General features: G+C 69.0%; 49 protein-coding genes and 3 tRNA genes (2 of these 52 running past the window's edge). 38 read left to right on the plus strand and 14 right to left on the minus strand.

Going from position 1 to position 56,621, the window contains the following annotated elements; genetic code table 11:
• Positions 1–1,267, minus strand: partial view of a DNA mismatch repair protein MutS gene (gene mutS, locus RSO68_RS11235; RefSeq protein ID WP_315586651.1) — the beginning only. The gene continues 1,322 nt to the left of window position 1, outside the view; only the first 1,267 of its 2,589 coding nucleotides appear in the window; its start codon is at positions 1,265–1,267; the stop codon falls past the left edge of the window.
• A 153-nt stretch (positions 1,268–1,420) separates the two neighbouring features.
• On the opposite strand from mutS, the gene RSO68_RS11240 reads away from it, so the two are divergent.
• The 9 genes from RSO68_RS11240 (at position 1,421) to RSO68_RS11280 (ending at position 8,602) form a co-directional block, all read left to right on the plus strand.
• On the plus strand, positions 1,421–1,933 hold the full coding sequence (locus RSO68_RS11240) for a CinA family protein (protein WP_315586652.1): 513 nt from the start codon (positions 1,421–1,423) through the stop codon (positions 1,931–1,933).
• Positions 1,934–2,066: 133 nt separating this feature from the next.
• Complete coding sequence (gene recA / locus RSO68_RS11245; RefSeq protein WP_089848501.1) at positions 2,067–3,131, plus strand: recombinase RecA; 1,065 nt, start codon at positions 2,067–2,069, stop codon at positions 3,129–3,131.
• Positions 3,132–3,134: 3 nt separating this feature from the next.
• Positions 3,135–3,620 (plus strand): regulatory protein RecX, encoded by a 486-nt coding sequence (locus RSO68_RS11250; protein WP_315586653.1) that lies wholly within the window; start codon positions 3,135–3,137, stop codon positions 3,618–3,620.
• Between the two features lie 167 nt (positions 3,621–3,787).
• Positions 3,788–6,397 (plus strand): alanine--tRNA ligase, encoded by a 2,610-nt coding sequence (alaS, locus tag RSO68_RS11255; protein WP_089848503.1) that lies wholly within the window; start codon positions 3,788–3,790, stop codon positions 6,395–6,397.
• 105 nt (positions 6,398–6,502) lie between these two features.
• A complete protein-coding gene (locus tag RSO68_RS11260) occupies positions 6,503–7,753 on the plus strand; it encodes an aspartate kinase (protein WP_089848504.1) in 1,251 nt (416 codons plus the stop codon).
• Between the two features lie 201 nt (positions 7,754–7,954).
• Positions 7,955–8,149 carry a carbon storage regulator CsrA gene (gene csrA / locus RSO68_RS11265; protein ID WP_089848505.1) on the plus strand — a complete coding sequence of 65 codons (195 nt, stop codon included), beginning with the start codon at positions 7,955–7,957 and terminating at the stop codon, positions 8,147–8,149.
• Positions 8,150–8,261: 112 nt separating this feature from the next.
• Positions 8,262–8,354, plus strand: a tRNA-Ser gene (locus RSO68_RS11270).
• 21 nt (positions 8,355–8,375) lie between these two features.
• Positions 8,376–8,452, plus strand: a tRNA-Arg gene (locus RSO68_RS11275).
• A 73-nt stretch (positions 8,453–8,525) separates the two neighbouring features.
• A tRNA-Arg gene (locus tag RSO68_RS11280) sits at positions 8,526–8,602 on the plus strand.
• Between the two features lie 330 nt (positions 8,603–8,932).
• Here the strand turns inward: RSO68_RS11280 and RSO68_RS11285 are convergent.
• A complete protein-coding gene (locus RSO68_RS11285; RefSeq protein WP_089848506.1) occupies positions 8,933–9,913 on the minus strand; it encodes a tRNA dihydrouridine synthase in 981 nt (326 codons plus the stop codon).
• Positions 9,914–10,084: 171 nt separating this feature from the next.
• Here RSO68_RS11285 and RSO68_RS11290 point away from each other — a divergent pair, with 171 nt between their 5' ends.
• From RSO68_RS11290 to RSO68_RS11300, 3 genes are read left to right on the plus strand one after another with little or no spacing between them, the layout of a single operon-like run.
• Complete coding sequence (locus RSO68_RS11290) at positions 10,085–10,333, plus strand: OadG family protein (RefSeq protein ID WP_089848507.1); 249 nt, start codon at positions 10,085–10,087, stop codon at positions 10,331–10,333.
• 51 nt (positions 10,334–10,384) lie between these two features.
• Positions 10,385–12,208 carry a sodium-extruding oxaloacetate decarboxylase subunit alpha gene (oadA, locus tag RSO68_RS11295; RefSeq protein WP_315586654.1) on the plus strand — a complete coding sequence of 608 codons (1,824 nt, stop codon included), beginning with the start codon at positions 10,385–10,387 and terminating at the stop codon, positions 12,206–12,208.
• An 11-nt stretch (positions 12,209–12,219) separates the two neighbouring features.
• Positions 12,220–13,545, plus strand: a complete 1,326-nt coding sequence (locus RSO68_RS11300) for a sodium ion-translocating decarboxylase subunit beta (protein ID WP_089848509.1) — start codon at positions 12,220–12,222, stop codon at positions 13,543–13,545.
• A gap of 119 nt (positions 13,546–13,664) precedes the next feature.
• Here the strand turns inward: RSO68_RS11300 and RSO68_RS11305 are convergent, their stop codons facing one another.
• Both RSO68_RS11305 and lexA read right to left on the minus strand, forming a co-directional pair.
• On the minus strand, positions 13,665–14,285 hold the full coding sequence (locus tag RSO68_RS11305) for an IMPACT family protein (RefSeq protein ID WP_315586655.1): 621 nt from the start codon (positions 14,283–14,285) through the stop codon (positions 13,665–13,667).
• Positions 14,285–14,755 carry a transcriptional repressor LexA gene (lexA, locus tag RSO68_RS11310; protein WP_089848511.1) on the minus strand — a complete coding sequence of 157 codons (471 nt, stop codon included), beginning with the start codon at positions 14,753–14,755 and terminating at the stop codon, positions 14,285–14,287. Before lexA ends, RSO68_RS11305 begins: the two co-directional genes overlap by 1 nt.
• Before the next feature lie 205 nt (positions 14,756–14,960).
• Here lexA and ccmA point away from each other — a divergent pair, with 205 nt between their 5' ends.
• From ccmA to RSO68_RS11375, 13 genes are all read left to right on the plus strand, one after another.
• Positions 14,961–15,605 (plus strand): cytochrome c biogenesis heme-transporting ATPase CcmA, encoded by a 645-nt coding sequence (gene ccmA / locus RSO68_RS11315; protein ID WP_089848512.1) that lies wholly within the window; start codon positions 14,961–14,963, stop codon positions 15,603–15,605.
• Entirely contained in the window at positions 15,592–16,335 is a 744-nt protein-coding gene (ccmB, locus tag RSO68_RS11320) for a heme exporter protein CcmB (RefSeq protein WP_089848513.1), read from the plus strand. The genes ccmA and ccmB overlap by 14 nt, the downstream gene beginning before the upstream one ends.
• Before the next feature lie 14 nt (positions 16,336–16,349).
• Entirely contained in the window at positions 16,350–17,090 is a 741-nt protein-coding gene (locus RSO68_RS11325; RefSeq protein WP_089848514.1) for a heme ABC transporter permease, read from the plus strand.
• Positions 17,090–17,314 (plus strand): heme exporter protein CcmD, encoded by a 225-nt coding sequence (gene ccmD, locus RSO68_RS11330; protein WP_089848515.1) that lies wholly within the window; start codon positions 17,090–17,092, stop codon positions 17,312–17,314. Before RSO68_RS11325 ends, ccmD begins: the two co-directional genes overlap by 1 nt.
• Positions 17,304–17,810 carry a cytochrome c maturation protein CcmE gene (ccmE, locus tag RSO68_RS11335; RefSeq protein WP_089848516.1) on the plus strand — a complete coding sequence of 169 codons (507 nt, stop codon included), beginning with the start codon at positions 17,304–17,306 and terminating at the stop codon, positions 17,808–17,810. Before ccmD ends, ccmE begins: the two co-directional genes overlap by 11 nt.
• 24 nt (positions 17,811–17,834) lie before the next feature.
• A complete protein-coding gene (locus tag RSO68_RS11340) occupies positions 17,835–19,826 on the plus strand; it encodes a heme lyase CcmF/NrfE family subunit (RefSeq protein WP_449271879.1) in 1,992 nt (663 codons plus the stop codon).
• Positions 19,823–20,353, plus strand: a complete 531-nt coding sequence (locus RSO68_RS11345) for a DsbE family thiol:disulfide interchange protein (RefSeq protein WP_315586657.1) — start codon at positions 19,823–19,825, stop codon at positions 20,351–20,353. Before RSO68_RS11340 ends, RSO68_RS11345 begins: the two co-directional genes overlap by 4 nt.
• A complete protein-coding gene (locus tag RSO68_RS11350; RefSeq protein ID WP_315586658.1) occupies positions 20,341–20,811 on the plus strand; it encodes a cytochrome c-type biogenesis protein in 471 nt (156 codons plus the stop codon). Before RSO68_RS11345 ends, RSO68_RS11350 begins: the two co-directional genes overlap by 13 nt.
• The gene (gene ccmI / locus RSO68_RS11355) at positions 20,808–22,052 is read left to right on the plus strand and encodes a c-type cytochrome biogenesis protein CcmI (RefSeq protein ID WP_315586659.1); all 1,245 of its coding nucleotides are present in this window, start codon (positions 20,808–20,810) and stop codon (positions 22,050–22,052) included. The genes RSO68_RS11350 and ccmI overlap by 4 nt, the downstream gene beginning before the upstream one ends.
• 4 nt (positions 22,053–22,056) lie before the next feature.
• Positions 22,057–25,551: a chromosome segregation protein SMC gene (smc, locus tag RSO68_RS11360; protein WP_315586660.1), complete on the plus strand. Its 3,495-nt coding sequence runs from the start codon at positions 22,057–22,059 to the stop codon at positions 25,549–25,551.
• A gap of 226 nt (positions 25,552–25,777) precedes the next feature.
• Complete coding sequence (zipA, locus tag RSO68_RS11365) at positions 25,778–27,355, plus strand: cell division protein ZipA (RefSeq protein ID WP_315586661.1); 1,578 nt, start codon at positions 25,778–25,780, stop codon at positions 27,353–27,355.
• Positions 27,356–27,479: 124 nt separating this feature from the next.
• Positions 27,480–29,525 carry an NAD-dependent DNA ligase LigA gene (gene ligA / locus RSO68_RS11370; RefSeq protein ID WP_315586662.1) on the plus strand — a complete coding sequence of 682 codons (2,046 nt, stop codon included), beginning with the start codon at positions 27,480–27,482 and terminating at the stop codon, positions 29,523–29,525.
• Complete coding sequence (locus tag RSO68_RS11375) at positions 29,522–29,794, plus strand: YheU family protein (protein WP_089848533.1); 273 nt, start codon at positions 29,522–29,524, stop codon at positions 29,792–29,794. Before ligA ends, RSO68_RS11375 begins: the two co-directional genes overlap by 4 nt.
• Before the next feature lie 14 nt (positions 29,795–29,808).
• On the opposite strand, the gene mnmC is transcribed toward RSO68_RS11375, so the two are convergent.
• Both mnmC and RSO68_RS11385 read right to left on the minus strand, forming a co-directional pair.
• Positions 29,809–31,863, minus strand: coding sequence for a bifunctional tRNA (5-methylaminomethyl-2-thiouridine)(34)-methyltransferase MnmD/FAD-dependent 5-carboxymethylaminomethyl-2-thiouridine(34) oxidoreductase MnmC (gene mnmC / locus RSO68_RS11380; RefSeq protein WP_315586663.1), 2,055 nt, complete (start codon positions 31,861–31,863; stop codon positions 29,809–29,811).
• 212 nt (positions 31,864–32,075) lie between these two features.
• Complete coding sequence (locus RSO68_RS11385; protein WP_089848538.1) at positions 32,076–32,375, minus strand: YciI family protein; 300 nt, start codon at positions 32,373–32,375, stop codon at positions 32,076–32,078.
• A gap of 119 nt (positions 32,376–32,494) precedes the next feature.
• On the opposite strand from RSO68_RS11385, the gene RSO68_RS11390 reads away from it, so the two are divergent.
• Both RSO68_RS11390 and RSO68_RS11395 read left to right on the plus strand, forming a co-directional pair.
• Positions 32,495–33,424 (plus strand): PHP domain-containing protein, encoded by a 930-nt coding sequence (locus RSO68_RS11390; RefSeq protein ID WP_315586664.1) that lies wholly within the window; start codon positions 32,495–32,497, stop codon positions 33,422–33,424.
• A gap of 67 nt (positions 33,425–33,491) precedes the next feature.
• Complete coding sequence (locus tag RSO68_RS11395; protein ID WP_315586665.1) at positions 33,492–34,115, plus strand: L-threonylcarbamoyladenylate synthase; 624 nt, start codon at positions 33,492–33,494, stop codon at positions 34,113–34,115.
• Between the two features lie 30 nt (positions 34,116–34,145).
• Here the strand turns inward: RSO68_RS11395 and RSO68_RS11400 are convergent, their stop codons facing one another.
• Positions 34,146–35,063: an ion transporter gene (locus tag RSO68_RS11400; protein ID WP_089848543.1), complete on the minus strand. Its 918-nt coding sequence runs from the start codon at positions 35,061–35,063 to the stop codon at positions 34,146–34,148.
• A 58-nt stretch (positions 35,064–35,121) separates the two neighbouring features.
• Positions 35,122–36,039, minus strand: a complete 918-nt coding sequence (locus RSO68_RS11405) for a CYTH domain-containing protein (RefSeq protein WP_315586666.1) — start codon at positions 36,037–36,039, stop codon at positions 35,122–35,124.
• A gap of 106 nt (positions 36,040–36,145) precedes the next feature.
• On the opposite strand from RSO68_RS11405, the gene RSO68_RS11410 reads away from it, so the two are divergent.
• From RSO68_RS11410 to glrR, 6 genes are all read left to right on the plus strand, one after another.
• A complete protein-coding gene (locus RSO68_RS11410) occupies positions 36,146–36,826 on the plus strand; it encodes a TIGR00153 family protein (protein ID WP_089848547.1) in 681 nt (226 codons plus the stop codon).
• Between the two features lie 73 nt (positions 36,827–36,899).
• Positions 36,900–38,165, plus strand: a complete 1,266-nt coding sequence (locus tag RSO68_RS11415; protein WP_089848549.1) for an inorganic phosphate transporter — start codon at positions 36,900–36,902, stop codon at positions 38,163–38,165.
• Positions 38,166–38,281: 116 nt separating this feature from the next.
• Positions 38,282–39,595 carry an amino-acid N-acetyltransferase gene (argA, locus tag RSO68_RS11420; RefSeq protein WP_089848551.1) on the plus strand — a complete coding sequence of 438 codons (1,314 nt, stop codon included), beginning with the start codon at positions 38,282–38,284 and terminating at the stop codon, positions 39,593–39,595.
• An 834-nt stretch (positions 39,596–40,429) separates the two neighbouring features.
• A complete protein-coding gene (locus RSO68_RS11425) occupies positions 40,430–41,935 on the plus strand; it encodes a sensor histidine kinase (RefSeq protein ID WP_315586667.1) in 1,506 nt (501 codons plus the stop codon).
• The gene (locus tag RSO68_RS11430) at positions 41,932–42,498 is read left to right on the plus strand and encodes a hypothetical protein (RefSeq protein ID WP_315586668.1); all 567 of its coding nucleotides are present in this window, start codon (positions 41,932–41,934) and stop codon (positions 42,496–42,498) included. The genes RSO68_RS11425 and RSO68_RS11430 overlap by 4 nt, the downstream gene beginning before the upstream one ends.
• 15 nt (positions 42,499–42,513) lie before the next feature.
• A complete protein-coding gene (glrR, locus tag RSO68_RS11435) occupies positions 42,514–43,908 on the plus strand; it encodes a two-component system response regulator GlrR (protein ID WP_315586669.1) in 1,395 nt (464 codons plus the stop codon).
• Positions 43,909–44,041: 133 nt separating this feature from the next.
• Here the strand turns inward: glrR and RSO68_RS11440 are convergent, their stop codons facing one another.
• The 6 genes from RSO68_RS11440 to RSO68_RS11465 all read right to left on the minus strand — a co-directional run bounded on the left by RSO68_RS11440 (position 44,042) and on the right by RSO68_RS11465 (position 50,431).
• Positions 44,042–44,695: a peroxiredoxin gene (locus RSO68_RS11440; protein WP_315586670.1), complete on the minus strand. Its 654-nt coding sequence runs from the start codon at positions 44,693–44,695 to the stop codon at positions 44,042–44,044.
• A 160-nt stretch (positions 44,696–44,855) separates the two neighbouring features.
• Positions 44,856–46,265 (minus strand): exodeoxyribonuclease VII large subunit, encoded by a 1,410-nt coding sequence (gene xseA, locus RSO68_RS11445; protein ID WP_315586671.1) that lies wholly within the window; start codon positions 46,263–46,265, stop codon positions 44,856–44,858.
• An 82-nt stretch (positions 46,266–46,347) separates the two neighbouring features.
• Positions 46,348–47,415: an AbrB family transcriptional regulator gene (locus RSO68_RS11450; protein ID WP_315586672.1), complete on the minus strand. Its 1,068-nt coding sequence runs from the start codon at positions 47,413–47,415 to the stop codon at positions 46,348–46,350.
• 56 nt (positions 47,416–47,471) lie between these two features.
• The gene (locus tag RSO68_RS11455) at positions 47,472–48,980 is read right to left on the minus strand and encodes a tripartite tricarboxylate transporter permease (protein WP_315586673.1); all 1,509 of its coding nucleotides are present in this window, start codon (positions 48,978–48,980) and stop codon (positions 47,472–47,474) included.
• Between the two features lie 12 nt (positions 48,981–48,992).
• Positions 48,993–49,454: a tripartite tricarboxylate transporter TctB family protein gene (locus RSO68_RS11460; protein WP_315586674.1), complete on the minus strand. Its 462-nt coding sequence runs from the start codon at positions 49,452–49,454 to the stop codon at positions 48,993–48,995.
• Positions 49,451–50,431, minus strand: coding sequence for a Bug family tripartite tricarboxylate transporter substrate binding protein (locus RSO68_RS11465; RefSeq protein ID WP_089848569.1), 981 nt, complete (start codon positions 50,429–50,431; stop codon positions 49,451–49,453). The genes RSO68_RS11460 and RSO68_RS11465 overlap by 4 nt, the downstream gene beginning before the upstream one ends.
• Before the next feature lie 135 nt (positions 50,432–50,566).
• On the opposite strand from RSO68_RS11465, the gene RSO68_RS11470 reads away from it, so the two are divergent.
• The 5 genes from RSO68_RS11470 to guaA form a co-directional block, all read left to right on the plus strand.
• Positions 50,567–51,235: a response regulator gene (locus RSO68_RS11470; RefSeq protein WP_315586675.1), complete on the plus strand. Its 669-nt coding sequence runs from the start codon at positions 50,567–50,569 to the stop codon at positions 51,233–51,235.
• On the plus strand, positions 51,232–52,689 hold the full coding sequence (locus RSO68_RS11475; protein WP_315586676.1) for a sensor histidine kinase: 1,458 nt from the start codon (positions 51,232–51,234) through the stop codon (positions 52,687–52,689). The genes RSO68_RS11470 and RSO68_RS11475 overlap by 4 nt, the downstream gene beginning before the upstream one ends.
• A complete protein-coding gene (locus tag RSO68_RS11480; RefSeq protein WP_315586677.1) occupies positions 52,686–53,744 on the plus strand; it encodes an ABC transporter substrate-binding protein in 1,059 nt (352 codons plus the stop codon). The genes RSO68_RS11475 and RSO68_RS11480 overlap by 4 nt, the downstream gene beginning before the upstream one ends.
• A gap of 97 nt (positions 53,745–53,841) precedes the next feature.
• Positions 53,842–55,311 carry an IMP dehydrogenase gene (guaB, locus tag RSO68_RS11485; protein ID WP_089848575.1) on the plus strand — a complete coding sequence of 490 codons (1,470 nt, stop codon included), beginning with the start codon at positions 53,842–53,844 and terminating at the stop codon, positions 55,309–55,311.
• An 82-nt stretch (positions 55,312–55,393) separates the two neighbouring features.
• Positions 55,394–56,621 carry the 5' portion of a glutamine-hydrolyzing GMP synthase gene (gene guaA, locus RSO68_RS11490; RefSeq protein ID WP_315586678.1) on the plus strand. Its footprint extends 350 nt past the window's final position, so the window shows 1,228 of its 1,578 coding nt (coding positions 1–1,228); the start codon lies at positions 55,394–55,396; its stop codon lies off the right edge, out of view.

Raw genomic sequence — 56,621 nt, forward strand, 5'->3', positions numbered from 1 at the left:
CGTCGCGGATCACCACCGGCGGGTTCTCCACCAGGGCGCGGTGCAGGGTGTCGGCGAGGTCCGGGTAGGGATGGATATGTCGCCGGAGCTCGTCAAGCGAGGTGCCCTCGGCGTAGTGCGTGAGTTCGGCCTCGAGGGCGGGCAGGGCGACCAGGGCGTCGCGCAGGCGCGCGAGGTCTCGGGGTCGCGCGCTGTAGAGGGCCACTCGGGCGAGGATGCGCTCGATGTCGCCGATCGCCTTGAGCGAATCGCGCAGGGGCTCGAAGCCCGCGTCGTCGAGCAGCAGCGCCACCGCCGCCTGGCGGGCGCCGACCTGGTCGCGGTCGCGCAGCGGGCGGTTGAGCCAGCGCTTGAGCAGCCGCGAGCCCATGGCCGTGGCGGTGGTGTCGAGCACGCTGGCCAGGGTGTTGTCGGCGGTGCCGCCGAGGTTGACGTCGATCTCCAGGTTGCGCCGGCTGGCCGCATCGATCACCACGGCGTCGTCGCGGCTCTCCACGCCAATGGCGGTGACGTGGGGCAGGGCCGTGCGCTGGGTGTCGCGGGCATAGTCGATCAGCACCCCGGCGGCGGTGAGGGCCGCCTCCAGGTGGGCGCAGCCGAAGCCGCGCAGGTCCTGGACCTGGAACTGGTCGCACAGGGTGCGCGTCGCGCTCTCGAGGTCGAACAGCCAGTCGCTCTGGCGGCGCAGGCCGCGGCGCTCCGCCAGGGCCGGCGGCAGCGACAGGCTCTCGGCGACCAGCAGCTCGGCCGGGTCCAGGCGCGTGAGCTCGGCGAGCATCTCGCCTTCGCCCTCGACCTCCAGCACGCTGAAGCGCCCGCTGGAGAGTTCCAGCCAGGAAAGCCCCCAGCGCTCGCCGAGCGGCGCCATGGCCACCAGCAGGTTGTCGCGACGGGCATCCAGCAGCGCCTCGTCGTAGAGGGTCCCGGGGGTGACGATGCGCACCACGCGCCGCTCCACCGGCCCCTTGCTGGTCGCCGGGTCGCCGATCTGCTCGCAGATCGCCACCGACTCCCCGGCAGCCACCAGTCGCGCCAGGTAGCCCTCGGCGCTGTGGTAGGGCACGCCGGCCATGGGGATCGGCTGGCCGGCCGACTGGCCGCGCTGGGTGAGGGTGATGTCGAGCAGCGCGGCGGCGCGCCTGGCGTCGTCGAAGAACAGCTCGTAGAAGTCGCCCATGCGGTAGAAGAGCAGCACGTCGGGGTGCTCGCGCTTGATCTTCAGGAACTGGCTCATCATCGGGGTATGCTGGGCGCTGGCCTGTGACATGGGCTTCCTTGGACGTCCTGTGAAGAGGGTGGCGAGTTGCGGGGAGACCGGCGTCGGGCACGCCATGCATGTCTCGGGCAAAGCCAGTATTCTACGCTCAAGGGCGGTCGACGTCAGGCCGCCGGCGGGTCACTATCGTCAGGGAGGAAGGCCATGACCTCGCACGCCGAGGATCTCGAGCGCCATGATCTACGGGGCCTCGCCGAGTTGCTCGGCGAGCGCTGCCGCGCACGGGGCATTACCGTCACCGCGGCGGAGTCCTGCACCGGCGGCGGAGTGGCCAGCGCCATCACCGCCGTCGCCGGCAGCTCCGCCTGGTTCGAGTTCGGCTACGTGACCTATGCCAACAGCGCCAAGGCTCGTCTGCTCGGCGTGCCCGAGACGCTGCTGGCCGAGCACGGCGCGGTGAGTCGCGAGGTCGTCGAGGCGATGGTCGTCGGCGCCTGTCGCGACAGCGGCGCTGGGCTGGGCGTAGCGGTCAGCGGGGTGGCCGGCCCCGGCGGCGGCAGCGCTGAAAAGCCCGTGGGCACCGTCTGGCTGGCCTGGGGGAGCGCCGAGGGGGCCGAGTCGGCCTGCCTTCGTTTCCCCGGCGATCGCGCCGCGGTGCGCGAGCAGGCCGTGCGCGAGGCGCTGGCCGGCCTGGTGCGGCGGCTAGCGCCTTCCTGATCGTCACCGGCTCGCCTCGACGCTGGTCGCGGCCCGAATTTTTCGCCATACTACTGTGCAGTCATACAGTGGTTGCCGGCCGTCGTTACCCTCATCCGCCACGCCTCATTCGCTATCTTTTAGGAGTTCCTTCATGGCTCAGGACGAAAACCGCAGCAAGGCGCTGAATGCTGCCCTCTCCCAGATCGAGCGCCAGTTCGGCAAGGGCACCGTGATGCGCCTGGGCGATGCGCCCCGCGTGGTGATGCCGTCGGTCTCCACCGGTTCATTGGGCCTGGACATCGCGCTCGGCATCGGCGGGCTGCCCCTTGGCCGGGTGGTCGAGATCTTCGGCCCGGAGTCCTCGGGCAAGACCACCCTCACGTTGTCGGTGATCGCCCAGGCCCAGAAGCAGGGCAAAACCTGCGCCTTCATCGACGCCGAGCATGCCCTAGATCCGAGCTATGCCGAGAAGCTCGGCGTCAACCTCGATGACCTGCTGGTCTCCCAGCCGGACACCGGGGAGCAGGCGCTGGAGATCTGCGACATGCTGGTGCGCTCCGGCGGCGTCGACGTGATCATCATCGACTCGGTGGCGGCGCTGACGCCGCGTGCCGAGATCGAGGGCGAGATGGGCGACTCCCACGTCGGCCTGCAGGCGCGCCTGATGTCCCAGGCGCTGCGCAAGATCACCGGCAACATCAAGAACGCCAACTGCATGGTGGTGTTCATCAACCAGATCCGCATGAAGATCGGCGTGATGTTCGGCAGCCCCGAGACCACCACCGGCGGCAACGCGCTGAAGTTCTACTCCAGTGTGCGCCTGGATATCCGCCGCACCGGCTCGGTCAAGCAGGGTGACGAGGTGACCGGCAACGAGACCCGGGTCAAGGTGGTCAAGAACAAGGTGGCGCCGCCGTTCCGCCAGGCCGAGTTCCAGATCCTCTACGGCAAGGGGATCTACCATGCCGGCGAGGTGGTCGATCTCGGCGTGCAGTGCAAGCTGGTCGACAAGGCTGGCGCCTGGTACAGCTATCAGGGCAACAAGATCGGTCAGGGCAAGGCCAACGCCGCCCAGTTCCTCGAGGACAACCCGGCGGTGATGGAGGAGATCGAGAGCCAGATCCGCGCCCAGCTGCTCACCCCGGTGGAGCCGAAGCAGGAAGAGGCCGCCGACGAAACGCTGGCCGCCGAGGAAGGCGGCGACGACCGGGCCTAAGCCATGCTCGGTGATGCCTCCGGGGGCGGCGAGTCGACGCCCCGCAGCGACGCCATCCGCCTGCTGGCCCGTCGCGAGTATTCGCGCCAGGAGCTCGCCGAGCGGCTGGCGGCCAAGGGGCACGAGGCCGAGGCAATCGCCGAGTGCCTCGAGGCCCTGGTGGATCAGGGCCTGCAGTCCGACGAGCGCTTCGCCGAGGGGTTTCTGCGCTCGCGCATCCTGCGCGGCCAGGGGCCCATGAAGATTCGCCTCGACCTGGAGCGTCGCGGGCTGGATCGCGAGGAGATTCGCCACGCCTTCGACGAGGCCGCCCGGCGCGGCGAGGGCGACTGGTTCGCCCTCGCCCGCGAGGCCCTGGCGCGGCGCTTTCCCGGCCCGGGCGACACCCCTCGCGAGCGCGCCCGGCGCGAGCGCTTCCTGGCCGGCCGCGGCTTCGATTTCGACCAGGTGCGCCACGCTCTGGAAACGGCCTGGTCGACCGACGACTGAGCCCGCATCGGCCTACTCCCCTTCAGTCGATTGACAACTGCGCTATAATGCCCCCCTTTGCGAATGCCCCGGGTGGCGCTCCTGTGGCGCAGTGGCGAGCCGATACCGGCATCGACACGCCGCTTGCCGACCCACCGGGCCACCATGCTCATCGCTACGGATACCCCATGAAAAGCGCAGACATCAGACAGGCTTTCCTGAGTTTCTTCGAGGAGCAGGGACACACCATCGTGCCCTCGAGCTCGCTGGTGCCGGGCAACGACCCGACCCTGCTGTTCACCAACGCCGGCATGGTGCCGTTCAAGGACGTCTTCCTGGGGCGTGATCCGCGCCCCTACGTGCGCGCCACTTCCTCCCAGCGATGCGTGCGTGCCGGCGGCAAGCACAACGACCTGGACAACGTCGGCTACACCGCTCGCCACCACACCTTCTTCGAGATGCTGGGCAACTTCAGCTTCGGCGACTACTTCAAGCGCGATGCCATCCGCTTCGCCTGGACCTTCCTGACCGAGGTACTGGGGCTGCCCAAGGAGAAGCTGTGGGTCACGGTGCACATCAGCGACGACGAGGCCGAGCGCATCTGGAAGGACGAGATGGGCATCGACCCCGAGCGCTTCTCGACGCTCGATGAGGACAACTTCTGGCAGATGGGCGACACCGGTCCCTGCGGGCCGAGCTCCGAGATCTTCTTCGATCACGGACCCGAGGTGTGGGGTGGCCCGCCCGGCAGCCCGGAAGAGGATGGCGACCGCTACATCGAGATCTGGAACCTGGTGTTCATGCAGTTCGATCGTGACGCGGCCGGCACCCTGAATCCGCTGCCCAAGCCCTCCATCGACACCGGGATGGGCCTGGAGCGTATCGCCGCGGTGATGCAGGGCGTGCACTCCAACTATGAGATCGACCTCTTCCAGCACCTGCTGGAAGCCGCGAGTCAGGCCACCGGGCACAGTGACACCACCGCCCCCTCGCTGCGGGTGATCGCCGATCATATCCGCTCCTGCGCCTTCCTGATCGCCGACGGCGTGCTGCCCTCCAACGAGGGGCGCGGCTACGTGCTGCGCCGGATCATCCGCCGCGCCATCCGCCACGGCCACAAGCTCGGCGCGCGCGGCAACTTCTTCCACAAGCTGGTGGGGGCGCTGGACGCAGAGATGGGCGAGGCCTACCCGGAGCTTCGCGAGGCACGCCATCAGATCGAGCGCGTACTGCTCAAGGAAGAGGAGCAGTTCGCCCGTACCCTGGAGCACGGCATGGGCCTGCTCGAGGAGGCGCTGGCCGGCCTCGAGGGCGATACCCTGCCCGGCGAGACGGTCTTCAAGCTCTACGACACCTACGGCTTCCCCTATGACCTGACCGCCGACGTCTGCCGCGAGCGCGACGTCCGCCTCGACGAGGCCGGCTTCAAGGCGGCGCTGGAGGCCCAGCGCGAGCGCGCCCGTGCGGCCAGCCAGTTCGGCGCCGACTACACAGCGGCGATCGAGCTCGAAGGCGAGACCGCCTTCACCGGCTATGAGCAGCTGGAGGATCGCGCTACGGTCACCGCCCTCGTCGATCGTGAGGGCAACGCCCTGGCCGAGCTGGCGCCCGAGCAGCGCGGCGTCGTGGTGCTCGACCGCACGCCGTTCTACGGCGAGTCCGGCGGCCAAGTCGGCGATACCGGCTACCTGGAGCTCGAGGGCGGGCGCTTTTTGGTCACCGATACCCAGAAGCAGGCCGGCCATCACCTGCACCACGGCGTGCTCCTCGAAGGGGCGCTGGCCGTGGGCGCCGAGGTGCATCCCCGGGTCGACGCCAGCCTGCGCGCCGCCACGGTGCGTAACCACTCGGCGACTCACCTGATGCACAAGGCGCTGCGCATGGTGCTCGGCGATCACGTCCAGCAGAAGGGCTCGCTGGTCACCCCCGAGCGCCTGCGCTTCGACTTCAGCCACTTCGAGCCGATGACCGGCGAGCAGCTGGCCGAGGTGGAGCGCCTGGTCAACGAGCAGATTCTGGCCAACGCGGCGACGCGCACCGAGCAGATGACTCTCGACCAGGCCAAGGAGCGCGGCGCGGCGGCGCTGTTCGAGGCCAAGTACGCCGACAGCGTGCGCGTGCTGACCATCGGCGCCGACGATTTCTCCATCGAGCTGTGCGGCGGCACCCACGTCGCCCGCAGCGGCGACATCGGCTGCTTCCACATCGTCAGCGAGGCGGGCATCGCCAGCGGCGTGCGGCGCATCGAGGCGATCACCGGCGCGGGCGCGCTGGCCTGGTTCCGTGAGCAGGAGGCGCGCCTGAACCGCATTGGTGAGCGGCTCAAGGCCAAGCCGGAGCAGGCCGAGGAGCGCGTCGACTCGCTGCTAGAGCGCAACCGCACCCTGGAGAAGGAGCTCGAGCGGCTCAAGGCCAAGCTGGCCAGCGCCGCCGGCAACGACATGCTCAGCGAGGCCCATGAGGTCCAGGGCATCAAGGTGCTGGCCAAGCGCCTCGACGGCGTGGCCGGCAAGGAGCTGCGCGGCATGCTCGATCAGCTCAAGAACAAGCTGGGCTCCGGCATCGTGGTGCTGGGCGTCGCCGACGCCGAGGCCGGCAAGGTCAGCCTGATCGCCGGTGTGACCGACGACCTCACCGGCCGTGTCAAGGCCGGCGAGCTGGTCAACCACGTGGCCTCCCAGGTCGGCGGCAAGGGCGGCGGCCGACCCGATATGGCTCAGGCCGGCGGCAGCGATGTTTCGGCCCTGCCGGGTGCGCTTGAGAGCGTACCCGTCTGGGTCGAGGAGCGACTGAAGTAGGATGCACGAGGGCCGGTAGCAGCGATGCACCGGCCCTCGTCGTATCTGGACACCTTTCACTCATCCGAGCGCTATGCGCACTCGACAAGCGAGGGAAAACGGCAAATGGCACTATACGTACAAAAATTCGGCGGCACCTCGGTGGGCTCCGTGGAGCGCATCAAGGCCGTGGCCGAGAAGGTCAAGGGCTTTCGCGACCAGGGTCACCAGATCGTGGTCGTGGTCTCCGCCATGAGCGGCGAGACCAACCGCCTGATCGGCATGGCCAATGAGATCAACGACGAGCCGACGCCGCGTGAGATGGACATGCTGGTCTCCACCGGCGAGCAGGTCACCATCTCGCTGCTGGCCATGGCCCTGCACAAGCTGGGCGTGCCGGCGACCTCCTACACCGGCTCCCAGGTGGGCATTCAGACCGACAGCGCCCACACCAAGGCGCGCATCCAGCGCATCGAGACCGACGAGCTGCAGGCCGATCTGGACGCGGGTCAGGTGGTAGTGGTCGCCGGCTTTCAGGGCGTCGACGAGGAGGGCAACATCACTACCCTCGGTCGTGGCGGCTCTGACACCACCGGCGTGGCCCTGGCCGCGGCGCTCAACGCCGATGAGTGCCAGATCTATACCGACGTCGACGGCGTCTACACCACCGACCCGCGGGTCTGCTCCAAGGCGCAGCGCCTTGAGACCATCACCGTGGAGGAGATGCTGGAACTGGCGAGCCTTGGCTCCAAGGTCCTGCAGATCCGCGCCGTCGAGTTCGCCGGCAAGTACAACGTCGCGCTGCGCGTGCTGTCCAGCTTCGAGGGCGGCCCCGGCACCCTGATCATTGCAGACTCTGATAAAGACGAGGATTCCATGGAAGAACCGCTGATCTCCGGTATCGCCTTCACCGCCAACGAGGCCAAGCTCACCCTGCTCAACACCCCGGACGTGCCGGGCGTTGCCTCGCGCATTCTGGGCCCGATCGCCGATGCCAACATCGAGATCGACATGATCGTGCAGAACGTGGCGCCTGCCGGCGACTACACCGACTTCACCTTCACCGTGGCCAAGGGCGACTACCGCCAGACCATGAAGATCCTCCAGGATCAGGTGATTCCCGATCTCGGCGGCGGCGACCTGCGCGGCGACGACAATATCGCCAAGGTCTCACTGGTCGGCGTGGGCATGCGCTCGCACGCCGGGGTGGCCTCCAAGATGTTCCGCGTGCTGGCCGACGAGAACATCAATATCCGGATGGTCTCCACCTCCGAGATCAAGATCTCCGTGGTGATCGACGAGAAGCACATGGAGCTGGCGGTCAAGGCGCTGCACAAGGCGTTCGGTCTCGACAAGCGCAGCATCGAGCAGGAATAAGGGCTCACTCGCGTCGCCGACACCTTCTACGCTTCTAGCAAGGATCGCCGATACGCGTGTCGAGGAGCCTTCTTTCAACGTGTTGCTGGCCGGCCATTGGCTGGCATCAGTGGTCAGGGACGACGAGTTGTCGCACAATGCAGCGATGTCGTCCCTCCCGGCGAGCATCCCGTAGCCCGAAGTCTGAGAAGGAGATCAGTCATGCTCATCCTGACCCGCCGTGTTGGCGAAACCCTGATGATCGGTGACGACGTCACCGTCACCGTCCTTGGCGTCAAGGGCAACCAGGTGCGTATTGGCGTCAATGCGCCCAAGGATGTCGCCGTACATCGCGAGGAAATCTACCAGCGCATCCAGCGCGAGAAGTCCGACCCCGACGTCGACAGTGACGTTTAGGACTCGGGTGGCCAGGTCGTGCGCCGTTTTTCCATGGATCGTTATCGAAAAATTGCCGGGACCGCTGGACAATGGCCTTATAGAACGGTAGGATACGCACCGTGCCGATGAGGGAGAGGTGGCCGAGTGGCTGAAGGCGCTCCCCTGCTAAGGGAGTAAGGGGTTTATAGCCTCTTCGAGGGTTCGAATCCCTCCCTCTCCGCCATTATCGACACGTGAAGATAAAGCGCCCGTAGCTCAGCTGGATAGAGTACCTGACTACGAATCAGGTGGTCGGAGGTTCGAATCCTCCCGGGCGCGCCATCTTCAACCGGATGAGATCGACCGCTTCACGCTGTCGTACCCGTCCCCGCAATGAGTCTGCTCGTTGCCTTTCGCGCCCGTAGCTCAGCTGGATAGAGTACCTGACTACGAATCAGGTGGTCGGAGGTTCGAATCCTCCCGGGCGCGCCAGATTCAGACCCGTCCTCACCATGAGGGCGGGTCTTCTGTTTTGTTTCGATGTTTTCTCGCTAGCCGGACCGGTTGCGCCCAGGATGGGCCCCGGCTCCGCGATCGTTTGGGGCGCCGTCGCATTGCGACGTGCGCCTCTTTTTTTGGTTTATCGTACGTTGTCGGGAAGCGGTCGTTCACGAGGAGGCGGGGATCCCGCGAACCACACCTATATTAAGCTGATCTGCGAAGCGCCTTTTCGTGTCTGGCGCCCTTCTCTGGCCTGTGGTGGTTGTCTCGGGCCGTCTGGCCTGTGTCGCCCGTGAGGCGGAGGAGGGCATGAAGGCGTGGCTAGGCGCCGAGCGTCGCCTCGGCAGTGGCCTGGGGGGTGGAGCAGGGCAGGGGCGTGACCAGCCCCTCGAGCAGGGTGTCCAGGTGGGTGATGCGCTTGAGCGCCTGGAAGCGTCGGGCGGCCTCGGCATCGCGCTGGCGCATATGGTTGAGCCACTGTTTGAGCAGCGAGGTGACGACGCGGTCGGGCAGCGTGCTACGCTGCGTTGCAGCAAACTCGGCGAGAATCGCCGCCCGTTCGTGCCAGGGCGTCTCCGGCAGGCGTTCGCCGGTGGCCTGCCAGTGGCGGATGCGGCCCGCCAGGCGAGGGTCGGCCAGGGCGCCGCGGCCGAGCATCACGTCGCGACAGCCGGAGAGCGTGCGCGCCTTCCAGTAGTCTTCCAGGGTCCAGATGTCGCCGTTGGCGACCACCGGAATGGACAGGCGCTGGCGGATCCGGCCGATCCACTCCCAGTGGGCGGGGGGGCGGTAGCCCTCGTCCCGGGTGCGGCCGTGGACCACCAGCCGTTGGGCGCCGGCATCCTGGGTGGCCAGCGCGCAGGCCAGCGCCAGGCGGCGGTCGGCGAAGCCCAGGCGGACCTTGGCGGTCACCGGGATCGCCTCGCCCACGGCCGCATGCACCGCCGCCACGGCGGCATGCACGCGGCGCGGGTCGCGCAGCAGCGAGGCGCCGCCGTCGTGGCGGTTGACCAGCTTGGCGGGGCAGCCGAAATTGAGGTCCACGCCGGTGGCGCCGAGGTGCAGCGCCTGGCGGGCATTGGCGGCCAGCGCCGCGGGGTCGGAGCCCAGCAGCTGCAGCGTTACCGGCACGCCGCTCGGGGTGGCGGGGGGCGTGTCGGCCACCAGCTCCGGGCAGTGCTTGTAGAAGACGCGGGGTGGCAGCCGAGCATCGACCACGCGCACGAACTCGGTCACCACCCAGTCGAAGCCGGGGGCGCGCGTCAGCAGGTCGCGGGTCACCGCATCGATGACCCCCTCCATGGGTGCTAGGCCGATCCGGCCCTTATGTAGTAAATTAACAACGCTGACTTCCACCATGACGCCATTGCAATCTGTCGGGGATCTGGCAGGTTATATGATCACAAAAAATGCGCAAGTCGGGTTTTTTTGCCGTATCTCGCCCAACTTGCCGTAAGAGTCAGGAGAATTCGCATGCAGGATTCGCAGCTGATACACGAGGGTCTCTCTCTGATGGGCCTCGGCATGGGGTTTGTCTTTGTTTTTCTTACCGTGCTGGTGGGCGTCACCACGTTGATGTCCAAGACGATCGGCCGCTTCTTCCCCGAACCGGTCGCTCCCGCCGCCCGTGATTCCCGTGCCCCGGCCGCGCGCCAGGACGATGACCTCACCGTGGTCATCAGCGCGGCGGTGCACCGCTATCGCCAGCGCCATAAGCGCTGAGGCGAGCGCCCCGCCTTCTCCCCTCCCATTCATAACGACAAGGTCAATACCATGAATGACAAGACACGCCCGCTCGGCATCACCGATGTCGTCTTGCGCGACGCCCATCAGTCGCTGTTCGCCACGCGCATGCGCCTGGACGACATGCTGCCGATCGCCGAGAAGCTCGATCGTGTCGGCTTCTGGTCGCTGGAATCCTGGGGCGGCGCCACCTTCGACGCCTGTATCCGCTATCTCGGCGAGGATCCGTGGGAGCGGATACGGGCGTTGAAGGAGGCGATGCCCAACACCCCGCAGCAGATGCTGCTGCGCGGCCAGAACCTGCTCGGCTACCGCCACTATGGCGATGATCTCGTGGACAGATTCGTCGAGCGGGCCAAGACCAACGGCGTCGACGTGTTCCGCGTCTTCGACGCCATGAACGATCCGCGCAACCTCGAGCGAGCTATCCAGGCCGTGCGCCGGGTCGAGGGCCACGCTCAGGGTACGCTCTCCTATACGGTGAGCCCGGTACACACCCTGGACGGCTGGGTCGAGCTCGGCAAGACCATCGCCGACATGGGCGCCGACTCCCTGGCGATCAAGGACATGGCCGGCCTGCTCAAGCCCTACGACGCCTTTGAACTGGTCAGCAAGCTCAAGAAGGTCGTGGACATCCCGATCCACATGCAGTGCCACGCGACTACCGGCCTCTCGACCGCCACGGCGCTGAAGGCTGCCGAGGCGGGCATCGACAACGTCGACACGGCGATCTCCTCCATGTCGATGACCTACGGCCACAGCCCGACCGAATCGCTGGTCGCCATGCTTCAGGGCACCGAGCGCGACACCGGCCTGGACCTGGAACTGCTCGAGGAGATCGCCGCCTACTTCCGCGAGGTGCGCAAGAAGTACGCCGCCTTCGAGGGCTCGCTCAAGGGCATCGACTCGCGCATCCTGGTCGCCCAGGTGCCGGGCGGCATGCTCACCAACATGGAAGGCCAGCTCAAGGAGCAGGGCGCCGCCGACAAGCTCGACGACGTGCTCGCCGAGATCCCGCGGGTCCGCGCGGACCTGGGCTTCATCCCGCTGGTCACCCCGACCTCGCAGATCGTCGGCACCCAGGCGGTGATGAACGTGATGATGGGCAGCCGCTACAAGTCCATCTCCAAGGAGGTGCAGGCGGTTCTCAAGGGCGAGTACGGCGCCGCGCCGGCCCCCTTCAACGAGGAGCTGCAGGCGCGCGTGCTGGACGGAGGCGAGCCGATCACCTGCCGTCCCGCCGATCGGCTCGAGCCCGAGATGGAGACCCTGACCGCCGAGCTCAAGGAGAAGGCCAAGGAGCAGGGCATCCGCCTCGCCGAGGGCGAGCGCGAGATCGACGATGTGCTGACCTATGCGCTCTATCCGCAGATCGGCCTGAAGTTCCTGCAGAACCGCGACAACCCCGACGCCTTCGAGCCGGCGCCCCAGGCCGCCGAGGCGCAGCCGGCCAGTCTGCCGGCCGCCGCCGCCCAGAAGGGCGTGACCGAGGCCCCGGCGTCGGCCGGCCCCGAGACCTACACCGTCACCGTCAATGGCAAGCAGTACGTGGTTGAGGTCGCCGAGGGCGGCGAGATCGGCCAGGTGGCCGAGCAGGGCGGCAGCCAGCCGGCCGCGAGCGCCCCGGCTCCGGCCGCGCCCTCGGGTGAGAGCATCACCGCGCCGCTGGCCGGCAACATCTTCAAGGTCAACGTGCGCGAGGGCGACAGCGTCGCCGAGGGTGACGTGGTGATCATCCTCGAGGCCATGAAGATGGAGACCGAGGTACGGGCGGCGAGCGCCGGCACCGTCTCCGCCATCAAGGTCGGCGAGGGCGACAGCGTCGCCGTCGGTGACGTCCTGATCGAGCTCTGAGGACGGTTTTCATGTCAGAAAAGATATTGACCCTCTGGTACGGCTCGGGGCTCTACAACCTGACCCTGGGCCAGGCCGTGATGGTGCTGGTGGGGCTGGGGCTGCTCTACCTCGCCATCCAGAAGAAGTTCGAGCCGCTGCTGCTGGTGCCGATCGGCTTCGGCGGCATCCTGGCTAACATCCCCGAGGCGGGCCTCGCCCTGTCGGCCGCCGAGCAGGCGGCGCACATGGCGTCGCCGGCGCTGCTCGAGCAGATGGCCCAGGCCCTGCAGCTCAGCCTGGACCCGGCCGGCGGGATCGAGGCCTGGCGGCACAGCCTCGCCGAGGTGCTGCACGGCGACATCTCGCCGGCCCTGGTGCGCGCCGCCAACGACGTGGCCATGGACGGCGGCTACGCCCACGGCATGCTCTACCAGTTCTACAGCGTGGCCATCGCCTCGGGCATCGCGCCGCTGGTGATCTTCATGGGCGTGGGCGCGATGACCGACTTCGGCCCGCTGCTGGCCAATCCGCGCACCCTGTTTTTAGGCGCGGCGGCGCAGTTCGGCATCTTCGCCACCCTGCTCGGGGCGGTGGGCATGTCGGCCATGGGCTGGATGGACTTCTCGCTCAATCAGGCCGCCGCCATCGGCATCATCGGCGGCGCCGACGGCCCCACCTCGATCTACGTCTCGAGCATCCTGGCGCCGGAGCTGTTGGGTGCTATCGCCGTGGCCTCCTACTCCTACATGGCGCTGGTGCCGCTGATCCAGCCGCCGATCATGAAGGCGCTGACCAGCAAGCGGGAGCGCGAGATCACCATGACGCAGCTGCGTCCGGTCTCCAAGCTGGAGAAGATCGTCTTCCCGCTCAGCCTGCTGATCCTGGTGGTGCTCTTCCTGCCCGATGCGGCGCCGCTTCTGGGGATGTTCTGCTTCGGCAACCTGATGCGCGAGAGCGGCGTGGTGGAGCGTCTCTCCGACACCACCCAGAACGCCCTGATCAACATCGTGACGATCTTTTTGGGGCTGTCGGTGGGGTCCAAGCTGATCGCCGAGCGCTTCCTGGCGGTGGAGACGCTGGGCATCCTGGCGCTGGGCATGGTGGCCTTCGCCATCGGCACGGCCTGCGGCATCCTGATGGCCAAGCTGATGAACACCGTCAGCAAGATGCCGATCAATCCGCTGATCGGCTCCGCCGGCGTCTCGGCGGTGCCCATGGCAGCAAGGGTCTCCAACAAGGTGGGGCTCGAGTCCAATCCCCACAACTTCCTGCTGATGCACGCCATGGGGCCCAACGTGGCCGGGGTGATCGGCTCGGCGGTGGCCGCCGGGGTGATGATCAAGTACCTCGGCTGAGGTCGAGCGTCCCGCCAGCACAAACGGCGCCTTCGGGCGCCGTTTTTTATGTGATGGGCATCGGTCGATGGGGCGGGACCTTGCGTCCGGGTAGGGTCGTTTCGTCTGGGTAGGAGCGTTCAGTCGTCCTGCAGCAGGGCGAGGCGCCCGCGCAGGCGCGTCGAAAGCGCGCTCAGCTCGACGGGCGCATCGTTCGGCCAGCCCACGGTCAGCGCTACCCCTTCGGCGCCGTAGTCGGCCTGTTCGACCGGCACGTCGCGCTCGGCCAGCCAGGCGCGGGCCTCGGCCTCGCCGGCGAAGTCGACCTTCAGGCGCAGGGGTGAGCGCTCGACCACCTCGCGCCGGGGCAGCGTCTCCAGCGCCTGGGCGACGGCCCGGGAATAGGCGCGGGCCAGGCCGCCGGTGCCGAGCTTGGTGCCGCCGAAGTAGCGGGTCACCACGCTGCCCACCTGACCGAGGGCCGCGCCGTCCAGCACCTGGAACATCGGGCGCCCGGCGGTGCCGCCGGGTTCGCCGTCGTCGGAGAAGCCGATGGCGGTCTGCTCGCCGGGCGGGCCGGCGATCCAGGCCGTGCAATGGTGGCTGGCGTGGGGATGGAGCCGGCGGGCCTCGGCGAGCATCACCTCGAAGGCGGCCGTATTCGGCGCGTGGCAGATCCAGGCGATGAAGCGGCTCTTCTCCACCTCGAGCTCGCTCTCGTGCCGGTGGTCGGGCGGCAGGTCGGGTACTACGTAGCGCATCAGGCGGCCAGTTCCGTCTGGCGCACCACGCCCATCACCAGGCCGATCACCTGGACGTCGTCGTTGCGCAGGTAGATCGGCGCCATGCGCTCGTTGGCCGGCTGCAGGCGAACGCCCGACTTCTCGATGTAGAACTTCTTCAGGGTGACCTCCTGGTCATTGATCATCACCACGGCGGTCTCGCCGTTCTCGGCGCTCTCGCGGCGTTCGATGATGATCACATCCCCGTCGAAGATATTGCAATCGACCATGGAGTCGCCGCGTACCCGCAGGGCGTAGGTGTTGCGGCGCACCATGGTCGTCGGCACGCGGATGCTGCCGGCCTCCGGACAGGCCTCGATGGGCATGCCCGCCGAGACCTGGCCCAGCATCGGGATTTCGGTCAGGGCGTCGGCCTCGATGGCCTCCCAGGCTTCGGCCAGTGGCAGGTTGGGTCGGCGCTGCAGGTACTGCGGTGTGACGTTGGGCATGCGGTCTCTCCCCGGTCGTCTAACCCTGTCGATACATACAGTGTTTTACGAGCATAGCAGCCGGTCGCAAACTGGCAAGGGAAAGCTGTCCACGCCTGGCTTGACTCAGGGCAAGTGCGACCGGCTGCCGCAACCCGCCCGGCTGGCAGCCAGGGCCCTTTCCGTGTAGAGTTCCGGGCGCAATTATCCATGCCGGGAGAGTGCCTTGAGCCTGCGTCTGCAAGCCCGAAAGCTGGCCTGTGAGCGGGACGATCGCTGGCTGTTCAGAGACCTGGACCTGGAACTCCATGCCGGCGAGATCGTGCGCGTGGAAGGCCCCAACGGCAGTGGCAAGACCACCCTGCTGAAGATCCTCTCCGGGCAGCTGGCCGACTTCGACGGCGAGCTCTACTGGAACGAGCATCCCATGCGCCGCACGCGCCAGGACTTCCTGGCCAACCTGCTTTATCTGGGTCATGCCCCGGGGGTCAAGGCGGCGCTGACGCCGCTGGAGAACCTCGCCTGGTACCAGGCCCTGGCAGGCGAGCCCGACGACGAGCCCGCGCGTTTCGCGGCGCTCTCGGCCGTGGGGCTGGTCGGCTTCGAGGACCTGCCCGCCGGGCAGCTCTCCGCCGGCCAGCAGCGCCGCGTGGCCCTGGCGCGCCTGGAGCTGATTCCGCGTCCGCTGTGGGTGCTCGACGAGCCGTTCACCGCCATCGACCGCGACGGCGTCGCGGATCTCGAGGCGCGCCTGGCCGCCCATGCCCGTCGCGGCGGCTGCGTGCTGGTCACGACCCATCACGAACTCGCCGACACGCCCGCCCTGCGGCGGATTCGGCTCGGTCAGGGGGCGCGTGATGTCGAACTCTGATCCTCATCTGGCACGGGAAGCGGACGCCGTTCGGCTGTTCCGGGAACCCGAGGGCGGCGCCGGGGTCGCAATCCGGGCAACGCTGAAACGCGACCTGGTGCTGTTGATGCGCCGACGCAGCGAGGTGTTGAACCCGCTGGTGTTCTTCGCCCTGGTGATCACCCTGTTCCCGATCGGCATTTCGCCAGACCCGGAACTGCTGGCGACCATCGCGCCGGGCCTTCTGTGGGTGGCGGCGCTGCTCGCGGCCCTGCTGTCCCTGGATAGCCTGTTTCGCAGCGACTACGAGGACGGCTCCCTGGAGCAGCTGCTGCTCTCGCCCCAGCCGCTGCCGGCGCTGGCGCTGGCCAAGGTGGCGGTGCACTGGCTGTTGACCGGTCTGCCGCTGGCGCTGATGGCACCGATACTGGGCATCATGCTGGCGCTGCCGGCGGGCAGCTACGCGGTGCTGGCGCTGTCGCTGGCGCTGGGTAGCGCCAGCCTGAGCCTGATCGGCGCCATCGGCGCGGCGCTGACCGTGGGGCTATCCCGGGGCGGCGTGCTGCTCTCGCTGCTGGTGTTGCCACTCTATATCCCGGTGCTGATCTTCGGCGCCGGCGCCGTGCAGGCGGCCATCTTCGGCGAGGGGGTCGCGGCGCACCTGGCGATTCTCGGGGCACTTCTGGCAGTCGCGCTGATCCTGGCCCCCTGGGCGATCGCGGCGTCACTGCGCATCAGTATCAACGGTTGAGGACGACAATCGGCATGTGGGCCTTCATACATAAGCTCGGATCCCCCAAGTGGTTCTATGGCATCAGCGCACGGCTCTCGCCCTGGTTCTGGGCGGCGGCGGCGCTGCTGATCGTCGTCGGCAGCGTCTGGGGGCTGGCCTTCGCGCCCGCCGACTACCAGCAGGGCAACAGCTTTCGCATCATCTACGTGCACGTGCCCGCGGCCTTCCTGGCGCAGTCCATCTTCGTCAGCATGGCGATCGCCGGGTTCGTCTTCATGGTCTGGAAGATCAAGGTCGCCGACATGGCCGCGGCGATGATGGCCCCGCTGGGCGCGGCCATGACCTTCGTGGCACTGTTCTCCGGCGCGGTCTGGGGCGTGCCCACCTGGGGCACCTGGTGGATGTGGGACGCGCGCCTCACCTCGATGCTGATCCTGCTGTTTCTGTACTTCGGCGTGATCGCCCTGCGCGGCGCCTTCGCAAGCCGCGACAGCGCCTCCCGCGCCGCCTCGGTGCTGGCCATGGTCGGCGTGATCAACATTCCCATCATCAAGTACTCGGTGGACTGGTGGTACACCCTGCACCAGCCCGCCACCTTCAGCGTCACCTCGCGCCCGGCCATGCCGTTGGAGATGTGGGCGCCGCTGCTGATCATGGTGCTGGGCTTCTACTGTTTCTTCATCGCGGTGACCCTGATGCGCACGCGCAGCGAGATCCTGCGTCGCGAATCGAACAAGCGCTGGGTGCGTGAGCTCGCCGGGGAGGTGAACTGATGGCCTTCGATTCCCTCTCGGCCTTCCTCGCCATGGGCGGCCACGGCGTCTACGTGTGGGCCTCCTGGGGCCTGACCGGTCTGCTGCTGGTCGGCGTGGTTCTCCACGCCCGCGCCGAGCGCCGAGCGCTGCTGCGCGACCTGCGCCGCCGGGCACGACGCGAGCAGCGCCGCGGCGCCTCGACACCGGTTTCACATCAAGAGGGCCACGCCCGTGAGAGCTAAACGCAAGCAGAAACTGTTCGTGATCCTGGGGCTGGTCTCGCTGGCCGCCATCGCCGTGGGCCTGACGCTCTACGCGCTGCGCAGCAACATCAACCTCTTCTTCAGCCCGGTGCAGATCACCGCCGGCGATGCCCCGCTGGAGCGCCAGATTCGCGCCGGCGGCATGGTCCGCGAGGGCACGGTGGAGCGTGACCCGGAAAGCCTCGAGGTCGTGTTTACCGTGACCGACTATGTCGAAGACGTCGAGGTGCGCTACAGCGGCATCCTGCCCGACCTGTTCCGTGAGGGGCAGGGCGTGGTGGTGGTCGGTGAGCTCCAGCAGGGCGGCTGGCTGCGTGCCGACCAGGTGCTGGCTCGCCATGACGAGAACTACATGCCCCCCGAGGTGGCCCAGGCGCTGGAGGAGGCCGGCTATTCGCCGGAGGACTACCAGGCCAAGGCGGCCGAGGTGGGCAAACGGCTCGAGGCGCAGAACGACGGCGCCCGTGCGAACTGATCCGGAGTGTCCATGCAGACCCTGATGATCCCCGAAATCGGCCACTTCGCCCTGATCATTGCCCTGCTGATGGCCTTGGTCCAGGGCATCATGCCGCTGGCCGGCGCGGCGACCCGCCGCCCGCTGTGGATGGCCTACGGGCGGCCCATGGCCACCGGCCAGTTCCTGTTCCTGGCCATCGCCTACGCCTGCCTGACGGCCAGCTATATGCTGGATGACTTCAGTGTGGCCAACGTGGCCAACAACTCCAACTCGCTGCTGCCCTGGTACTACAAGGCCAGCGCCGTCTGGGGTAACCACGAGGGCTCGGTGCTGCTGTGGAGCCTGATCCTCGGCGCCTGGACCTTCGCGGTGAGCCGCTTCTCCCGCGAGCTGCCCCGCGACATGCTGGCCCGGGTGCTGGGCGTGATGGGCCTGGTCAGCGTCGGCTTCCTGGCCTTCGTGCTGATCACCTCCAACCCCTTCGAGCGGCTGCTGCCCAACGTGCCCCAGGATGGCGCCGACCTGAACCCGCTGCTGCAGGATTTCGGCCTGATCGTCCATCCGCCGATGCTCTACATGGGCTACGTGGGCTTCTCGGTGGTCTTCGCCTTCGCCATCGCCGCCCTGCTGGGTGGCCGCCTGGACGCCGCCTGGACTCGCTGGGCACGGCCCTGGACCAACATTGCCTGGGCGTTTCTCACCGTGGGCATCGCCCTGGGCAGCTGGTGGGCTTACTACGAGCTCGGCTGGGGAGGCTGGTGGTTCTGGGATCCGGTCGAGAACGCCTCGCTGCTGCCCTGGCTCGCCGGCACCGCGCTGATCCACTCCCTGGCGGTGACCGAGAAACGCGGCTCCTTCAAGAGTTGGACGGTGCTGCTGGCGATCTCCACCTTCTCGCTGTCGCTGATGGGCACCTTCCTGGTGCGCTCGGGTGTGCTCACCTCGGTACACGCCTTCGCCAACGACCCGTCTCGAGGGCTCTTCATCCTGGTGCTGCTGGGCATCACCGTGGGCCTGTCGCTGCTGCTGTTTGCGCTGCGCGCCCCGCGCGTCAGCCACCAGGTCGCCTTCAGCTGGCTGTCGCGTGACGCCCTGCTGCTGATCAACAACATCCTGCTGGTGATCATGACCGTCACGGTGCTGCTGGGCACGGTCTATCCGCTGCTGCTCGACGCCATGGACCTCGGCAAGATCAGCGTCGGCCCGCCCTACTTCAATGCGCTCTTCGTGCCGCTCACCGTGGTGCTGTGCCTGTTCATGGGGCTGGGGCCGCTGGCGCGCTGGAAGCGCACCGGCGGGCGGGACCTGCTCAAGCGCAGCTGGCTGGCCGGTCTGCTGGCGCTGATCATCGGCGCCCTGGCGCCGCTGCTCTACCGCGGCGAGTGGAACCTGCAGGTGAGCCTCGGCGTGCTGATCTCGCTGTGGGTCGTGCTGCCCATGGTCCGTGACCTCTGGGTCAAGACGCGCCATTCGTCCGGCCGGCTGGCCGGCGCCAGGCGCCTGTCGCTGGCTTACTGGGGCATGATCCTCGGCCACCTCGGCGTGGCGGTGACGATCATCGGCGTCACCGTGGTCTCCAACTACGCCATCGACCGCAACGTGCGCATGGGGGTGGGCGATAGCGTCGAGCTCGCCGGCTACACCTTCACCATGACCGAGCTCGGCAGCCGTCGCGGCCCCAACTTCCTGGCCGATTTCGCCGAGATCGAGGTGCGCCGCGGCGATAGCCAGCGCACCTTCGCCATGACCCCCGAGAAGCGTCTCTACCTCGCCCGGGGCATGCCGATGACCGATGTCGCGCTGCGCCCGGGATTGTTCCGCGACCTCTACGTCGCCATGGGCGAGGACCTCGAGGACGGCAGCTGGGCCATGCGTCTGCAGTACAAGCCCTTCGTGCGCTGGCTGTGGCTGGGCGGGCTCTTGATGGCGGCTGGCGGCATCCTGGCGGTGGCCGATCGCCGCTACCGGCGTACCGTAACCGCCCGCGACCCCGAGCAGGGCGTCGCGGCCGAGCCCAGGGAGGCCACGGCATGAAGCGTCGCCTGCTGCTGCTGCTGCCGCTGCTCGGTTTCCTGGTGCTCGGGGGCTTCCTCTACCAGGGCCTGGCGATGAATCCCTTCGATCGCGACTCGGCGCTGATGGCCCGGGACTTCCCGGCCTTCGAGCTGACGACCCTGGAGGACCCGGAGCGGGTGGTGGACGAATCCCTGCTCACCGGCGAGGTCACCCTGGTCAACGTCTGGGGCGAGTGGTGCCCGACCTGCAAGCAGGAGATGCCGCAACTGCTCGACCTGGCCGATCGCGGCGTGCGCCTGGTCGGCGTCGACTACAAGGATACCCGGGAGAAGGGCCGCGAGTTCCTGGCCGAGTTCGGCAACCCCTTCGAGGTCAACGTCTTCGACCCCGAGGGCAGCCTCGGCTTCGATCTCGGCGTCTACGGCGCCCCGGAGACCTTCCTGGTCGATGCCGACGGCATCATTCGCTATCACCATACCGGCTACATCAAGCCGGAAGACGTGCGCGAGACGATACTGCCGGAGGTGGAAAAATGGCGAGAGTGATCCGCGGCCTGCTGGCCGCCCTGCTTCTGTTGCCGCTGTTCGCCCAGGCGGGCGGCATCGAGGTGCGTCAGTTCGACGACCCGGTGACCGAGCAGCGCTACCAGGATCTGACGGCGAGCCTGCGCTGCCCCAAGTGCGAGAACCAGGCGATCGGCGACTCCGACTCGCCGATCGCCGGCGACATGCGTGACCGAGTCTACGTTCAGCTTCGGGATGGCCGCTCCGACAAGGAGATACTGGACTTCATGGTGAGCCGCTTCGGCGACTACGTGCTCTACAATCCGCGTCTCGAGGGCCGCACCCTGCTGCTGTGGGGGCTGCCCGCGGCGCTGGTGCTGCTCGGCGCCCTGGTGGTGGTGCTGATGGTGCGCGCGCGTCGCCGCAGCTCGGCCCGTGCCCTGAGCGCCGAGGAGCGTGATCGCCTGGATGCCCTGATCAATCGCGAGAGAACCGAATGACCCTGCTATGGATCGCCCTGGCCGTGCTGCTGCTGCCGGCCCTGTGGTTGCTGGTGGCCCCACTGCGTCGTGCCGCCGCTGTGCGCGCGGCTCAGCGTGATTTCGAGGCCAACGATCGCACCACCGAACAGAATCTTGCCATCTATCGTCGCCGGCTGGCGTCGCTTCAGGCCGCCCACGCGCGCGGCGAGATCGATGCCGCCCGCCTAGAGGAAGATCGCCTGGAGCTCGAGCGCAGCCTGCTCGAGGACACCGAGCATCTCGAGCGCGCTCCGCTGGCATCGGCCGCCTCCGGCCGGCTGGTGGTGCCGGTGGTGATGGTGGCCGTGGTGCTGGTCAGCTTCTTCTGGTACCTCCGCGAGGGCGCCGAGGGCGACCTCGCCCTCTACACCGTGCAGCAGCAGGTGATGAGCGACCCCGAGGGCTCGCTGCCGGTGCTGATCGAGCGCCTCGAGGAGCAGGCCCAGCGCCAGCCCGATAACCCCAACGTCTGGCGCTCGCTGTTCCCGCTCTATCGCGACAGCGGCCGCATCGACGCGGCCACGCGCGCCCTGGAGCGGCTGGTCGCGCTGGAGGGGCGCCAGCCCTGGCTGCTCGCCGAGCTCGCCCAGATCCGCTACTTCGCCGCCGGCCGCGAGATGACCGCCGAGGTCCAGGCGCTGGTCGACGAGGTGTTGGCCATGGAGCCCGCCCAGCCCACGGTAATCGGCATGCTCGGTATCGAGGCCTTCGAGGCCGGCGACTTTGAAGCCGCCATCGACCACTGGCGCCGCGCCATCGCCGGCATGAACAACCCGGACTCAGCCGAGGCCCTGCGCGAGGGCATCCGTGTGGCCCAGCAACGCCTGGGCGTGACTCCCGATCCGGCCAAGCCGGCGGTTGCCGAGGGGCCCGGCATCGCCGTGCGGGTCAGCCTGGCCGACGAGCTCGCCGGTCGGCTCAATGATGACGCCACCGTCTTCGTGGTGGCCCGCGACCCCGCCGGCGAGCTGCCGCCGCTGGCCGTGGCTCGGGCGCGGCTCGGCGAGTTGCCGCTTACCACGGTGCTCAACGATGCCGACGCCATGGCGCCGATGGCCAAGCTCTCCCAGGTCGAGACGGCGCGGCTGACGGTGCGCGTTTCCCAGAGCGGGGAGGCCACGCCGCAGCCAGGCGATCTGGTCGGCACCCTCGGCGGGGTCTCGGTGGGCATGATCGACGGCGATGCCGTCGAGGTGGTGATCGACCGGGTCGTCGAGTGAGTCCATGCGCCTGACATCGATCCGCCTGGCGGGCTTCAAGTCCTTCATTGACCCGGTCACGGTGCCCTTCGATGGCAACATGACCGCCATCGTCGGCCCCAACGGCTGCGGCAAGTCCAACATCATCGATGCCGTGCGCTGGGTCATGGGCGAGTCCTCGGCCAAGACCCTGCGCGGCGAGTCGATGACCGACGTCATCTTCAACGGCTCCACCGGCCGCAAGCCGGTGGGCATGGCTTCCATCGAGCTGATCTTCGACAACCGCGACGGCGCCATGGGCGGCATCTACGCCCAGTACGCCGAGATCGCGGTTAAGCGTCAGGTCACCCGCGACTCCCAGTCCAACTACTTCTTCAACGGCCAGAAGTGCCGGCGTCGCGATATCGCCGATCTGTTCCTGGGCACCGGCCTCGGGCCGCGCTCCTACGCCATCATCGGCCAGGGCATGATCTCGCGGCTGATCGAGGCCCGCCCCGAGGAGCTGCGCGCCACCCTCGAGGAGGCCGCCGGCATTTCCAAGTACAAGGAGCGGCGACGCGAGACCGAGAACCGCATGCGCCGCACCCAGGAGAACCTGGAGCGTCTGGAGGACATCCGCGAGGAGCTCGACAAGCAGCTCGAGCGCTTGAAGCGCCAGGCCGAGGCGGCTAGGCGCTACCAGAACCTCAAGCAGGAGGAGCATCGCCTCAAGGGCGAGCTTTCGCTGCTGCGTGGCCGCGCCCTGCGCGCCAGCCAGACCGAGGAGGAGACCCGCGTCCGCGAGTTCGAGACCGCGGTGGAGCGCGAGGTGCTGGGCATGCGCCAGGCCGAGACGCGCCTCGAGGAGGCCCGCGCCGAGCACGACCGCCTGGCCGAGGAGCTGGACGGTCGGCAGTCGAGCTTCTACGAGACCACCACCGCCATCGCCCGCCTGGAGCAGGACCTGGAGCACACCCGCTCCCGCGACCAGCAGCTGGCGCGGGATCTCGAGGCCGCGCGCCGCGAGCTCGCCGAGCTGGCCCGCTTGGGTGACGACGACGGCGAACGCCTGGCGCGTCTCGAGGAGCGCCTCGAGACCCTGGGGCCCGAGCAGGAGGAGGTGGCGGAGCAGCTCGCCGAGCTGGAGGCCGCCCTGGAGGAGGCCGAACCGCTGGCAGAGGAGGCCGAGGCCGCCTGGGAGAGCTTCGGCGAGCGCTGGCAGGAGCAGAGCCGCGAGGCCGAGCGTGCCCAGGATCGCCTGCGCGACCTAGAGGGCCGGCTCGAACGCCTCTCGGCCGACGAACGCCGCCGTCGCCAGCAGCACGAGGAGCTCCCCGACATCGCCGGCCTCGGCGAGCAGCGTCGTGAGCTCGCCGAGCGCCACGCCGAGCTCGAGGGCCAGCTGGCCGAACTCGAGGCGCGTCGCGGCGAACTCCAGGTCGATCGCGACGCCGCCCGCGGCGAGGTGCGCGAGGCCGAGGAGGCCCGCGAGACCGATCGCCAGCGTCGCAGCACCCTGCAGGGCGAACTGGCCTCGCTGGAGGCCCTGATCGAGGCCGCCCTGGCCGATCACGACGAGGCTCTCGACGAGCACCTGACCGCCCACGGCCTGGGCGATCAGCCGCGCCTCGGCGAGGCGCTCGAGGTCGAGCCCGGCTGGGAGGAGGCGGTCTCCTGGGTGCTGTCGCCCTGGTTGAGTGCGCGCCTGGCGCCGCGGGACGCGTCCCGGGAGGCCATGGCGGCGCCGCCCCAGGCCGAGCTCGGCCTGCTCGAGGCCGATGAGGTGAGCGCCCCGGCGGGAAGTCTCGCCGTTCGGGTGCGCGGCGCCGGAGCGGCCGGCCAGTGGCTCGCCGGCATCCGCTGCGTCGAGAGCCGGGAGGCGGCCTGGGCCGCGCGCGAGGCGCTCGCCGCCGGCGAGAGCCTGATTACCCCCGACGGCCTCTGGCTCGGTGCGGGCTGGGTGCGTCATCGCGGTGCCGGTGCCGGGCCCGATGCCCTGCTGGTCAGCCGGCGTCGCGAGGCCGAGGTGCGCGAGTCTCTCGGCGAGGTGGAGGCGCGCCTCGGCGAGCAGGAAGAGCGTCTCGAGGCGGCCGCGGCCCGGGTCGAGCAGCGCGAGTCGGCCCTGGAGCAGACGCGCCAGGAGGAGCGCGAGCTCGAGCAGCAGCGCCAGCAGCTGGCCGTGCAGGAGAGTGGGCTCGCCAGCCGACTCGAGCACCTGGAAGGGCGCGCCGCCGAGCTTGCCGAGGAACTCGAGGGGCTGGCCGAAAACCGCGAGGAGGCGATGCTGGCCCTGGAAGAGGCGCGCGAGCAGTGGCAGGCGGCCATGGCCCGGTTGGAGGAGGGCGCCGAGACCCGCGAGCGTCTCGAGCGGCAGCGCCGCGAGGCCAGGGAGCGGCTGGCCGCGCTGCGCACTCGCCAGCGTCCGCTGGCCGACCAGGCTCAGCGTCTGGCCCTCGAGCAGGAGCGGACGACCACCGAGCGTACGGGCCTGGCCGAGCAGCAGGGGCGGGCCGGCGAGGCCCGGGAGCGCCTCGAGCTGCGCTGCGCCGAGCTGGAGGAAGCCCGCGAGGGGCTCCACGAGCCTGACGAGGAGCGCCGCGAACGCCTCGACGAGCTGCTGGCCCGCCGCGAGCGCGAGGAGCGAGTGCTCAACGAGACTCGCGCCCGGGCCGCCGAGCTGGTCGAGCGCCTGCGCGAGGACGAGCAGGCCCGCCAGGGGCACGAGCGCAACCTCGAGGGTGTCCGCGAACGCCTGCAGGAGTCGCGCATGCAGGTCCAGGCCCTCGCCCTCAAGGCCGAGACCCAGGACGAGCAGCTCGCCGAGCTGAACCACGATGCCGCGAACCTGGCCGAGCATCTCGATCCCAACGCCACCGAATCCGCCTGGCAGACTCGGCTGGAGGAGGTCGGCGAGCGCATCCGGCGGCTGGGCGCCATCAACCTGGCGGCCATCGAGGAGTATGACCAGCAGGCCGAGCGCCGCGACTACCTGGAGGCCCAGCACGCCGAGCTCAGCGAGGCCCTGGAGACTCTGGATCGGGCGATCCGCCGGATCGATCAGGAAACACGGTCGCGATTCCGCGACACCTTCCAGCGAGTCAACAACGGCCTGCAGGAACTTTTTCCGCGAGTGTTCGGTGGCGGAACCGCATGGCTGACGCTGACCGGCGAGGATTTGCTGGAGACCGGCGTGGCCATCATGGCGCGTCCTCCCGGCAAGAAGAACAGCACCATTCATCTGCTCTCGGGCGGCGAAAAGGCGCTCACCGCGCTGTCGATGGTCTTCGCCATCTTTCAGCTCAATCCGGCGCCCTTCTGCATGCTCGATGAAGTCGATGCGCCGCTGGATGATGCCAACGTCGGACGCTACGCCAAGCTGGTGAAGGAGATGTCTGATACCGTTCAGTTCATCTACATTACCCACAACAAGATTGCCATGGAGGCATCGGAACGGTTGATGGGGGTCACCATGCAGGAGCCGGGCGTATCGCGCCTGGTATCGGTAGGCGTGGAGGAGGCCGCGGCCCTGGCCGATGCCTGATGGACTTGAACGTCAACGGTAAACGGGTTAACAAGGATGACAATGAAGACGATAGTGCACGGACGCATGGGGAACCTGAAGGGCGATTGCGAAGGGCAAAGTCGAGTGACGGCATGACAATGCCGAACTTGACAATCAAAAGAATTGGCCCTTTTTTTGGCAGTCGCGCTATGCTGTTGTCGAACAACCATCAGGCATGGCGCCTTAGCAAAAGGCATGACGACCCATGGAATTAAGAGAGTGGCTGATCATTTTAGGGTTGGCGTTGGTGACCCTCATCGTCATCGATGGGGTGCGTCGCCTTCAGCGCCAACGCCGTGTACCGCGTCTGGATCAGGCCGAGAGCGCCACTGCTGATGCGCACGCCGAGCCCGAGGTGGACCCCGAGGCCGAGGCCCGGCGGGCCGAGATCAACTGGGAACTGCCCAACGGAGGGGCGCGGGTCATCAGGCCGGCGGACGAGGGGGGCGTGCGTCCCAAGCCCAAGCTGGAGCGCCAGGAGCATCCTGGCCCGTCACGGGTACTGTCGGAGTTCCGGCGCCATGCCGAAGACCCCACGGCTAACGCTCAGCGGCCGGCGGAGGCTGGGGAGGAGCCGCAGCGTGATTCTTCGACCGCTCGCCCTGAGGCCCCGACCCGCGATGTTCGTCATGCCCATCGTGATGCCGCTCATGAATCGGCTCACGAGACCGCCCAGATGAGCGCCGAGGCTTCTGCGTCCCCGGGTATCGATGCCGCCGAGGACGAGCGCCGTGAGCCGGCGCTCACTAGCCTGGAGGAGTCCGAGGTGCGGGCGGCCGGTGAGGCCTCCGAGGGCATCGGCTCGCTGGCCGCCGATCCACAGGATCACGACGGCTATGCCGACGAAGAGCGCTACCGACTGGTGGATCTCGAGGGCATGGGTGACTCCCTGAAGAGCGGCTCCAAACGGGTCGGCTCCTCCATGCAGCGTTTCGGCGCCTCCCTGCAGAAGTCCCTGAACGATCGCCGCGAGCACAAGCGCGACGAAAAGCAGCGCCGGGAGCAGGCGCGCGCCGAAAAGGACGCCCGCGAGTCGGCGCAGCGGCAGCAGGCCGAGCATGAGCAGGCTGCGCGCGAGGCCGAGCGGCGTCGCCTCGAGGCCGAGGCGGTCGCCCGCACCGACGATGATGATCCACTCTTCACCCCGTCGGGCAGCCGTCACCGGGAGCCCGAGGCTTCCGCCATGGATGGATACCTGGATGAGCGAGTGGAAGAGTTCGTCGATGAAGCCCTGGACGACGGATCGCCGTACGACGACGTGGTGCGTGCCCACCCGGTGCTGGAAAAGGCGCTGCGTCATGACGTCAACGCCGAGCACGCCCGCGAGACCCTGAGTCACGCCGAGGAGATCCTGGTGATCAGCGTGATGTCTCGCGATGAGGAGGGCTTCTCCGGCACGGCGCTGCTCGAGCTGATGATGGCCTGCGGCCTTCGTTACGGTCGCGACATGGGCATCTTTCACCGCTTCGAGACCGAAGACCCGGAGAGTCGCCTGCAGTTCTCGATGGTCAACGTGGTCAAGCCGGGGACCTTCCCCATCGAGGCCATGGACGACTTCCGCACCCAGGGCATCACCCTGCTGATGCCGCTGCCGGGCGCCAGCGACACCGCGGCGGCCTTCGAGGCGATGGTCGAGACCGCCATGGTCATTGTCCGTCATCTGGGCGGCGTGCTGAAGGACGAGCATCGGAGCGTGATGACCGCCCAGACCGTGGAGTTCGCGCGTCAGCGGGTGCAGGAGTTCGAGCGCCGCAACCGCCTCAACCGCTACCAGGTGAACTAGCCAGCACGCCGCTTCGCGGGCCAGTCAAACAACCCCATGATTTCATGGGGTTGTTTCGTTTGGGCAGGCGAAAAGCGGGTGTGCGAGAATAGCCATGCCTTCGTGATACCAGACCAGAGACGCCATGAGCCAAGCCGATCCCGAAGTTCTCGATGAAGTGGTGCGCCTGCGTGCCGAGCTCGACGACGCCAACTACCGCTACTACGTGCTCGACGAGCCCAGGCTGACCGACGCCGACTACGATCGCCGGCTGCGTCGCCTGCAAGTGCTGGAGGAGGCGAACCCTGAGCTGGTGACCGCCGACTCGCCGACCCAGCGGGTCGGGGCCGCGCCCGATGCGGGATTTCCCGAGGTGGCGCACGCCGTGCCGATGCTCTCCCTGGACAACGCCTTCAGCGAGGAAGAGGTCAAGGCCTTCGTGCGACGCGTCGCCGACCGCCTCGAAGCCCACGGCGAACCGCTGGCCTTCTGCTGCGAGCCCAAGCTCGACGGTGCGGCCGTCTCGCTGGTCTACGAGCACGGCGAGCTGGTCGCCGGCGTCACCCGCGGCGACGGCCGCACCGGTGAGGGCATCACCTCCAACCTGCGCACCCTGCGCTCCATCCCGCTCAGGCTGCGCGGCGACGACCCGCCGGCGCTGCTCGAGGTGCGCGGCGAGGTGATCATCAGCCACGCCGGCTTCGAGGCGTTGAACGACCGGGCGCGGGAGGAGGATACCAAGGTGTTCGCCAATCCGCGCAACGCCGCCGCGGGCAGCCTGCGTCAGCTCGACCCCAGGGTCACCGCTACCCGGCCGCTGGAGTTCAGCGCCTACCAGGTGGCACGCATCGAACCGGAGCAGGGCGATGCCAGCCACAGCCAGCTGATGGCGCGGCTCGGCGACTTCGGCTTTCGTACCAGCCAGGAGCTCGCCGTGGTGGAGGGCGCCGAGGGCATCATCGACTACTGCCGCGCGCTCGGCGAGAAGCGCGATCGCCTCGGCTACGACATCGATGGGGTGGTGATCAAGGTCGATGATCTGCGCCTGCAGCGTGAGCTCGGCTTCGTCGCTCGCGCCCCGCGCTGGGCCACCTCCTTCAAGTTTCCCGCCCAGGAGGAGACCACCCGGCTCAACGACGTCGAGTTCCAGGTCGGGCGTACCGGGGCGATCACCCCGGTGGCCAGGCTCGAGCCGGTCTCGGTGGCCGGCGTCACCGTCTCCAACGCTACCCTGCACAACGCCGACGAGATCGCCAGGCTCGACGTGAGGATCGGCGATACCGTGGCGATTCGCCGGGCCGGCGACGTCATCCCCAAGGTGGTGAGGGTGCTCGAGGAGCGCCGCCCGGTGGATGCCGAAACGATCGTCTTTCCCGAGCACTGTCCGGCCTGCGGCTCCCAGATCGAGCACCTGGAGGGCGAAGTGGTGGCGCGCTGCTCCGGCGGGCTCTTTTGCCCCGCCCAGCGCAAGGAAGCGCTCAAGCACTTCGCCTCCCGTCGGGCACTGGACATCGATGGCCTGGGCGAGAAGCTGATCGAGGCGCTGGTCGAGCGTGAGTGGGTGATCACTCCAGCGGATCTCTTCCGACTGGAGGCCCAGCGCCTGGCCGAACTGCCGCGCATGGGCACCAAGTCCTCAGAGAATCTGGTGGCGGCCCTCGACAAGGCCAAGCGAACCACGCTTGCGCGCTTCATCTTCGCCCTGGGCATCCGCGAGGTGGGCGAGACCACCGCCGCCAACCTGGCCCGCCACTTCGGTAGCCTGGAGGCGCTGATGGCCGCCGACGTGGCCGCCCTGGAGTCCGTGGACGATGTGGGGCCCATCGTCGCCGCCCACGTGCACACCTTCTTCCGGCAGCCGCACAACCGCGAGACCATCGAGGATCTGCTGGCCTGCGGTCTGAGCTGGCAGGAAGAGACCATCGGCGAGCGGCCCCAGCCCCTGGCCGGGCAGAGCTGGGTGCTCACTGGCACGCTTGAGAGCATGACCCGCGACGAGGGCAAGGCCCGGCTTCAGGCACTGGGCGCCAAGGTGGCCGGCAGCGTCTCGAAGAAGACCGCCTGCGTGGTGGCCGGCGACGCCGCCGGCAGCAAGCGGGAGAAGGCTGAGCAGATGGGCGTGCCGGTCATCGACGAGGACGAGCTCCTCGGGCGGCTGGCCGAATGGGAAAAAGGAGAGTCCGACTCATGAATGGCGATCGTTTCATCGAGGTGCCCTACCGAATGCTGCCGGGGGAGACCCTCGATGGCCTGCTGGAGGCCTTCGTCACCCGTCAGGGCTATGACACCACCGACACCGGCGAGGGCATGCGCGGCTGGGTCGGCCAGCTCAAGGGCCAGCTCGACCGCGGCGAGCTGCTGATCGCCCACGACCTCGAGACCGAGTCCACCGAGGTGATGACCCTGGCCCAGTGGCGCGCCTTCGGCCGCGACCTGGCCGACGACGAGGAAGAGGGGTAGGGCGCAGGCCACCTCTACGAGCCGTTTCCGATGCCTCTCGCTGATGCTGCGTCCTGCTTCCCTTGTATCAGGTCGCGGATAAGCCGCCGCCCTGGGTGCAGGTGATCGACCAGCGGTGCCTCCAGCGGCAGCGGCTCGTCGCAGATCCGTGAGGCGATCAGCTCGGCGCACAGCGGCGCGCTGGCGAGTCCCCGGGAGCCGTGGGCCGCGCTGATCCACAGGCCGCCATGGTGGCGTCCCGGCGTCGCGGGCACCCGGGTGGCGTCCTTGGCAAGCCGTGCATAGTCCGCCGCCCAGGCCTCGGCCACCGGCACCGGGCCCGCGTAGGGCGACTTGTCGGGGCTCGCCGCGCGCACCGCCGCCCGGCCCGCCAGCGCACCCGGCTCGAGCGTCGCGCCCGCCTCGCGCAGGGCGGCCACGAAGGCCGGCAGGGTGGCCTCGAGTTCCGCCAGGTTCGCCGCGTGGTCGGCCTCGCGCTCGTCGGTCTCGTCCCGGTTCGGGGCGAAGGTGGCGCCGAAGGTGAGCGTTCCATCGAGGGGCGGTGGCACATAGCCCCCGGCACAGACCACTCGCTCGAGCGTTGGGGTGCCTTCGGGAAGCGTCAGCCGGCTCACCTGGCCGCGCACCGGCTGCAGCGGCAGCGCCGCCGTCTGGGCGAAGCGGTTGGCCAGCGCCGCGGTGGCGATCACCACCTGATCCGCCGCCAGGCGCTCGCCGTCGGCCATCTCCAGCGTCCAGCCGTCATCCTCCGGCGTCATCTCGACCACCTCCGCTCGGCGGAACTCCACTCCTGGCATGGCCGCCAGCCGTCGGCACAGCGCCGCCGGGCGCACCCACCCCGCTTCGGGGTAGTAAAGCCCGCCGTGGTCGATCGGCGTGCCGGAAAGTCGCGACGCCTCGTTCGCCGAGACGCCGTGGACCACCCGCTCGGGCAGCGGATGATGGGCCAGGAAGCGCGCCTGGCGGGCCTCTTCCTTGTCGCGCATCGCCAGCTGCAGCACCCCGCAGGGGCGCCATAGTTCCCGCTCGGGGTCGAGGGCCTCGAGCAGGCGGCGGCTGTGCAGCAGCCCGGCGAGATACACCCTGCTCTGGGGATTGGTGTCGGCGGCGAGCTTGACGTAGAGCGCTCCCTGGTCATTGCCGGAGCCGCCGCTGCCCGGGCCCTCGCGGTCGACCAGCGTCACCGCCACGCCGCGCCGGGCCAGCGCCGCGGCTACGCTCGTGCCGGCGATGCCCGCTCCGACCACGACCACCCGGCGGGCCGGCTGCGCCGCGGGGGGCGTGAACCAGGGCGTGGCCCCACGGCGACGATCCTCGGGGGGCACGGCGATCTCGCCGGCGAGCATCTCGCGCTTGCGGCCGAACCCCGGCACCTTGCGCCAGGCGAAGCCGGCCGCCTTGAGGCCGCGCTTGACCACCCCGGCGCAGGTAAAGGTGGCGAGTGTCGCGCCGGGGCGCGAGCGGGCGGCCATGGCGGCGAAGAGCTCGGGCTGCCACATCTCGGGGTTCTTCGACGGCGCGAAGCCGTCGAGGAACCAGGCGTCGACCCGGCCGTCGAGCCGCTCGAGCCGCTCGGTGGTGTCGCCGAAGTGCAGGTCGAGGGTGACCCGATCGTCGAGCCACAGCCGGTGCACGCCGGCCACCGGCTCGGGCCACTGGGCGACCAGGCGGGCGGCCCGCTCGGCGAGATCCGGCCAGGCGGCGAGCGCCCGGGCGAGATCTTCCCGCGCCAGGGGAAACTTCTCGGTGGAGATCAGGTGCAGCCTCGCCGTCGGCGGGGCATGGGCCTCGAAGCAGGCCCAGGCGCACAGCATGTTGAGCCCGGTGCCGAAGCCGGTCTCGCCGATCACGAAGGGTCGAGGCTCCTGCCAGACCTTGAGGCGCTCGGGCAGTCGGTTGGCGTGGATAAAGACGTGCTCGGTCTCGGCGCGACCGTCGTGGCGCGAGAAGTAGACGTCGTCGAAGGCCGTGGAGTGGGGCACCTCCTCGTCGCCGTCGTCTCGTCGCCAGTCCAGGCGAGCGATCTGGAGGCCGGCGAGCGGGGGCAGGGCGTCGGGGGCAGCGGTCACGGCGGGGCTCCGGTCGTTCCGGTCACAGGGGGCGGTGATGGGGCGCGTGATGATACAGGACGCGGACACATGACGCGCTGATCAAGGTTTGATCGATCTCGTCGCGCCGGCACGGCGTCCGGGCTTGGGAAAGGCGTCCGCGGCGTTTCAACAGGCTTGTCCACAGCAGCTGTGGGAAACCGGCTGTGGACAGGCAAACCTGTGGATGGGGATCAGGGCAGGACCTTCTTGAACGGCTTGACGATCGCCTTGGCGTAGACGCCGGCGATCATGTAAGGGTCGGCATCGGCCCAGGCCTGGGCGCTCTCGAGGCTCTCGAACTCGGCGACCACCAGGCTGCCGGTGAAGCCGGCCTCGCCCGGGTCGTTGCTGTCGATGGCCGGGTGCGGGCCGGCCAGCACCAGGCGGCCCTCGTCGCGCAGCGCCTCGAGGCGAGCCAGGTGATCCGGACGGGCGGCCAGGCGCCGTTCCAGGCTGTTATTCACATCTTCACTGATGATGGCGTAGAGCATCGCGGTTCTTCCTCGTGGTGGGCGGCTCTCGCCGCGGGTGCCGATGGCCCCGTCATTGACCGTCATCGGTCGCGCGAGCACCATGTCGAGATATTCTGACAAACTCATCTGCCGGCGTCATGCCCATGACCGCACCTCCCGCCCGATTCGAGGGCGAACCGCACCGCGTCGATTTGCACATGCACTCCACGGCCTCCGACGGCGCCCTGCCGCCGGCCGAGGTGGTGGCGCTGTGCCGGGCCAAGGGCGTTTCCCTGATGGCGCTGACCGACCACGACACCATGGACGGCATCGACGAGGCCGAGGCCGCCGCCCGCGAGCAGGGCATCGGCTTGATCCCCGGCACCGAGCTTTCCACCCAGTGGAGCGGCATCAACATCCACGTGGTGGGCCTGCTGCCCGAGGGGCCGCGGGGCGATCTGGTCGCGGGGCTGGCCGCCCAGGCCGAGGCCCGCGAGCAGCGCTCCTGGCGCATCGCCGAGCGCCTCGAGAAGATCGGTCTGAAGGATGCCCTGGCCCGGGCTCGCGAGCAGGCCGGCAGCGAGCGCCCGCTGGGGCGGCCGGACTTCGCCAAGGCGCTGGTGGCCGCCGGGCTGGTGCCCGATATCGGCACCGCCTTCAAGAAGCACCTCGGCAATGGCAAGGCCGGCGACATCAAGGCGCACTGGCCCTTCCTCGCCACGGCGGTGGCCTGGATCCTCGATGCGGGCGGGGTGGCGGTGCTGGCCCATCCGCTGCGCCACGGCCTGACCCGGCGCAAGCGCGGGCTGCTGCTCGATGACTTCGCCGCCGCCGGCGGCCAGGCCGCTGAGCTGGTCAGCGGCTTCCAGAATCCCGACGTGACCCGCGACCTGGCGCGTCAGCTCCAGGAGCGCGAGCTCTACGGCTCGGTGGGCAGCGACTTCCATTTCCCCGGCGGGCACCTGGCGCCGGGCAGCATGAGCCCGGTGCCGCGCACCGCCACGCCGCCGGTGTGGGCCCACCCGCGCCTGGCCGGGATCGCCGCCACGGCCGCCGGCCGAGATCGCGCCGGTGGGCCGCAGGCCTGATCGTGCGCCCGGCGGCGCATGTTATCGTGGAGCGACGCCATTTCCGGCCACCCAACAGGGAGCTCGCATGAGCCAGTTCTTCCAGATCCACCCGGACAATCCCCAGAAGCGCCTGATCGACCAGGCGATCCAGATCATTCGCGGCGGCGGGGTGGTCGCCTATCCGACCGATTCCGGCTACGCCCTGGGCTGTCACCTGGGCGACAAGAAGGCCATCGAGAAGATCAAGTGGCTGCGCTCGCTCGACGACAAGCACAACTTCACCCTGATCTGCTCGGATCTCTCGGAGATCGGCACCTACGCCAAGGTGGACAACACGGTCTTTCGGCTGCTGAAGGCCCACACGCCTGGCGCCTACACCTTCATCCTCGATGCCACCACCGAGGTCCCAAGGCTGCTGCTGCACCCCAAGCGCCGCTCCATCGGCGTGCGGGTGCCGGACCACCAGATCACCCGGGCCCTGCTCGGCGCCCTGGGCGAGCCGCTGATGAGCGTGACCCTGATTCCGGTGGGCGAGGAGCTGCCGATGACCGACGCCGAGGAGATCCGCGAGCGCTTCGGCAATGATCTCGACCTGATCATCGACGGCGGCGCCTGCCACCTCGAGCCCACCAGCGTGATCGACCTGCGCGACCTGCCGCCGACCATCCTGCGCGAGGGTCGCGGCGACGTCCGTCCCTTCCAGGCCTGATCCTCCGGATCGATCCCCCGCACCGCCGGCTCAGCGGGCCGGCGGCGTCTCGTCCCTGTCGTCATCCTCGTCTGAGCCTTCCTGGGCCTGATCGGCCAGGCGCGGGTCGGGGGAGTCCTCGTCCAGCCAGGTGCCGCAGCGCAGGCAGTACCGAGCGCGCCGCTCGTGGCGGTCATGGCCGCAGCCCGGGCAGGCCTCGTCGGAGTAGCGGTCGGCGCGGATCGAGCGGATCACCTCGGCGGAGAAGACCCCGGTGGGCACGGCGATGATCGAGTAGCCGATCAGCATCACCATCACCGAGATCGCCTGGCCCAGCGGGGTCACCGGCACGATGTCGCCGTAGCCCACCGTGGTCAGGGTGACCACGGCCCAGTAGATCGCCTTGGGGATACTGGTGAAGCCGGCCTCCTCGGGCTCGATCAGGTAGACGAGCGAGGCGAAGATGGTCACCAGCATGAAGACGGTGAACAGGAACAGAAAGATCTGGTGGCTGCTGCGCTTCAGGGCGTCGATCAAAAGCCGCCCCTCGCCGACGAACTCCATCAGGCGAAGCACGCGGAAGATGCGCAGGGTGCGCAGCAGGCGCACCACCACCAGCGACTGGGCGCCCGGCAGCACCAGCGCCAGCCAGGTCGGCAGGATCGCCACCAGGTCGATGATGCCGTAGAAGCTCTTGAGGTACTGCAGCGGACGCTCGAGGCAGTAGAGGCGCACCGCGAGCTCGAGGGTGAAGGCGATCGTGAAGCCCCACTCGATCCAGTAGAAGAGCGCCGCGTGGCCGTCGCGAAAGGCCGCGACGCTCTCCAGCATCACCACCAGCACGCTGGCGAGAATCGCCACGATCAGGGCGATGTCGAAGGCCTTGGCCGCCGGGGTGTCGGACTCGAAGATGATCTGGAAGACCCGGGTGCGCAGGCCTTCGCCCGCGGGCTTGGGGAGGTGGTTCACGAGCGTCGTCCTTGTGGTGGCGGGCCGGGCCTGTCGAGCTGGGTCAGCTCAGCTCAGCTCAGCTCAGCTCGGCGTCTCCGGGCAGCCGGCGGGCCAGGCGCAGCATGTGCCGGCCGAAGGCCGGGGTCAGCCAGCGCTCGGCGTCCAGCGCCTCGGCGAGCGCCCGGGCCTGGTCGCGCCCTGAGGCCTCGCCTGTGCCGTTGTCTCCTTTAGCATCATCGCCCAGTTCCGCCAGCCGTTGGAAGGCCCGGCGCGCCTCTAGGCGCCAGGCGTCGTCGCCGGTATCCGCCAGGGCATCCAGCGCTGCGGTGGCGCGGTGCAGCCAGCCGCCGGCGTCGCAGGCCTCGGGCAGCGAGCGCGCGCCGTCGAGCAGGGCGCCGCCCCGGGCCGCCTTGCTGGTGTCCGAGGGACGCAGCGCCACCCGGTCGGTCAGGGCCTCGGCCAGCGACCAGAGCGCCTCCGGCTCGCCCGCCTTGAGCTCGAGCTCCAGCTCGCGGATCGCCACGGCCCGCTCGCCCGCGCGGATCTCGCCGATATCCAGGGCGAGCTCGATGGTCGCGCCCTCATGCTCGAGCCACCAGGTCTCGCGTTCGAAGTCGGTGGCGAAGCGCGGTGCCAGGCGCTCGAGCAGGCCCGCCTCGCGTTCGGTCATGGGCGGCAGCGCCGCAAGCCCCTCTAGATCGAGGCCGGGACCGGGCACCTCCCACTCCCACTCGCCGCGGGTCGAGAGCCCGCCGCCGCCCTGGCCGCGGGTCTTCAGCGTCTGCAGCAGCCGCCCGTCCGCGCGGCGCAGGCGCAGCGCCATGCGCGCGGCCTCCAGGTCGCCTTCGGGGGTATCGAAGTAAGTGTTGCCCAGCTGGGTAAGCGCCGGTGTCACCCCGGCCAGGCGGGGATGTCGCCTCAGGGCCTCGGCCCCCCCGGCGTCCTCGGTGTCCAGAGCGCCCAGGGCGAGTTTGAGTTCGATCTCGTTGGCCATCGGCAGAGCTACCTCGATTGGATGAATATTGGGTGATTTTTTCATGACGCTGAGGGTGTCAGTCACTATACTGACGCCGCCATTTTTCCAGGTTCATAGATGCCCTATGGTGACATCCAATCCCTTCTCCGCGATGTTCGGCCGCTCGCCATTCCATCCGCTGCTGGCCCACATCGTCAAGGCCAACGCGTGTGCTGACGAGCTGCTGCCCTTCTTCGAGGCGTCCCTGGTGGGCGACTGGGACACCGCAGAGCAGCATCGGGAGACCATCACCCGCCTCGAGCATGAGGCCGATGAGCTCAAGACTGAGCTGCGTCTCAACCTTCCCAATACCATGTTCCTACCGGTATCGCGCTCCGACCTGCTCGACCTGATCAGCGTCCAGGACAAGATTGCCAACAAGGTCCGCGATATCACCGGCATCATGCTCGGTCGTCGCATGCAGATGCCCCAGGAGCTGGCCCAGCCGATGCGCGACTACATGCGTACCTCGGTGGCCTGCGTGGCCCAGGCGCGCCACGCCCTCGAGGAGCTCAAGGACCTGCTCGAGTCCGGCTTCGGGCGTAACGTCTCCGACGTGATGCAGAAGCTGATCCGCGGGCTGCACGTGCTCGAGCAGCAGGCCGACAGCCAGCAGGTGGCGATCCGTCGCCAGCTGTTCGAGCTCGAGGATCGCCTGCCGCCGGTGGACGTGATGTTCCTCTACAAGATCATCGATTGGGTGGGCGAGCTCTCCGACCGCGCCGAGCGCGTCGGCAGCCGACTGCAGATCATGACGGCCAACTGAACACAGCGGCCCCGGCGACCCCGGGGCCTCGTTGTTTCGCTCTTCTTCTGACCGCAACAAGGGAACACTCCCTATGTCGATCATTGCTCAGCACGGCGAGGTCTTCATCATCCTCGCCTGTCTCTTCGGCTTCTTCATGGCCTGGGGCGTCGGCGCCAACGACGTGGCCAACGCCATGGGCACCTCGGTGGGCTCCAAGGCCATCACCATCAAGCAGGCGATCATCATCGCCGTGATCTTCGAGTTCCTCGGCGCCTGGTTGGCCGGCGGCGAGGTCACCAACACCATCCGCAAGGGCATCATCGACCCGGAGCTGCTCAAGGAAGATCCCCAGCTGCTGGTCTACGGTATGCTGGCGGCGCTGCTGGCGGCCGCGACCTGGCTGCTGGTCGCCTCGATGAAGGGCTGGCCGGTCTCCACCACCCACTCCATCGTCGGCGCCATCGTCGGCTTCGCGGTGGCGGGCCTCGGCGCCGCCGCCGTGGACTGGGGCGCGGTGGGCACCATCGCCGCCAGCTGGGTGGTCTCGCCGCTGCTGGCCGGCACCATCGCCTTCACGCTCTTCAAGTCGGTCCAGCATCTGATCTTCGAGGCCCCGGATCCCTTCGCCGCGGCCAAGCGCTACGTGCCGATGTACATCTTCCTGGTCGGCTTCGCGGTGACCATGGTGACCCTCACCAAGGGCCTCAAGCACGTCGGCCTGGATCTGAGCTTCGGCGCCAGCCTGCTGCTGGCTATCCTCGCCGGCCTGGCATTCGCGGCGCTCGGTGTGGCCATGGAGCGTCGCGTCAAGGCCTCCAGTCGCCAGACCGATCAGTTCGGCTTCTCCGGGGTAGAACGGGTCTTCGGCGTGCTGATGATCTTCACCGCCTGCGCCATGGCCTTCGCCCACGGCTCCAACGACGTGGCCAACGCCGTGGGGCCGCTGGCGGCGGTGATCAGCGTGGTGCAGACCGGCGGCGAGGTCGAGGGCGCCGCCCTGGTGCCCTGGTGGGTGCTGGTGCTGGGCGGCGGTGGCATCGTCGTCGGCCTGGTCACCTACGGCCACAAGGTCATCGCCACCGTGGGCACCGGCATCACCGAGCTGACCCCGAGCCGCGGCTTCGCCGCTACCCTCGCGGCCGCCACCACCGTGGTGCTGGCCTCGGGCACCGGCCTGCCGATCTCCACCACCCATACCCTGGTCGGGGCGGTGCTCGGCGTGGGCCTGGCCCGCGGCATGGCGGCGCTCAACCTGCGGGTCATCGGCACCATCGCCATGTCGTGGCTGATCACCCTGCCGGCAGGCGCGGGCCTGGCCATCCTGTTCTTCTTCACCTTGAAAGGCATCTTCGGCTAGTACGCTCTCGCCTGGACGCCCAGACGGCGGCATCACCTCGGTGGTGCCGCCGTTTTCGTCGCTCTGATATAGTGACGTTCTACCTACCCTCGTTCACCTGCTGCCGGAGTGCGGCCTTGGATACTCGTTTCCCCTTCGTCGACTGGTTTCGCAACTCCTCGCCCTACATCAACGCCCATCGGGGACGAACCTTCGTCATCCTGATCGAGGGGGAGGCCATGGCGAGCGGTCGAGGCGAGCAGCTGATCCAGGACCTGGCGCTGCTGCATACCCTGGGCGTGCGCCTGGTGGTGGTGTTCGGCATTCGTCCCCAGGTACAGCAGGCGCTGGATGAGGCCGGCATCGTGCCGACTCGACATCGGGGACGCTGGGTGGCCGATGAGGCGATCATGGCCCAGGTCGAGCGCATCGCCGCCGAGCAGCGGCTGTGGCTGGAGGCGCGGCTCTCGCCGGGCCTGCCCAACACGCCGCTGCACGGGATCGAGATGACCGTGGTCTCCGGCAACCTGGTGATGGCCAAGCCGCTGGGCGTGCGTGACGGCGTCGACTTCGACCGCAGCGGCGAGGTGCGCCGGGTACGCGACCAGGCGGTCGAGGGCCTGCTCGAGCGCGGCGCCCTGGTAGTGCTGCCGCCGCTGGGCTTCTCCAGCACCGGCGAGGTCTTCGATCTGGACGCCGCCGAGGTGGCGCATCATGCCGCCACCTCGCTTTCCGCCGACAAGCTGATCCTGCTCGGCGAGGCCAGCGGTCTGGTCGACGCCAGCGGTCGGCTGCAGCGCCAGCTGACCCCGGCCGAGGCTGCGCCGCTGCTCACCCAGGCCGATCCCGCCAGCGAGCTGGCCCGCCATCTGGGCGCGGCCTGCGCGGCGGCGCGTCACGGGGTCGCCCGCACCCACCTGCTCTCCTGGCATGATCACGACGCGCTGCTCGGTGAGCTGTTCACCCGCGACGGCGTGGGCACCATGATCACCGAGCATCGCTACGAGCAGCTGCGCCCGGCGGAACTCGGCGACATCGGCGGGCTGCTGGAGCTGCTCGAGCCCCTGGAGTCGCGGGGGATGCTGGTGCCGCGCTCCCGCGAGCGGCTGGAATACGAGATCGACGACTACCTGGTGATCGATCGCGACGGCATGATCATCGGCTGCGCCGCCCTGCACGCCTTCGGCGAGGCCGAGATGGGCGAGCTGGCCTGCGTGGCGGTGCACGACGACTATCGGGGCGGCGCGCGCGGCGAGCGACTGCTCGCCGAGATCGAGCGCCGGGCCCATCGCCTCGGGCTCTCGTCGCTGTTCGCCCTCACTACTCATACCACCCACTGGTTCTTCGAGCACGACTTTCGCCTGGCCGACATCGAGGCGCTTCCCACCCTGCGCCGCGACACCTACAGCCACGCCCGCAAGTCCAAGATCCTGATCAAGACCCTCGCCTGAGCGGCCGGACTGTCGCCGCGAGGCGTCGCCCGCGGCGCGGCGTCTCCGCCGGGGAACGCCATAACTTTTTGATAAAAAGAGTTTTTTTGGTGTGTCGTCCGAAAGGTGTCGCCGTTTAGCGACGAAAAATCCCGTTTTCGACCCCGCTTCTCCCCGCGAGGGCCTTCCACGCCCGCCCGTCGCGCTTCCTTGTCTATATAAGTCATTGATTTTTATAGTAAGATTGGAGTTTTGGCACGCTCATGGCATTGAGTTGGGTGAGCAAGGAAAACGGTTCATACGGCTCGATCCGTTTTCCGGTTGCCGAGGGGGCGCCGCGTCATCACTACCCTGTGCGTCCGGTCCCCCGAACGCGACCAGTGTCTGCTCCAAGCGATGTGTGACTTTAGGTTGCGATGAGACGGTGCCGCCGAAAGGCAAGGATCGGCATCGAGAGGTCAAGGATGCCCTGGCAAGGATGCCTCTCCCCCGCGGGTCACGACCCGTCAGGAGGGATCGAATCGTGCGGTATCGCCCTTGCGGCGCTGCCGCCAGTCACGAGGCGGGGTGGCCAATCGGTCGCCCGCATGAGAACGACTAGCCCCTGGTGGCCGATGGCGTTCGCATGGCTTCGAGGGCCCCTGGCCCCTGGTGAGGTCAACGGTGGACGAACCAGGTCGTCGACCGGTGGCATTTCCAGACCCTTCAGTTCCCTGCGTATTGGGCCGGCCATGCCGGCCCTTTTTTTTCGCCTGCGGGTGAGGCCGAACGATCGCGAGGCGCTCGGCCGATCTCTGGTATCCTTAGGGATGGACGATGGTGGTTCCCTTTACCCTCCTGCAAAGAACGCTGTCCATGACCACAGCCATTACGCGCCGCTGGCGCCCGCGCTCGCTGCTACAGCTGGTGCTGCTGGCCTTTCTAGTGGTGATGCTGCCGCTGGCGGTGCTGATGATCCAGGCCGGTCAGGCGCTCTCGGAGCTCTCGCGCCTGGCCGATGTGAGTGCCCGCCAGGCGGTGGAGGAGACCCGGCGTGCCCGCTCGCTGGGGGCGCTGGCGCTGGAGATGGAGCGCGGCGCCCGCCAGTATGCGGTGGTCGAACAGCAGGGACTGCTGGAGATCTTCGACGAGCGCCTCGCGGAGTTCCGGCAGCTGCTGGCCCAGCAGCGCCGGTTGCTGCCGAATGATCCCCACGTGGCGGCGCTGGAGGAGGCGCTGGACGGCCTCGCCGAGCTGCCCGACCTGCCGCTCGAGGCCTTCAAGGCGCGGCTTGGCGACTTCCTGCCCTTCGCCGCGCACACCGAGGCGATGCGCCAGGCCACCAATCGGCGCATCGACGAGCGTATCGACGCCATCAGCGCCCGCGCCGAGGACGTGCAGATCCGCCTGTGGTGGCAGACCGCGGCGCTGGTCTCGGCGAGCCTGGTGCTGATGCTGCTGTTCACGCGGCTGATCATCCAGCCGATCCGCCAGCTCGAGCGGCGCATCCTCGGCATCGGCAGCCTGGGCGGCGACACCGAGCGCCACCAGCGCCCCCTCAAGGGGCCGGCGGAGCTGGTCACTCTGGGCGAGCGCCTGGACTGGCTGGCCTCGCGGCTCGACGACCTCGAAGCCCAGAAGCAGCAGTTCCTGCGCCACATGTCCCACGAACTCAAGACGCCGCTGGCCAGCGTGCGCGAGGGCTCGTCGCTGCTCGCCGACGGCGTGGCCGGCGAGGTCACGCCGCGCCAGCGCGAGGTCCTCGACCTGATCGATACCAGCGGGCGTGAGCTGCAGCAGCTGATCGAGCAGCTGCTCGACTACAACCTGCTCAAGCACAGCCGTCAGCTCGACATCGCCCGGCTGGACGTCGCCACCGTGGTCAGGGAAGTGCTGGCCAAGCATCGCCTGGCGCTCGACAACAAGGAGATGCGAGTCACGGCCTTCCACGGCCCGCTTAACTGGGCGCTCGACGGTACCGCCACCTCGCGGGTGCTCGATAACCTCATCTCCAACGCCGTGGCCTACGGTGAGGATGGCGGCGAACTCGAGATCCGCGCCCGCGCGCTGCCGGATCGCCTGGTGATCGAGGTGGCCAACAGCGGCGAGCCGATCGCCGAGGAGGATCGCGAGCGGCTCTTCGATGCCTTCTACCAGGGGCGCGTGCGCCGCAAGGGGCCGCTCAAGGGCTCCGGCATCGGCCTCTCGGTGGCCGCCGACTGCGCCCGGCTTCAGCAGGGCCGCCTGGAGCTGGTGGACGACCCGCGGCTGGCGGTGTGCTTCCGGCTCACCCTGCCCTGGCCGACCCCGCTGCCCGAGCGGGGCGACGAGACCCCGAGACCCGCCCTGGTGGGTGACGACGCAAGGAAGGATCTGTCATGACCCTACGCCCCTGGCTCACGTGCCTGACCACACTGTGGCTTGCCGGATGTCAGTACCTGCCCACGCCGATCCATTCCAGCGGCGTGTCGATGCCGAATACCGCCCAGGGCACGCTCTCCTGCACGGACGCGCTTCCGGACTTCGACGACGACGAGTGCCTGATGCCCGAGTGGGTGGCCTTCGGTCTGGCCTCTCAGCGCGGCGACCGGGCCTGGCGTGAAGCTACCCTGGCGAGCCTCGCGGGCGAGGCCAAGCAGCGCCGCCTGTCGCGCGCCGTGCTGCTCTCCTGGGGCAGTGAGCAGCAGTGGGACCGTGCCTCGGAGCTCTACAAGGCCGACCTGGCGAGCGCCCCGGCCGAGCTGCAGCCGCTGCTGCGCTACTGGCTCAACGAGCTGGAAGGGCGCCGGCGCCTGGCCGGCCAGCTGGCCGAGCGGCGCCGCGCCCTTGATGCTGCCGCGGAGGAGAACGCAGCGCTCACCGAGGAGCTTGAGGCCATGGCCGAGAAGCTCGAGCAGCTCACCGCCATCGAACAGAACATCAACCTGCGACAGCAGAGTGAATAACCCCGGAGAGACGACATGAAGCAGACCGGACGCCTGGCCCACGCCGGCGATCATGGCGCGCATATCCTGCTGGTCGACGACGACGTCAGCCTGCTGAAACTGCTGGGCATGCGGCTCGAGAGCCGTGGCTATCGCGTTACCACCGCCGAGAGCGGACGCGAGGCCCTCAAGCGGCTGGAGGTCGCCCGCCCGGATCTGGTGCTCTCCGACCTGCGCATGGACGAAATGGACGGCCTGGCGCTGTTCCAGGAGATCCAGCGCCGGCTGCCGGGGCTGCCGGTGATCATTCTCACCGCCCACGGCTCGATTCCCGATGCGGTGAGTGCCACCCGCCAGGGGGTGTTCGGCTTCCTGACCAAGCCGGTCGATCGCGACGAGCTGTTCTCGGCCATCGGCGACGCCCTGGCCCAGACCTCCACCCCCGCCACCGAGGGCGACGATCGCTGGCGCGAGGCCATCATCACCCGCAGCCCCGAGATGGAGCGCATCCTCGAGCAGGCGCGCATGGTCGCCGCTTCGGACGTCAGCGTGCTGGTCACCGGCGCCTCGGGGTCGGGCAAGGAGCTGCTCGCCGGCGCCATCCACAAGGCGAGCTCGCGGGCCGACAAGCCCTTCGTAGCGATCAACTGCGGGGCGCTGCCCGAGCAGCTGCTGGAGAGCGAGCTGTTCGGCCACGCCCGGGGCGCCTTCACCGGGGCGGTGAGCGAGCACCAAGGCCTCTTCCAGGCGGCCGACGGCGGCACCCTGTTCCTCGACGAGATCGGCGACATGCCGATGACCCTGCAGGTGAAGCTGCTGCGCGCCCTGCAGGAGCGCCAGATCCGCCCGCTCGGCTCGACCACCTCGGTGCCCATCGACGTGCGGATCATCTCGGCGACCCACCGCGACCTGGATCGCGCCATGCACGAGGGCGAGTTCCGCGAGGATCTGTACTACCGGCTCAACGTGGTCAACCTGCGCCTGCCGCCGCTCAAGGAGCGCGCCGAGGATGTGCCGCTGCTGGCCAAGCACCTGGTCGCCCAGGCCGCCGCGCGGCACAAGCCCTTCGTCAAGGGCTTCTCGCCGGAGGCGCTCAACCTGCTGGCCACCTCGGCCTGGCCCGGCAACGTGCGCCAGCTGGTCAACGTGGTGGAGCAGTGCGTGGCCCTGACCACCTCGCCGATGATCCCCGAGGGGCTGGTGGCCCAGGCGCTGGTCGCCGAGGAGAACGCCATGCCCACCTTCAACGATGCCCGGGCCGGCTTCGAGCGCAGCTACCTGGTCAAGGTGCTCAAGATCACCGAGGGCAACGTCACCCAGGCGGCGCGCATTGCCGGGCGCAACCGCACCGACTTCTACAAGCTGCTGGCCCGCCACGAGCTCGAGCCCGGCGCCTTCAAGCCCGCCGCGCGCCAGGCCGAGCACCACTAGCGACCCTTTGCTCGCGGCGACGGTCGGCCTTTGCCGATCGCGCAGCGAGAGGGCTTCCTTGTCACGTTCCCCACAACGCAAGACCCCCTGCCGAGGCAGGGGGTCGTGGTCGTGCGTGGAGACACCGCCCGGCTTACTTGGGCAGCTTGGTGCGGCGCAGGTAGGGGAAGATGGTCTCGTACTCGCCGAACTTCGCCGTGGCATCCTCGTTGGAGACCGTCGGCGGGATGATCACATCCTCACCGACGGTCCAGTCGGCCGGAGTGGCCACGCCCTTGCCGTTGGCGGTCTGCAGGGCGTCCAGGGCGCGCAGCACCTCGGCGAAGTTGCGGCCCACGTTCATCGGGTAGGTCATGGTCAGCTTGAGCTGCTTGTCCGGGCCGATGATGAACACCGAGCGCACGGTGGCGCTGTCGGCCGGGGTGCGGCCGTCCGGCAGGTAGGCCTCGGCCGGCAGCATGTCGAACAGCTTGGCGACCTTGAGGCCCTCGTCGGCGATGATCGGGAAGCCGACCTCGCAGCTGGCGAAGCTCGAGATATCGTTGATCCACTTCTTGTGGTCTTCCACGCCGTCCACGGAGACGCCGATCACCTTGGTGCCGCGCTTCTGCCACTCGGCGTTGAGCTTGGCGACGGCGCCGAACTCGGTGGTGCAGACCGGGGTGAAGTCCTTCGGGTGGGAGAACAGGATCGCCCAGCTGTCGCCGATCCACTCATGGAAGCGGATCGAGCCCTGGCTGGTCTCGGCCTCGAAGTCCGGTACGACGTCATTGATGCGCAGTGACATGGTGTTGCTCCCTGTGGTTTGGGGATATGTCCCCGAGTGACCGGCGGTCGGGCTCGGGAAGGGGTCTGGTCCCTTGAGATATAGGCATCGGCCTCCCGTCGTCAAGGGGGTGACGGATTCAGGCTATATATCTTTTATCGGAATAACCATATTCCATTTTTTATAGGCTCGATGGCTTTCCTCCATGGGACTCTGCGCCATCGCTCCCGACACCGGTCACTGTGAGCGCGAGCCGCCCTTCGCCCAGACGCGCCTCCAGCGCCTGGCCCGGGGCGGTGTCCGCCGCCCGGCGCACCACCTGGCCCCGCTCGTCCTCGAGGATCGCATAGCCGCGCCCCAGCACCGCCAGCGGGCTCACCGCCTGCAGTTCGCGGGCGAGCCCGCCCAGCCGGTCGCGATGGCGGGAAAGCGCCCTCGGCATCGCCTGATGCAGGCGCTGGGTGGCGCGCTCGAGCCGCTGCCCAGCCTGTTCCGTCAGCCGGTCCGGCGAGCGCAGGGCCAGGCGCTGATGCAGGTGGTGCCCGCGGCGCCGCTCCTGGTCGAGCCGTGCCCGCATGGCCCGGCGCAGCCGCGCCTCCAGCTGATCCAGCTGCCGGCGACGCGCCGCCAGCACCTCGCCGGGGTGGCGCAGCCGCGCGCGCAGGTGATCCAGGCGCTGGGCATCGGTGTCGAGGCGGGCACGCTGGGCGCGGGTCAGCCGCTCGGCCAGTCGCTCGAGGCGGTGGAGCCGTTCGCGGCGGTCGGGCACCAGCTGCTCGGCCGCGGCCGAGGGCGTGGGGGCGCGCGCATCGGCGGCGAAGTCGGCGAGCGTGGTGTCCACCTCGTGGCCCACCGCGGCCATCACCGGCAGCCGGGAGTGGAAGATCGCCCGGGCCAGGTGTTCGTCGTTGAACGCCCACAGGTCCTCGAGGCTGCCGCCGCCGCGGGTGATCAGGATGGCATCGCGCTCGGGGTCCAGGGCCGACTGGCGATTGAGCAGCCCCAGCGCCCCGATCATCGCCGGCGCCGCCTCGCGACCCTGTACCGGCACCGGAATCAGCGTCACCTGCGAAAGCGGCCAGCGCGCCGCCAGCACCGCCAGCACGTCACGGATCGCCGCGCCGGTGGGCGAGGTGAGCACCAGCAGGTGGCGCGGCGGGAAGGGCAGGGGACGCGCGTTGGCGAACACGCCCTCGGCGGCGAGACGCGCCTTGAGGCGCTCATAGGCGGCCAGCAACTCGCCTTCGCCCGCCGCGCGCACCGCCTCCACGATCAGCTGATAGTCGCCGCGGGGCTCGAAGAGCGACACCTGGCCGCGCACCTTGACGCGGTCGCCGTCGCGCATCGGCGCGGCGACGAAGCGCGCGCGGGTGCGAAACAGCGCGCAGCGCAGCTGGGCCTTGTCGTCCTTGAGGGTGAAGTAGACGTGCCCCGAGCTGGGCCGCGACACGCCGGAGAGCTCGCCCTCCACCCACACCTCGCCGACGTCCTGCTCGAGCGCACGCCGGGCGCGCCGATTGAGTTCGCTGACGGAGAGCGCCTCGCTATCGCTGGCAGGGTCTTGGGGCGTGTCGCTGAGGGGGGGCGGCATGGGGCAAGTCTCCGGCGGGAACGCCGCCCAGCCTAGCATGGATGGCGGCGTCGTCTGCAGGCCGACTGGTGGGTTTGCAACGCTAGGCGCTCAGGCGCCGGCAGGCGCCCAGCAGCACCGGCATCAGCAGGATCAGCACCGTGATGCGCAGCAGGTGGTGGGCGGTCACGAAGGCCGGGTCGATGCCCAGCGACAGCGCCACCAGGCTCAGCTCCGGCGCCCCGCCCGGCATGTAGGCGAGCAGCGCCGCGGGAAGCGACACCCCCGTCGCCGCGTGGATGGCCCAGGCGGCGAGGATGGCGATCGCCAGCAGGCCCAGCGCCTGCAGCGCGGCCATCGCCAGGGTATGGCCCAGTGTGGAAAGCGCGGTTCCCGTGAAGCGCACGCCCACCGAGACGCCGATGATCGCCTGGGCCAGGGCGATCAGCGTCGGCGGCAGGGCCGCGTGGGTCAGCCCCGTCAGGTGCAGCGCCGACGAGATCAGCGCCGGGCCGAACAGCAGGGCGTTGGGCAGGCGCAGTCGCCTACCGAGCCAGGCGCCCAGCACCCCGGCTCCGGCCAGCCAGGCGGCATCTACCGGGCCGGGCAACCACAGCCACCGGCCCGGGTCCGGGGTGGCGGCGCTCAGGCTGACGTGACCGATGCCGTCGAGCACCGGCGGAATGGCGACCAGCAGCACCAGGATGCGCACCGCGTGGGTCATGCCGACCACCCGCAGGTCGGCATCGGAGGAGAGCGCCATGCCGGTGACCGCTGAGACCCCGCCGGGGACCCCGGCGTAGAGGGCGGTATCCAGCGAGTGGCCGGCGATGCGCCGCGAGAACCACACCGAGAAGAGCATCATCACCGCCGTGGCCCCGAGCATCGCCGCCAGGCTCAGGCCCCACAGCCCCAGGTCGCCGGACAGCTCCGGGGTGAAGGCCGCGCCCAGCATCACCCCGATCACCACCAGCACGCCCTGACGACCGCGTCCCGGCGAGCGCAGCCGCGCGCCGGAAAGGCTCGCCAGGGTGGTGGCGAGCATGGCGCCGAGCAGCCAGGGCAGCGGCAGATCAACGGTGAAGGCCGCCGCCCCGCCGGCGAGGCCGAGTGCCAGGGTGGGCAGGAAGCGCAGCAGGGCGGGAAGGGCAGAGGGCAAGGCAAGAGGCACGTCGGAGGTCTCCGGTCGAAACGTCTCGGGCCCGCGTGAGCGGGCCCGAGGCAGTGTTAGCCGGCGTGGCGGCGAGCGCGTGCGGCGAGCAGCTTCGGCACCAGCCAGGGCAGCACCAGCAGCGCGGCGGCGGCGATCCACAGCCCCAGCGAGATGCCGGACTGCCACAGGATGCCCGTATCGCCGCCGCTGATCGACAGCGCGCGGCGCAGGTTCTGCTCCATCAGCCCGCCCAGCACGTAGCCCAGGATCACCGGGGCCAGCGAGAAGCCGAGCTTGCGCAGCAGGTAGCCGAACACGCCGATCAGCAGCATCAGGTAGATGGCGGTCAGATCCGAGTGCAGCTGGTAGACGCCGACGAAGGCCAGGATGGCGATGGCCGGCACCAGCACCCAGCGCGGGATGGTCAGCACCCTGGCGAACACCCCGGCCAGCGGCAGGTTGAGCGCCAGCAGCACGATGTTGCCGATGTAGAGCGAGGCGATCAGGCCGCCGGCGACCTCGGGCCGCTCGGTGAACATCATCGGCCCGGGGGTGATGTTGTAGAGCATCAGCGCGCCGAGCAGCACCGCGGTGGTGCCGGATCCGGGGATGCCCAGCGTCAGCATCGGCACGAAGGAGCCCGCCGCCGAGGCGTTGTTGGCCGCCTCGGGCGCCGCCAGGCCGCGCATGTCGCCCTTGCCGAAGGTGCCTTCCTTGTCGGAGAGGCGCTTCTCGGTGGTGTAGGAGACCGCGCCGGCCACCGAGGCCCCGGTACCGGGCAGCACGCCGATGATGAAGCCGAGCAGCCCCGAACGCCACATGGCGCCCTTGCAGTAGAGCACTTCCTTCAGGCTGACGAAGACCCGGCCCAGCGGCGGCAGCTCGCCGTCGCCGTCCTGGCGGTGAGCGTGCTCGAGCATCAGCAGGATCTCGCTGATCGCGAACAGGCCGATGATCATCACCACGAAGTCGATGCCGTCATAGAGCTCGGGCATGCCGAAGGTGTAGCGCAGCACCCCGGTGCCGGAATCGACGCCCACGGTGGCGATCAGCACGCCAAGCACCGCGCCGATGGCGGTCTTGATCGGGTCCTTGCCCATCATCACCGACATCGACGAGAAGGCGAACACCATCAGCGCGAAGAACTCGGCGGGGCCGAACATCACCGCGATCTCGGCGAGCAGCGGCGCGAACAGCGTCAGGCCGATGATGGCGATGGTCGCGCCGACGAAGGAGCTCACCGCCGAGAGGCCGAGCGCCGGGCCGGCCAGGCCCTTCTTGGCCAGCGGATGGCCGTCGAGCGTGGTCATCACCGCGCCGGCATCGCCCGGCACGTTGAGCAGGATGCTCGACATCCGCCCGCCATACTCGGCGCCGGTGTAGATGCCGGCCAGCAGGATCAGCGCCGACTCGGCCGGCAGGCCCAGGGTGTAGGCCAGTGGCATCAGGATGGCGATGCCGTTGATCGGCCCGATGCCCGGCAGAGCCCCGAACAGGGTGCCGAGCAGCGCGCCGAGGAAGGCCAGCCCCAGGTTGAGCGGCGTCAGGGCGACGCCGAAGCCCTCGATCAGGAAGTCGAACATGGTGGCAGTCCTCTAGATGAACGCGGCAAGCCAGGTGCCGGTGGGCAGGGCGATGCCCAGGCCCTCGGTGAACAGCACATAGCTGCCCGCGGAGAGCAGCACGCCGGTGATCAGCGCCTTGCCGTTGCTGGCGCCGAAGAGCCGGGCCAGGGCGGCCACCACCAGCAGCGAGGTGGGAATGAACCCCAGGCCGGTGAACAGCATGGCGTAGGCCAGCAGCAGGCCCAGCACCAGCAGCAGGCGTATGGCCAGCGCCTTGTGCGGCCACTCGCCGTCGGCGCCGGGCTTGAAGACGAGCGGAAGCGAGAGGCCGGCGAGCAGGATCGAAAGACCCAGCGGAAACGCCCGTGGACCCACGGGCTCGTAGCTGAACGGGACTTCGAGGTTGATGGCCTGGACGGCGACGAACGCCGCCAGGCCGATCAGCACGAGTCCCAACAGCCGGTCGGCGACCGGCTTGGTGACTTGGCTCATTTCAGACCCACTTCCTCGGCCAGTGACTGGAAGCCGGCGACCTGCTCCTGCACGTAGCCGTCGAAGTCGTCACCGAAGCGCGACATCGGGAAGAGGCCACGCGCCTCGCGGATCTCAGCGAAAGCCGGGTCCTCGGCCAGGGCCTGCAGCCGCTCGACCCACGCCTGGTAGGCCTCGTCGCTGACCTCCGGGCCCATGTAGTAGCCGCGCCAGATCGGCCACTGCACGTCGTAGCCCTGCTCGGCGGCGGTGGGGATCTCGGCGTAGGGGCCCCCCATGCGCTCCTCGGAGAGCGCGGCCAGCACGCGCACCTTGCCGCTCTCGAGCTGCGACTGGAGCTCGGAGAGATCGCCGGTGAAGACCTGGATGTGATCGCCGAGCAGCGCGGCCAGCGCCTCGCCGCCGCCCTCGAAGGCCACGTAGCGCAGGTCGCGCGGATCGACGTCGCCGGCCTTGGCGGTCAGCGCGGCCTTCATCCAGTCCTGGCTGCCCACGGTGCCGCCGGCGCCGAAGGCGATCTCGCCCGGGGCCTCCTGGAGATCGGCCATCAGCTCGTCCAGCGACTGCCAGGGCGCGTCGGCACCGACCACGATGGCGCCGTAGTCGACGCCCAGGGCGCCCAGCCAGCGCACCTCGTCGGCGTCGTACTGGCCGAACTTGCCCAGCGCCAGGTTGACCGCGGCGCCGGTGCTGGCGGCGACGATCAGGTTCTCGTCGTCGGTGCGCACCCCGTTGACGTGGTTGTAGGCCACGGCGCCGATGCCGCCGGGCATGTAGGTCACCAGCATCGGCGAATCGATGCGACCGGTCTCGAGCAGGCCGTTGGCGGCCAGGCGGCAGGTCAGGTCGTAGCCGCCGCCGGGCTTGGCGGGGGCGATGCACTCGGCATCGCCGGCGGCCTGGGCGGAGCCGGCGAGCAGGGCGCCGCCCAGCAGGGCGAGGCCGGAGGCGTGGCGGATGGCCGTGTTGATCTTCATGGCGAACTCCTGTTCTCTTGTTATGCGACGTGAGCGAGGCCGCTTTGCGCCTCGCGTGATGGCCAGGGCGATGCTAGGGCCGCCACCTGTCACCAACCTGTCACCTTCCCCTTCACCGCCTGAGACATTGGTCGTATGCGCCTGCTGGTCATCGAGGACGATGCGCTGATCGCCCGCTCCCTGGAGCGGGCGCTGGCGCCCCTGGGCAATACCGTCGAGGTGTTTTCCACCCACGCCGAGGCGCGGGCCGCCCTGCGCCACGACCGCTTCGACCTGATCCTGCTCGACCTCGGCCTGCCCGACGGCGACGGCCTCGCGCTGCTCGCCGCGCTGCGCGACCGCGGCGACACCACCCCGGTGCTGATCCTCACCGCCCGCGACGGCATCGACGACCGGGTCAGCGGCCTCGATCTGGGCGCCGACGACTACCTCGCCAAGCCCTTCTCGATCGCCGAGCTGGAGGCCCGGGTGCGCGCCCTGCTGCGCCGCAGCCAGCAGCGCAGCGACAACCGCCTGCGCTTCGGGGGCCTCTGCTTCGATCCGGCCACCGGCGCGGCGACCCTCGACGAGGCGCCGCTTGCGCTGCCGCGCCGCGAGCTTCTGCTGCTCGAGGGGCTGCTGCTGCATGCCGGCAGCATCGCCCCGCGGGAGGCGCTGGAGCGGCGGCTGTTCGGCTTCGACGAGGTGGGCTCCAACGCCCTGGAGGTCTATGTTAGCCGGCTGCGCAAGCGGCTCGCCGGCTCCGGGCTTCAGATCCGCACCTTCCGCGGGCTCGGCTATCGGCTGGAGGACGCCGCCGAGTGATCGAGGTCACGGGCTCGCTCAAGCGTCGCCTGGCGGTGTGGCTGCTGGTCACCGTCACCGGCCTCGGCGCGCTTTTGATGATCGAGGCCTGGGTGAGCAGTCAGCGCGCCGCCGAGCGCGCCTATGACAGCCAGCTCGAGGCCGCCGCCCTGACCATCGCCGAGGCCGTGCAGTGGCAGCAGGGCGAGCCGCTGATCGAGGTGCCCGCGGCGGCCCTGCAGATACTCGCCACCCGCCACCAGGAGCGCGTCTTCTACGCCGTGCTCGACGCCGACGGCGAGGCCGTCTCCGCCAACCTGCCCTTCGCCATCGAACCTGGCTGGCGCGAACGGGCGGCCGCCGAGCCCCTGGCGCTGACCGCGCGCCTGGACGGCGAGGCCTGGCGCCTCTACGGCCGCGAGGTCGATTCGGCGGGCTGGGTCTCCCAGGAGCCGGTGCAGGTCTGGGTGGGCCATACCCGGGCCGGGCGCATGGCGCTGGCCGATGAGCTGTTCGAGCGCACCCTGACGCGCTTCGTGGCCATGGTGCTGCTGGCCGGAGTGCTGATGGCCCTGGCCCTGCGGGTGGCGTTGGGGCCGATGCGCCGGCTGCGCCGCGTGCTGCGCCGCCGCGACGCCGACGACATGCGACCTCTCGACGCCCGGGTGCCCGAGGAGATGCGCGAGCTGGCCCAGACCCTCGATCACCTCTTCGCCCGCCAGCGCCAGAGCCGCGAGGCGCTGCTGCGCTTCACCGCCGACGCCAGCCACCAGCTCAAGACGCCGCTGGCCGGGCTGCAGAGCGTGAGCGAGCTGGCACTGGCGAGCGAAGACCCGGCCGACTGGCAGGCGGCACTTGCCGCGGTGCACGAGGGCGCCGGGCGCACCAGCCGGCTCGCCGGCCAGCTGTTGAGCCTGGCCCGCCTGCGCCACCTCGGCGAGGCCGATGAGGTCGCGCCGCTGGACCTTGCCGCCGTGCTGCGCGAGACCGTGCTCGACTGGGCCGGACGCGAGGCGGCGCGCGATCACGACCTGGGCCTCGCCGAGCTGCCCGCCGGGCCGGTGTGGGTGCGCGCCGAGGGCTGGGCAATCCGCGAGCTGCTCGGCAACCTGATCGACAACGCCCTGCGCTACACGCCGCCGGGCAGCGTGATCACTCTCGGTCTCGAAAGACTCGGGGGTCTTGAAGTGCTCAAGGGGCTCGAGGGGGGTGACCCGGATCGCGAACGGGTGGACGAGGTGGCGCTCTTCGTCGAGGACGACGGCCCCGGGGTGGCCGAGGAGGCCCGCGAGCGGCTGCTGCAGCCCTTCGAGCGGGGTGGGCGCCAGGACACCGACGGCTCCGGGCTGGGGCTGTCGATCGTCGACTCCATCGCCCACCGCCTCGGCGGGCGGCTGGTGCTGGCGGCCCGCGAGCCCCACGGCCTGGTGGTCAGGCTTCATCTTCCGCTGTGTGATCCCGAGGAGGCCCCATGATGCCCCGGCGAGTCAGCCTCTCCCTCAGTCTGCTGGCGCTGCTGCTGGCAGGCGCCGGCGTCGCTGCCGGCCAGGCGCGCGCGGCAGCGACGCCGCTGGTGGTCGAGGCGGCCCTCGACCGTGAGGTGGTCGCGCCGCTGCTCGACGCCTTTCGCGCCGCCCATCCCGAGATCGCCCTGGATTTTCGCGACCGCTCGACCCTGGAGGTTGATGCGCTGGTCGCCGAGGCCGACCCGGCGCCGGACGTGGTGATCAGCTCGGCGATGCCCTGGCAGATGGCGCGCGTCAACCAGGGCCATGCGCGGCGGCTCGACTCGCCGGCGGCGCGGCGCTGGCCGGCCTGGGCCAAGTGGCGCGATGAGGTGTTCGGCTTCACCTTCGAGCCCATTGTCATGGCCTACCGGCTCGACCTCTCGCGCCACATGATGCCGCCCCAGACCCACGCCGATCTGCACACCCTGCTGACCACCGAGCAGGAGGTGCTCGACGGCAGGGTGACCACTTACTCACCCTTGAAGAGTGGCGTGGGCTACACCCTCTACCAGCAGGATGCCCGCTACACGCCGCGTTTCTGGGACCTGGTGGCCGGCATGGGGCGGGTGGATGCCCGGCTCGAGGGCAGCACCCGGGCGATGCTCGAGGGGCTCAGCGACGGGCGCTATTGGCTCGGTTACAACCTGCTCGGTTCCTACGCCATGGTCTGGGCCCAGGAGCATCCCGAGGTGATCGTGCAGGTGCCCAGGGACTACTCGCTGGTGATGATGCGCATGGCCTTCATCCATCGCGACGCGCCGCATCCGGCGGCCGCCGAGGCCTTCGTCGACTTCCTGCTCGGCCGCGAGGGCCAGCGGGTGCTGGCCGGCCAGACGCCTTTGTTCAGCGTGCGCCCGGACATCGTCGGGCCCTACACGGCGGCGCGACTGCGCGACCAGGTGGGCGAGCGGCTCTTCCCGATCCCCCTCAACGCCTCGCTGCTGGCCTTCGTCGATCCCCAGCGCCGCGCCGCCTTCCTGGAGCGCTGGCGCCGCGAATTCCGCCGCGACGTCACGAAGTAAGCAGGCACTTCGCGGATTGCCGGACCCGGGGGCTGGCCGCTATAATGGGGGATTAACTTCCCTCCCTCCTCCCACCAGCCCATGGGTGTTTTCGCATATGCTACGTATGGCCCAAGAAGCGCTTACGTTCGATGACGTATTACTCGTTCCCGGGTATTCCGAGGTGCTGCCCAACGAGGTCAGCCTCCGGACCCGCCTGACTCGGGATCTGTACCTGAACATCCCGCTGGTCTCCGCCGCCATGGATACCGTCACCGAGGCGCGCCTGGCCATCGCCATGGCCCAGGAAGGGGGCATCGGCATCATCCACAAGAGCATGACCATGGCGCAGCAGGCCGCCGAGGTGCGCAAGGTCAAGAAGCACGAGAGCGTGATCGTGAAGGACCCGGTCACCGTCAGCCCCAAGGCCAAGCTGGATGACCTGCTGGCGATGGCCGAGGAGCACGGCTTCTCCGGCTTCCCGGTGGTGGAGGGAGAGACCCTGGTCGGCCTGGTGACGCAACGCGACATGCGTTTCCAGCCCAACCACGGCGACAGCGTCGCCGATATCATGACCCCCGGCGAGAAGCTCGTGACCGTGCAGGTGGGCACCACGCTCGACATCATCAAGGGCAAGATGCAGGAGCACCGCATCGAGAAGATGCTGGTGGTGGATGACGAGAACCGCCTGCGCGGCCTGGTGACCTTCCAGGATATCGAGAAGGCCCGCACCTTCCCCCTCGCCGCCAAGGATGCCGACGGCCGCCTGCTGGTCGGCGCCGCGGTGGGCACCGGCCCCGAGACACCGGACCGCGTGGCCGCCCTGGCCGAGGCCGGGGTCGACGTGGTGGTGGTCGACACCGCCCACGGCCACTCCAAGGGCGTGATCGAGCGCGTGCGCTGGGTGAAGGAGAACTTCCCGCAGATCCAGGTGATCGGCGGCAACATCGCCACCGCCGAGGCCGCCCAGGCGCTGGCCGAGGCGGGCGCCGATGCCGTCAAGGTCGGCATCGGCCCCGGTTCCATCTGCACCACCCGCGTGGTGGCGGGCGTCGGCCTTCCGCAGATCACCGCCGTCTCCAACGTCGCCGCGGCCCTTGAGCCCTTCGACATCCCGCTGATCGCCGACGGCGGCGTGCGCTTCTCCGGCGACCTCGCCAAGGCCGTGGCGGCGGGTGCCAGCTGCGTGATGGCCGGTGGCCTCTTGGCCGGTACCGAGGAATCCCCGGGCGAGATCGAGCTCTTCCAGGGCCGCACCTACAAGGCCTACCGCGGCATGGGTTCCATGGGTGCCATGTCCCAGACCCAGGGCAGCGCCGACCGCTACTTTCAGGACAAGAGTGAGGGCGCCGAGAAGCTGGTGCCCGAAGGCATCGAAGGCCGCGTGCCCTACAAGGGCATGATGAGCGCCATCGTCCACCAGCTGATGGGCGGCCTGCGCGCCTCCATGGGCTACACCGGCTGCCGCGACATCCAGGAGATGCGCACCAAGCCGCAGTTCGTGCAGATCACCGGGGCCGGCTTCAACGAGTCCCACGTGCACGACGTGCAGATCACCAAGGAAGCCCCGAACTACCGGGCCGGGTGATCCCGACCTCTGAACTACCGCGGCGGGGGCAACCCCGCCGCTCGCTTTTGGATCCGGCCTGCCGCCACACCGAGACACTTCCATGACCGATATTCACGCCCATAAGATCCTGATCCTCGACTTCGGCTCCCAGTACACCCAGCTGATTGCCCGCCGCGTGCGCGAGATCGGCGTCTACTCCGAGGTTCGCGCCTTCGATATCACCGAAGCCGAGATTCGCGAGTACGCCCCCAACGGCATCATCCTCGCCGGCGGCCCCGAGTCGGTCACCGAGCTGGATTCGCCCCGCGCCCCACAGTGCGTGTTCGAGATGGGCCTGCCGGTGTTCGGCATCTGCTACGGCATGCAGACCATGGCCGAGCAGCTCGGCGGTAAGGTGGCCGGATCGAACGTGCGTGAGTTCGGCTACGCCCAGATCCGCCTGGACGCCGAGACCGCGCTGTTCAAGAACATCTCGGATCACATCGATCACGAGACCGGCAACAGCCTGCTCGACGTGTGGATGAGCCACGGCGACAAGGTGGCCGAAGTGCCCGCCGAGTTCACCGTGACCGCCTCCACCCCGAGCTGCCCGATCGCCGCCATGAGCTGGGAAGAGAAGCGCTTCTTCGGCGTGCAGTTCCACCCCGAGGTGACCCACACCCTGCAGGGCCAGCGCATCCTCGAGCACTTCGTGCTGGATATCTGCGGCAGCGAGCGCAACTGGACCCCGGCGCAGATCATCGAGGACCAGATCGCCCGGGTGCGCGAGCAGGTGGGCAACCGCCACGTGCTGCTCGGCCTCTCCGGTGGCGTCGACTCCTCCGTGGTCGCCGCGCTGCTGCACAAGGCCATCGGCGACCAGCTGACCTGCGTGTTCGTCGACAACGGCCTGCTGCGCAAGGCCGAGGGCGACCAGGTGATGGAGACCTTCGCCAAGCACATGGGCGTCAAGGTGATCCGCGTCGACGCCGAAGACCTGTTCCTCGGCAAGCTCAAGGGCGAGGCCGAGCCCGAGGCCAAGCGCAAGATCATCGGCAACACCTTCATCGACGTGTTCGATGCCGAGGCCGCCAAGATCGAAGGCGTGGACTTCCTGGCCCAGGGCACCATCTACCCGGACGTGATCGAGTCCGCCGCCGCCAAGACCGGCAAGGCGCACGTGATCAAGTCGCACCACAACGTGGGTGGCCTGCCCGAGACCATGAAGCTCAAGCTCGTCGAGCCGCTGCGTGAGCTGTTCAAGGACGAGGTGCGCAAGCTCGGCGTCGAGCTCGGCCTGCCCTACGATATGGTCTACCGCCACCCCTTCCCTGGGCCGGGCCTGGGCG

The sequence above is a fragment of the Halomonas saccharevitans genome (assembly GCF_032333995.1).
Classification (GTDB): Bacteria; Pseudomonadota; Gammaproteobacteria; order Pseudomonadales; family Halomonadaceae; genus Halomonas; species Halomonas saccharevitans.

What these genes read in the sequence shown, in the direction of transcription:
- RSO68_RS11455 (WP_315586673.1), bottom strand. Translation starts at nt 48,980, where the DNA reads ATGTTCGACTTCCTGATCGAGGGCTTCGGCGTCGCCCTGACGCCGCTC.
- alaS (WP_089848503.1), top strand. Translation starts at nt 3,788, where the DNA reads ATGAAAAGCGCAGACATCAGACAGGCTTTCCTGAGTTTCTTCGAGGAG.
- RSO68_RS11290 (WP_089848507.1), top strand. Translation starts at nt 10,085, where the DNA reads ATGCAGGATTCGCAGCTGATACACGAGGGTCTCTCTCTGATGGGCCTC.
- RSO68_RS11460 (WP_315586674.1), bottom strand. Translation starts at nt 49,454, where the DNA reads ATGAGCCAAGTCACCAAGCCGGTCGCCGACCGGCTGTTGGGACTCGTG.
- lexA (WP_089848511.1), bottom strand. Translation starts at nt 14,755, where the DNA reads ATGCCCAACGTCACACCGCAGTACCTGCAGCGCCGACCCAACCTGCCA.
- ccmB (WP_089848513.1), top strand. Translation starts at nt 15,592, where the DNA reads ATGTCGAACTCTGATCCTCATCTGGCACGGGAAGCGGACGCCGTTCGG.
- RSO68_RS11340 (WP_449271879.1), top strand. Translation starts at nt 17,835, where the DNA reads ATGATCCCCGAAATCGGCCACTTCGCCCTGATCATTGCCCTGCTGATG.
- RSO68_RS11345 (WP_315586657.1), top strand. Translation starts at nt 19,823, where the DNA reads ATGAAGCGTCGCCTGCTGCTGCTGCTGCCGCTGCTCGGTTTCCTGGTG.
- RSO68_RS11385 (WP_089848538.1), bottom strand. Translation starts at nt 32,375, where the DNA reads ATGCTCTACGCCATCATCAGTGAAGATGTGAATAACAGCCTGGAACGG.
- RSO68_RS11285 (WP_089848506.1), bottom strand. Translation starts at nt 9,913, where the DNA reads ATGGAGGGGGTCATCGATGCGGTGACCCGCGACCTGCTGACGCGCGCC.
- RSO68_RS11300 (WP_089848509.1), top strand. Translation starts at nt 12,220, where the DNA reads ATGTCAGAAAAGATATTGACCCTCTGGTACGGCTCGGGGCTCTACAAC.
- csrA (WP_089848505.1), top strand. Translation starts at nt 7,955, where the DNA reads ATGCTCATCCTGACCCGCCGTGTTGGCGAAACCCTGATGATCGGTGAC.
- RSO68_RS11240 (WP_315586652.1), top strand. Translation starts at nt 1,421, where the DNA reads ATGACCTCGCACGCCGAGGATCTCGAGCGCCATGATCTACGGGGCCTC.
- RSO68_RS11395 (WP_315586665.1), top strand. Translation starts at nt 33,492, where the DNA reads ATGAGCCAGTTCTTCCAGATCCACCCGGACAATCCCCAGAAGCGCCTG.
- RSO68_RS11390 (WP_315586664.1), top strand. Translation starts at nt 32,495, where the DNA reads ATGCCCATGACCGCACCTCCCGCCCGATTCGAGGGCGAACCGCACCGC.
- RSO68_RS11425 (WP_315586667.1), top strand. Translation starts at nt 40,430, where the DNA reads ATGACCACAGCCATTACGCGCCGCTGGCGCCCGCGCTCGCTGCTACAG.
- glrR (WP_315586669.1), top strand. Translation starts at nt 42,514, where the DNA reads ATGAAGCAGACCGGACGCCTGGCCCACGCCGGCGATCATGGCGCGCAT.
- ccmD (WP_089848515.1), top strand. Translation starts at nt 17,090, where the DNA reads ATGGCCTTCGATTCCCTCTCGGCCTTCCTCGCCATGGGCGGCCACGGC.
- RSO68_RS11415 (WP_089848549.1), top strand. Translation starts at nt 36,900, where the DNA reads ATGTCGATCATTGCTCAGCACGGCGAGGTCTTCATCATCCTCGCCTGT.
- RSO68_RS11470 (WP_315586675.1), top strand. Translation starts at nt 50,567, where the DNA reads ATGCGCCTGCTGGTCATCGAGGACGATGCGCTGATCGCCCGCTCCCTG.
- RSO68_RS11375 (WP_089848533.1), top strand. Translation starts at nt 29,522, where the DNA reads ATGAATGGCGATCGTTTCATCGAGGTGCCCTACCGAATGCTGCCGGGG.
- smc (WP_315586660.1), top strand. Translation starts at nt 22,057, where the DNA reads ATGCGCCTGACATCGATCCGCCTGGCGGGCTTCAAGTCCTTCATTGAC.
- RSO68_RS11305 (WP_315586655.1), bottom strand. Translation starts at nt 14,285, where the DNA reads ATGCGCTACGTAGTACCCGACCTGCCGCCCGACCACCGGCACGAGAGC.
- xseA (WP_315586671.1), bottom strand. Translation starts at nt 46,265, where the DNA reads ATGCCGCCCCCCCTCAGCGACACGCCCCAAGACCCTGCCAGCGATAGC.
- RSO68_RS11440 (WP_315586670.1), bottom strand. Translation starts at nt 44,695, where the DNA reads ATGTCACTGCGCATCAATGACGTCGTACCGGACTTCGAGGCCGAGACC.
- RSO68_RS11260 (WP_089848504.1), top strand. Translation starts at nt 6,503, where the DNA reads ATGGCACTATACGTACAAAAATTCGGCGGCACCTCGGTGGGCTCCGTG.
- RSO68_RS11325 (WP_089848514.1), top strand. Translation starts at nt 16,350, where the DNA reads ATGTGGGCCTTCATACATAAGCTCGGATCCCCCAAGTGGTTCTATGGC.
- RSO68_RS11465 (WP_089848569.1), bottom strand. Translation starts at nt 50,431, where the DNA reads ATGAAGATCAACACGGCCATCCGCCACGCCTCCGGCCTCGCCCTGCTG.
- RSO68_RS11250 (WP_315586653.1), top strand. Translation starts at nt 3,135, where the DNA reads ATGCTCGGTGATGCCTCCGGGGGCGGCGAGTCGACGCCCCGCAGCGAC.
- zipA (WP_315586661.1), top strand. Translation starts at nt 25,778, where the DNA reads ATGGAATTAAGAGAGTGGCTGATCATTTTAGGGTTGGCGTTGGTGACC.
- ligA (WP_315586662.1), top strand. Translation starts at nt 27,480, where the DNA reads ATGAGCCAAGCCGATCCCGAAGTTCTCGATGAAGTGGTGCGCCTGCGT.
- RSO68_RS11410 (WP_089848547.1), top strand. Translation starts at nt 36,146, where the DNA reads ATGGTGACATCCAATCCCTTCTCCGCGATGTTCGGCCGCTCGCCATTC.
- RSO68_RS11480 (WP_315586677.1), top strand. Translation starts at nt 52,686, where the DNA reads ATGATGCCCCGGCGAGTCAGCCTCTCCCTCAGTCTGCTGGCGCTGCTG.
- RSO68_RS11405 (WP_315586666.1), bottom strand. Translation starts at nt 36,039, where the DNA reads ATGGCCAACGAGATCGAACTCAAACTCGCCCTGGGCGCTCTGGACACC.
- RSO68_RS11350 (WP_315586658.1), top strand. Translation starts at nt 20,341, where the DNA reads ATGGCGAGAGTGATCCGCGGCCTGCTGGCCGCCCTGCTTCTGTTGCCG.
- RSO68_RS11430 (WP_315586668.1), top strand. Translation starts at nt 41,932, where the DNA reads ATGACCCTACGCCCCTGGCTCACGTGCCTGACCACACTGTGGCTTGCC.
- recA (WP_089848501.1), top strand. Translation starts at nt 2,067, where the DNA reads ATGGCTCAGGACGAAAACCGCAGCAAGGCGCTGAATGCTGCCCTCTCC.
- ccmI (WP_315586659.1), top strand. Translation starts at nt 20,808, where the DNA reads ATGACCCTGCTATGGATCGCCCTGGCCGTGCTGCTGCTGCCGGCCCTG.
- guaB (WP_089848575.1), top strand. Translation starts at nt 53,842, where the DNA reads ATGCTACGTATGGCCCAAGAAGCGCTTACGTTCGATGACGTATTACTC.
- oadA (WP_315586654.1), top strand. Translation starts at nt 10,385, where the DNA reads ATGAATGACAAGACACGCCCGCTCGGCATCACCGATGTCGTCTTGCGC.